Source organism: Rhodopseudomonas palustris, from assembly GCF_003226555.1.
GTDB classification, from domain to species: domain Bacteria; phylum Pseudomonadota; class Alphaproteobacteria; order Rhizobiales; family Xanthobacteraceae; genus Rhodopseudomonas; species Rhodopseudomonas palustris_I.
Window position 1 is genome coordinate 54,738 of the sequence record NZ_QKQS01000042.1, and the last position, 57,671, is coordinate 112,408.

52 protein-coding genes (2 of these 52 cut by a window edge) are annotated in these 57,671 nt (G+C 64.5%); 24 read left to right on the forward strand and 28 right to left on the reverse strand.

Going from position 1 to position 57,671, the window contains the following annotated elements:
- Both DNX69_RS25610 and malQ read right to left on the reverse strand, forming a co-directional pair.
- Positions 1–1,656: the 5' portion of a glycoside hydrolase family 15 protein gene (locus tag DNX69_RS25610; protein WP_110788835.1), read on the reverse strand. Its footprint begins 153 nt before the window's first position; 1,656 of the gene's 1,809 nt are visible here — the first part of the coding sequence; the start codon lies at positions 1,654–1,656; its stop codon lies beyond the left edge, outside the window.
- Between the two features lie 4 nt (positions 1,657–1,660).
- A complete protein-coding gene (gene malQ, locus DNX69_RS25615; RefSeq protein WP_110788836.1) occupies positions 1,661–3,613 on the reverse strand; it encodes a 4-alpha-glucanotransferase in 1,953 nt (650 codons plus the stop codon).
- Positions 3,614–3,813: 200 nt separating this feature from the next.
- Between malQ and DNX69_RS25620 the strand changes: the two genes are divergently transcribed.
- The 6 genes from DNX69_RS25620 to treY all read left to right on the forward strand — a co-directional run bounded on the left by DNX69_RS25620 (position 3,814) and on the right by treY (position 18,030).
- On the forward strand, positions 3,814–5,769 hold the full coding sequence (locus tag DNX69_RS25620; protein WP_110788837.1) for an alpha-1,4-glucan--maltose-1-phosphate maltosyltransferase: 1,956 nt from the start codon (positions 3,814–3,816) through the stop codon (positions 5,767–5,769).
- An 11-nt stretch (positions 5,770–5,780) separates the two neighbouring features.
- Entirely contained in the window at positions 5,781–9,083 is a 3,303-nt protein-coding gene (gene treS, locus DNX69_RS25625) for a maltose alpha-D-glucosyltransferase (RefSeq protein WP_110788905.1), read from the forward strand.
- A complete protein-coding gene (glgB, locus tag DNX69_RS25630; protein ID WP_110788838.1) occupies positions 9,080–11,230 on the forward strand; it encodes a 1,4-alpha-glucan branching protein GlgB in 2,151 nt (716 codons plus the stop codon). The genes treS and glgB overlap by 4 nt, the downstream gene beginning before the upstream one ends.
- Positions 11,231–11,393: 163 nt before the next feature.
- A complete protein-coding gene (gene glgX, locus DNX69_RS25635) occupies positions 11,394–13,475 on the forward strand; it encodes a glycogen debranching protein GlgX (protein WP_110788839.1) in 2,082 nt (693 codons plus the stop codon).
- Entirely contained in the window at positions 13,472–15,244 is a 1,773-nt protein-coding gene (gene treZ / locus DNX69_RS25640) for a malto-oligosyltrehalose trehalohydrolase (protein ID WP_110788840.1), read from the forward strand. Before glgX ends, treZ begins: the two co-directional genes overlap by 4 nt.
- Complete coding sequence (treY, locus tag DNX69_RS25645; protein WP_110788841.1) at positions 15,244–18,030, forward strand: malto-oligosyltrehalose synthase; 2,787 nt, start codon at positions 15,244–15,246, stop codon at positions 18,028–18,030. The genes treZ and treY overlap by 1 nt, the downstream gene beginning before the upstream one ends.
- 404 nt (positions 18,031–18,434) lie before the next feature.
- On the opposite strand, the gene DNX69_RS25650 is transcribed toward treY, so the two are convergent.
- Positions 18,435–18,743 carry a polyhydroxyalkanoic acid system family protein gene (locus DNX69_RS25650; protein ID WP_110788842.1) on the reverse strand — a complete coding sequence of 103 codons (309 nt, stop codon included), beginning with the start codon at positions 18,741–18,743 and terminating at the stop codon, positions 18,435–18,437.
- A gap of 176 nt (positions 18,744–18,919) precedes the next feature.
- On the opposite strand from DNX69_RS25650, the gene DNX69_RS25655 reads away from it, so the two are divergent.
- Positions 18,920–19,084, forward strand: coding sequence for a DUF3309 family protein (locus DNX69_RS25655; protein ID WP_013501467.1), 165 nt, complete (start codon positions 18,920–18,922; stop codon positions 19,082–19,084).
- Between the two features lie 95 nt (positions 19,085–19,179).
- Here DNX69_RS25655 and ligD read toward each other — a convergent pair whose 3' ends face one another.
- Positions 19,180–21,930, reverse strand: coding sequence for a DNA ligase D (gene ligD / locus DNX69_RS25660; protein WP_110788843.1), 2,751 nt, complete (start codon positions 21,928–21,930; stop codon positions 19,180–19,182).
- 133 nt (positions 21,931–22,063) lie between these two features.
- Here ligD and DNX69_RS25665 point away from each other — a divergent pair, with 133 nt between their 5' ends.
- The gene (locus tag DNX69_RS25665) at positions 22,064–22,951 is read left to right on the forward strand and encodes a Ku protein (protein WP_110788844.1); all 888 of its coding nucleotides are present in this window, start codon (positions 22,064–22,066) and stop codon (positions 22,949–22,951) included.
- Positions 22,952–23,174: 223 nt separating this feature from the next.
- Here DNX69_RS25665 and DNX69_RS25670 read toward each other — a convergent pair whose 3' ends face one another.
- Positions 23,175–23,570 carry a DUF6496 domain-containing protein gene (locus DNX69_RS25670; RefSeq protein ID WP_110788845.1) on the reverse strand — a complete coding sequence of 132 codons (396 nt, stop codon included), beginning with the start codon at positions 23,568–23,570 and terminating at the stop codon, positions 23,175–23,177.
- Positions 23,571–23,630: 60 nt separating this feature from the next.
- Positions 23,631–23,891 carry a sulfurtransferase TusA family protein gene (locus DNX69_RS25675; protein ID WP_110788846.1) on the reverse strand — a complete coding sequence of 87 codons (261 nt, stop codon included), beginning with the start codon at positions 23,889–23,891 and terminating at the stop codon, positions 23,631–23,633.
- 127 nt (positions 23,892–24,018) lie between these two features.
- On the opposite strand from DNX69_RS25675, the gene mobA reads away from it, so the two are divergent.
- Positions 24,019–24,639, forward strand: coding sequence for a molybdenum cofactor guanylyltransferase MobA (gene mobA, locus DNX69_RS25680; RefSeq protein WP_110788847.1), 621 nt, complete (start codon positions 24,019–24,021; stop codon positions 24,637–24,639).
- Positions 24,640–24,748: 109 nt separating this feature from the next.
- Here the strand turns inward: mobA and DNX69_RS25685 are convergent, their stop codons facing one another.
- Entirely contained in the window at positions 24,749–25,801 is a 1,053-nt protein-coding gene (locus DNX69_RS25685; protein ID WP_110788848.1) for an alcohol dehydrogenase, read from the reverse strand.
- Positions 25,802–25,880: 79 nt separating this feature from the next.
- Positions 25,881–26,870 carry an NAD(P)H-dependent flavin oxidoreductase gene (locus DNX69_RS25690; RefSeq protein WP_207803191.1) on the reverse strand — a complete coding sequence of 330 codons (990 nt, stop codon included), beginning with the start codon at positions 26,868–26,870 and terminating at the stop codon, positions 25,881–25,883.
- An 84-nt stretch (positions 26,871–26,954) separates the two neighbouring features.
- On the opposite strand from DNX69_RS25690, the gene DNX69_RS25695 reads away from it, so the two are divergent.
- On the forward strand, positions 26,955–28,517 hold the full coding sequence (locus DNX69_RS25695; protein WP_110788849.1) for an AMP-binding protein: 1,563 nt from the start codon (positions 26,955–26,957) through the stop codon (positions 28,515–28,517).
- 154 nt (positions 28,518–28,671) lie between these two features.
- Here DNX69_RS25695 and DNX69_RS25700 read toward each other — a convergent pair whose 3' ends face one another.
- From DNX69_RS25700 to urtA, 16 genes are all read right to left on the reverse strand, one after another.
- The gene (locus tag DNX69_RS25700; protein ID WP_110788850.1) at positions 28,672–29,394 is read right to left on the reverse strand and encodes an urease accessory protein UreF; all 723 of its coding nucleotides are present in this window, start codon (positions 29,392–29,394) and stop codon (positions 28,672–28,674) included.
- Complete coding sequence (locus DNX69_RS25705; protein ID WP_110788851.1) at positions 29,384–29,965, reverse strand: urease accessory protein UreE; 582 nt, start codon at positions 29,963–29,965, stop codon at positions 29,384–29,386. Before DNX69_RS25705 ends, DNX69_RS25700 begins: the two co-directional genes overlap by 11 nt.
- Before the next feature lie 158 nt (positions 29,966–30,123).
- Complete coding sequence (locus DNX69_RS25710; RefSeq protein ID WP_110788852.1) at positions 30,124–30,423, reverse strand: putative quinol monooxygenase; 300 nt, start codon at positions 30,421–30,423, stop codon at positions 30,124–30,126.
- 37 nt (positions 30,424–30,460) lie between these two features.
- A complete protein-coding gene (locus DNX69_RS25715; protein ID WP_110788853.1) occupies positions 30,461–30,760 on the reverse strand; it encodes a putative quinol monooxygenase in 300 nt (99 codons plus the stop codon).
- Positions 30,761–31,019: 259 nt separating this feature from the next.
- On the reverse strand, positions 31,020–32,732 hold the full coding sequence (gene ureC / locus DNX69_RS25720) for an urease subunit alpha (protein ID WP_110788854.1): 1,713 nt from the start codon (positions 32,730–32,732) through the stop codon (positions 31,020–31,022).
- Complete coding sequence (locus tag DNX69_RS25725; RefSeq protein ID WP_110788855.1) at positions 32,729–33,265, reverse strand: HD domain-containing protein; 537 nt, start codon at positions 33,263–33,265, stop codon at positions 32,729–32,731. Before DNX69_RS25725 ends, ureC begins: the two co-directional genes overlap by 4 nt.
- The gene (locus DNX69_RS25730) at positions 33,262–33,660 is read right to left on the reverse strand and encodes a PIN domain-containing protein (RefSeq protein ID WP_110788856.1); all 399 of its coding nucleotides are present in this window, start codon (positions 33,658–33,660) and stop codon (positions 33,262–33,264) included. The genes DNX69_RS25725 and DNX69_RS25730 overlap by 4 nt, the downstream gene beginning before the upstream one ends.
- A complete protein-coding gene (locus DNX69_RS25735; protein ID WP_110788857.1) occupies positions 33,657–33,941 on the reverse strand; it encodes an AbrB/MazE/SpoVT family DNA-binding domain-containing protein in 285 nt (94 codons plus the stop codon). The genes DNX69_RS25730 and DNX69_RS25735 overlap by 4 nt, the downstream gene beginning before the upstream one ends.
- A gap of 45 nt (positions 33,942–33,986) precedes the next feature.
- Complete coding sequence (locus DNX69_RS25740; RefSeq protein WP_110788907.1) at positions 33,987–34,301, reverse strand: urease subunit beta; 315 nt, start codon at positions 34,299–34,301, stop codon at positions 33,987–33,989.
- A gap of 137 nt (positions 34,302–34,438) precedes the next feature.
- Positions 34,439–34,741 carry an urease subunit gamma gene (locus DNX69_RS25745; RefSeq protein WP_110788858.1) on the reverse strand — a complete coding sequence of 101 codons (303 nt, stop codon included), beginning with the start codon at positions 34,739–34,741 and terminating at the stop codon, positions 34,439–34,441.
- A 46-nt stretch (positions 34,742–34,787) separates the two neighbouring features.
- The gene (locus tag DNX69_RS25750) at positions 34,788–35,627 is read right to left on the reverse strand and encodes an urease accessory protein UreD (protein ID WP_110788859.1); all 840 of its coding nucleotides are present in this window, start codon (positions 35,625–35,627) and stop codon (positions 34,788–34,790) included.
- Between the two features lie 228 nt (positions 35,628–35,855).
- The gene (gene urtE, locus DNX69_RS25755; protein ID WP_110788860.1) at positions 35,856–36,551 is read right to left on the reverse strand and encodes an urea ABC transporter ATP-binding subunit UrtE; all 696 of its coding nucleotides are present in this window, start codon (positions 36,549–36,551) and stop codon (positions 35,856–35,858) included.
- Between the two features lie 223 nt (positions 36,552–36,774).
- Positions 36,775–37,539, reverse strand: coding sequence for an urea ABC transporter ATP-binding protein UrtD (gene urtD / locus DNX69_RS25760; protein WP_110788861.1), 765 nt, complete (start codon positions 37,537–37,539; stop codon positions 36,775–36,777).
- A gap of 4 nt (positions 37,540–37,543) precedes the next feature.
- Entirely contained in the window at positions 37,544–38,710 is a 1,167-nt protein-coding gene (gene urtC / locus DNX69_RS25765; protein ID WP_110788862.1) for an urea ABC transporter permease subunit UrtC, read from the reverse strand.
- A 172-nt stretch (positions 38,711–38,882) separates the two neighbouring features.
- Positions 38,883–40,496 (reverse strand): urea ABC transporter permease subunit UrtB, encoded by a 1,614-nt coding sequence (gene urtB / locus DNX69_RS25775; RefSeq protein WP_110788863.1) that lies wholly within the window; start codon positions 40,494–40,496, stop codon positions 38,883–38,885.
- Between the two features lie 91 nt (positions 40,497–40,587).
- Positions 40,588–41,922 carry an urea ABC transporter substrate-binding protein gene (gene urtA, locus DNX69_RS25780; RefSeq protein WP_110788864.1) on the reverse strand — a complete coding sequence of 445 codons (1,335 nt, stop codon included), beginning with the start codon at positions 41,920–41,922 and terminating at the stop codon, positions 40,588–40,590.
- Positions 41,923–42,422: 500 nt separating this feature from the next.
- Between urtA and DNX69_RS25785 the strand changes: the two genes are divergently transcribed.
- From DNX69_RS25785 to DNX69_RS25795, 3 genes are all read left to right on the forward strand, one after another.
- Positions 42,423–43,844 (forward strand): DEAD/DEAH box helicase, encoded by a 1,422-nt coding sequence (locus DNX69_RS25785; protein WP_207803193.1) that lies wholly within the window; start codon positions 42,423–42,425, stop codon positions 43,842–43,844.
- Between the two features lie 24 nt (positions 43,845–43,868).
- Positions 43,869–44,147 (forward strand): translation initiation factor IF-1, encoded by a 279-nt coding sequence (infA, locus tag DNX69_RS25790; protein WP_011159210.1) that lies wholly within the window; start codon positions 43,869–43,871, stop codon positions 44,145–44,147.
- Positions 44,148–44,427: 280 nt separating this feature from the next.
- A complete protein-coding gene (locus tag DNX69_RS25795; RefSeq protein ID WP_011440687.1) occupies positions 44,428–44,640 on the forward strand; it encodes a cold-shock protein in 213 nt (70 codons plus the stop codon).
- A gap of 103 nt (positions 44,641–44,743) precedes the next feature.
- On the opposite strand, the gene DNX69_RS25800 is transcribed toward DNX69_RS25795, so the two are convergent.
- From DNX69_RS25800 to DNX69_RS25810, 3 genes are all read right to left on the reverse strand, one after another.
- On the reverse strand, positions 44,744–45,361 hold the full coding sequence (locus DNX69_RS25800) for a TadE/TadG family type IV pilus assembly protein (protein WP_110788866.1): 618 nt from the start codon (positions 45,359–45,361) through the stop codon (positions 44,744–44,746).
- 12 nt (positions 45,362–45,373) lie between these two features.
- Positions 45,374–45,907: a TadE/TadG family type IV pilus assembly protein gene (locus tag DNX69_RS25805; RefSeq protein WP_110788867.1), complete on the reverse strand. Its 534-nt coding sequence runs from the start codon at positions 45,905–45,907 to the stop codon at positions 45,374–45,376.
- A 161-nt stretch (positions 45,908–46,068) separates the two neighbouring features.
- Positions 46,069–46,563, reverse strand: coding sequence for a pilus assembly protein N-terminal domain-containing protein (locus DNX69_RS25810; protein WP_110788868.1), 495 nt, complete (start codon positions 46,561–46,563; stop codon positions 46,069–46,071).
- Positions 46,564–46,960: 397 nt separating this feature from the next.
- Between DNX69_RS25810 and DNX69_RS25815 the strand changes: the two genes are divergently transcribed.
- The 10 genes from DNX69_RS25815 to DNX69_RS25855 all read left to right on the forward strand — a co-directional run bounded on the left by DNX69_RS25815 (position 46,961) and on the right by DNX69_RS25855 (position 55,837).
- Positions 46,961–47,140: a Flp family type IVb pilin gene (locus tag DNX69_RS25815; RefSeq protein WP_110788869.1), complete on the forward strand. Its 180-nt coding sequence runs from the start codon at positions 46,961–46,963 to the stop codon at positions 47,138–47,140.
- Between the two features lie 64 nt (positions 47,141–47,204).
- Complete coding sequence (locus DNX69_RS26440) at positions 47,205–47,381, forward strand: hypothetical protein (RefSeq protein WP_165825329.1); 177 nt, start codon at positions 47,205–47,207, stop codon at positions 47,379–47,381.
- Between the two features lie 96 nt (positions 47,382–47,477).
- The gene (locus tag DNX69_RS25820) at positions 47,478–48,002 is read left to right on the forward strand and encodes an A24 family peptidase (protein ID WP_110788870.1); all 525 of its coding nucleotides are present in this window, start codon (positions 47,478–47,480) and stop codon (positions 48,000–48,002) included.
- A gap of 124 nt (positions 48,003–48,126) precedes the next feature.
- The gene (gene cpaB / locus DNX69_RS25825) at positions 48,127–48,915 is read left to right on the forward strand and encodes a Flp pilus assembly protein CpaB (RefSeq protein WP_110788908.1); all 789 of its coding nucleotides are present in this window, start codon (positions 48,127–48,129) and stop codon (positions 48,913–48,915) included.
- Positions 48,916–48,928: 13 nt separating this feature from the next.
- Positions 48,929–50,371 carry a type II and III secretion system protein family protein gene (locus DNX69_RS25830; protein ID WP_110788871.1) on the forward strand — a complete coding sequence of 481 codons (1,443 nt, stop codon included), beginning with the start codon at positions 48,929–48,931 and terminating at the stop codon, positions 50,369–50,371.
- 21 nt (positions 50,372–50,392) lie between these two features.
- Positions 50,393–51,121, forward strand: a complete 729-nt coding sequence (locus DNX69_RS25835) for a CpaD family pilus assembly protein (protein WP_110788872.1) — start codon at positions 50,393–50,395, stop codon at positions 51,119–51,121.
- Positions 51,118–52,389, forward strand: coding sequence for an AAA family ATPase (locus DNX69_RS25840; RefSeq protein ID WP_110788873.1), 1,272 nt, complete (start codon positions 51,118–51,120; stop codon positions 52,387–52,389). Before DNX69_RS25835 ends, DNX69_RS25840 begins: the two co-directional genes overlap by 4 nt.
- A 21-nt stretch (positions 52,390–52,410) precedes the next feature.
- Entirely contained in the window at positions 52,411–53,865 is a 1,455-nt protein-coding gene (locus DNX69_RS25845) for a CpaF family protein (protein ID WP_110788874.1), read from the forward strand.
- A gap of 13 nt (positions 53,866–53,878) precedes the next feature.
- Positions 53,879–54,853, forward strand: a complete 975-nt coding sequence (locus tag DNX69_RS25850; protein WP_110788875.1) for a type II secretion system F family protein — start codon at positions 53,879–53,881, stop codon at positions 54,851–54,853.
- Positions 54,854–54,862: 9 nt separating this feature from the next.
- Positions 54,863–55,837 (forward strand): type II secretion system F family protein, encoded by a 975-nt coding sequence (locus tag DNX69_RS25855; RefSeq protein WP_110788876.1) that lies wholly within the window; start codon positions 54,863–54,865, stop codon positions 55,835–55,837.
- A gap of 43 nt (positions 55,838–55,880) precedes the next feature.
- Here the strand turns inward: DNX69_RS25855 and DNX69_RS25860 are convergent, their stop codons facing one another.
- Positions 55,881–56,681 (reverse strand): tetratricopeptide repeat protein, encoded by an 801-nt coding sequence (locus DNX69_RS25860; RefSeq protein WP_110788877.1) that lies wholly within the window; start codon positions 56,679–56,681, stop codon positions 55,881–55,883.
- Between the two features lie 117 nt (positions 56,682–56,798).
- Here DNX69_RS25860 and DNX69_RS25865 point away from each other — a divergent pair, with 117 nt between their 5' ends.
- A protein-coding gene (locus DNX69_RS25865) for a leucyl aminopeptidase family protein (protein WP_110788878.1) crosses the window boundary here: on the forward strand, positions 56,799–57,671 show its 5' portion. 510 nt of this gene lie beyond the right edge of the window; 873 of the gene's 1,383 nt are visible here — the first part of the coding sequence; it begins with the start codon at positions 56,799–56,801; the stop codon falls past the right edge of the window.

Genomic DNA, 57,671 nt, shown 5'->3' on the forward strand with positions numbered 1-57,671 from the left:
CAGACCGAGATCGTTGGCGATTCCGGCAACGCGGTCGAACAGCTCCTTGGCGCGCTGAATCTCGCCGGCCAACACATAGGCATCGGCCAGCCACAGGCTGCAGGCGAGGAACGCACCTTCCACGGGCTCGGTCTGGTCGGGCTGTTCGCGCGGATCGTGGCGCATGACGAAACCGTCGACCATGAGATGGCGCTCGATCGCCTCGAGCGTGCCGAGCACCCGTGGATCGCGCGGCGGCAGGAAGCCCACCGCCGGAATCAGCAGCACCGAGGCGTCCAGCACCTTCGCGCCGTAATGTTCGACAAAGGCGTTCTGCGCGGCATCGAAGCCGTGGGCGCAGACATCGGCGTGAATCTTCTCGCGCAAGGCGCGCCACTCGGCCAGCGGCGCTTTCAGCCCGAATTGCTCGACGCTCTTGATGCCGCGATCGAACGCCACCCAGGTCATCACCTTGGACGAAACGTAGTGCTGGCGAGGGCCGCGCAGCTCCCAAATACCGCTGTCGGGCTGGTCCCAGATCTTGGCCAGATGCTGCAGCACCTTGCATTCCAACGCCCAGGATTCGCCGTCGAGCGTGATGTCGGCGTGGCGCCATTGATGGAAGGCATCGATCAGTTCACCGTAGACATCGAGCTGAAGCTGGGCATGCGCGGCGTTGCCGATCCGCACCGGCTGCGCGCCCTGGTAGCCGGCGAGCCAGTCGGCTTGCCATTCCAGCAGCCGGCGTTCGCCGTAGATGCCGTACATGATCTGCATATTGGCGGGATTACCGGCGACGGCGCGCAGCAGCCAATCGTGCCAAGCGGCAGCTTCCTCGGTGTAGCCGTTGTTCATCAGCGCGAACAGCGTGAAGGTGGCGTCGCGCAGCCAGCAGAACCGATAGTCCCAATTGCGCGAACCGCCGAGCTTTTCCGGCAGCGACGTGGTGGGAGCCGCGACGATGCCGCCCGACGGCGCGAAGGTCAGCGCCTTCAGCGTGATCAGCGAGCGCATCACCAACTCGCGGTATTCGCCCTGATAGGTGCAGCGGCCGGACCACTCGGCCCAGAACTCTTCGGTATCCTTTAGCGCCTGATGCGGATCGATTTCGGTCGGCACCGGCAAGTGCGACGCCCCGTAGGTCAGCACCAGCGGCACTGTATCGCCCTCGGCCACTTCGAATTCGGCGACCGTGGTCATGTTTTCACCGCGGGTCTCGACCGGCGTGTGCAGCACCACCATGTCGGGCCCGCCGATCGCCAGCAACGCGCCGTCTTCGCCGCGTTTGACCCACGGGATCGCGACGCCAAACCCGAACCGGATCACCAAATGCATCTCGACCTTGACCACCCCGCAGTCGCCGCGCACCAGGCGAACGATGTCGGAGGCTGTGCCGCGCGGAGGCATGAAATCGATCAGCGTGATGATGCCGCTGCTGGTCTCGAATGTCGTTTCCAGGATCAGGCTGTCGCCGCGATAGCGTCGGCTGCAGCGGACCACCGCGTCCGCCGGTGCGACCTTCCAGCGGCCGTTGTCCTCGGTGCCGATCAGCGCCGCGAAGCAAGCCTCGGAATCGAACGAGGGCCAGCACAGCCATTCGATCGAGCCGTCGCGGCCGACCAATGCGGCGGTCTCACAATCGCCGATCAAGGCATAGTCTTCGATATTTCCGGCCAAGGCTTTACCCCGCGATCCGGCGGTCGGCGGTCGCCGTCTGCAACGCCCGACGGTTGATCGCGTCAGCGATGTGTTCGATCGGCTTCGGCAAGCGCCGACGCCAGTTCGGGTGCTCGGAGACGGTCCCCGGCACGTTCGGCTGATCGAGCACGCCGAGCAGATCCTCCAGCGCGATCGCCAGCAGCCGCGACGGGGTGCGCGCCAGGAAGGTCAGCACCGCGTAGATGTCGTCGTGCTCGATGCCCTGATGCCTCAGCGCGTCGCCGAGCATCGCAAGCGCATGCCGCCGGCTGTCGTCGCTCTCGCCGGGATCGACACCGATCGAGCGCTTCATCTGCAGATCGGTCAAGGCGCGCCAGCCCGAATAGGTCGCCAGATCATGGGTGTTGAAGGTCACCAGCGCGTTCGGCAGATAATGTTCGATGCCGAAGAACCAACCCTGGTTGAAGTCGCGCTCGAACATCATCACCCGGTACGACCAGATCCCCCAGGCCGCGAGCCGGTCGCGGAAGCCGTCTGGCACCGTCCCGAGATCTTCGCCGATGACCACGCAGCGATGATCGACGCTTTCCTGCGCGGTCACCGCGAGCAACGCTTCGAACGGCATCTGCACGTAGACGCCCTGATGCGCGGCGAAACCGTGCGGCACCAGATACAGCCGGTTGAGCCCGAGCACATGATCGAGCCGGATCGCGCCAGCATAGCGCATCGAAGCGCGCAGCATCTCGCGATAGGGCGCGAAGCCGGTCAGTTCCAGCCCGGGCGCATTGAAGCCGGCCAGCCCCCAATTCTGTCCCGCAGTGTTGAGCGAATCCGGCGGCGCACCGACCGACAAGAGCCGCGAGATCGCGGTCTGTTCGTTCCAGGCGTCGAAGCCGTCGCTCTGCACTCCGACCGCGACGTCGAGATACAACCCAACGCTCATGCCGCGTTCCGCAGCGCGATCGCGGCAGCCGCGCAACTGATCGTCGGCACACCATTGGGTGAACTCGACGAATTCCACGTCGGCGGCGTCGGGCCCAGCATGCAAGTCGGCGCAGCGCGCATCGTCGGGACGGCGCCACTCTTCGAGCCAATCCCACCACGGGCTGCCGAATTTGTGCCGCAGTACTTCGAAGCAGGCGAACCGCGTCAGCAACGCCCCGCGTTCTTTGCGGAACGCATCGAACGCTGCACGTCGTCCAGCCGCGGGCGCAGCGCGAAATTTGTCGAAGGCGGCACGCAACGCGCGCCACTTCGCCGTCGCCACGACCTGATAGTCGATCAGTTCGCCGTCGCGCAGCGCCGCGATATCGAGGCCCGGCAAGTCGTCCGGCGCAAACTCCGGGAGCTTCTCGACGTCGACATAGAGCGGATTGAGAAACATCCGGCTGTTCGGCGAATACGGGCTGCAATCGCCTGGCCGGTCGTCGAACAGCGCATGCAGCGGATTGAGACCGATGCCACCGGCGCCGAGCGCGGCAGCAAGATCGATCAGGTTGGCCAGATCGGTAAAATCGCCGATGCCCCAGTTGCGTTCGGATCGCAAACTATAGAGCTGCACCGCCATCAGCCACGCCCGGTCGAAGTCGCCGCCGAACGCGCACGGTGGTGCGACCAATAGCGGCAGCTCCTCCCTGCGCCCGGATGCGTCATCGAGCTGCAGGCGGTGAGTGCCGGCCGGCAGATCCGGAGGCCACGTCACATTTCGTTCGGCGAATTCGCCTTCAGCCAGCGTCGCCGCACCGCCGACGATGCGCCAGCGTACAGGCAATGCGGCCTGCGCGCTAAGCTCGGATCTGGCTGGTTTGCCCTGCCGGATCACGACGATCCGGTCGAGCAGCGAATGCGCCGCCGCCTGCGGCATCGCTTCGATGATCAGCCCCAATGCATCGGGCGGGGTGACGTGGCGGCGTCCCTGACCGTCGTAGAATTCGGTCTGGATGCCGAGCTCGGCAGCTTTGGTGAAGAGGTCCATTAAGCACGCTGTCTACACGCCGCGCGGGTGCGCCGCGATTCCGCCTGTCCCAGGATAGTCATATCGAACGCAATTGCGTAGGGTGAGTTCCATCGGAACCAGCGAGGTCCGGAAGCTTTGTATCCGAGAACCGCCCGGTTCACTACGGGACGAGAGTCCTAGATCGTGGCATCACCTCACTCAATCGAACGTGAGTTATTGTGAACAAGCCGACACAAGCGCTTCAAACCGCCGCTCAAGGCGGCGCGTTTCACATTGAAGACATCTATCCGCTGATCGACGGTGGGCGTTTCCCGGTCAAACGTATCGTCGGCGAGCCGGTGGAGGTGTGGGCCGACATCTACCGTGACGGCCACGAGGTGATCGCCGCCGCCCTGCTCTGGCGACGCGAACAGGACGATAGCTGGCAACGTGCGCCGATGGCGCACGACGTCAACGATCGCTGGTCGGGGACCTTCACGCCGCAGCAGATCGGCCGTCACGTCTATGCCATCGAGGCATGGACCGACGAGTTCGCCACTTGGCGACACGGCGCCGAACTGAAACAAAAGGCCGGACAGGACTTGTCGCTCGACGCGCTAGAAGGCGCTGGCCTTCTGACCAAGGCGCAATCCGACGATGCAGACGTGTTGCGATCGATCCAACAGCGCTGCGAAGAATATCTGCGGACCGGGGACATCGAGCCGCTGCTGGCGCCCGAGCTGCTGGAGGCGATGGCCGGCAGCCAGGCGCGGCCCGACCTCACCCGCACCGAACCGCTGCCGCTGATGATCGACCGGCCGCGCGCCCGCTACAGCACCTGGTACGAAATGGTGCCGCGCAGCCAGGGCACCGAGCCCGGCCGCCACGGCACGTTTCGCGATTGCATCGCGCGGCTGCCCGACGTCGCCGCGATGGGCTTCGACGTCGTGTACTTCACCCCGATCCACCCGATCGGCCAGACCAACCGCAAGGGCCGCAACAACTCGCTCAGGGCCGAGCCCGGCGATCCCGGCAGCCCCTATGCGATCGGCGCCGAGCACGGCGGCCACGACGCGGTGCATCCCGAACTCGGGACGCTGGAGGATTTTCGCGCCTTCGTCGCGGCTTGCGAAGTGGTCGGCCTCGAAGTGGCACTCGACATCGCCGTGCAATGCTCGCCGGACCACCCATGGCTGAAGCAACATCCGGACTGGTTCAAGCGCCGGCCCGACGGCTCGATGAAATACGCCGAGAACCCGCCCAAGAAATACGAGGACATCGTCAACCCGGACTTCTCCTGCGAGGATGCCGGCTCGCTGTGGAATGCGCTGCGCGACGTCATCCTGTTCTGGGCCGATCACGGTGTGAAGATCTTCCGCGTCGACAATCCGCACACCAAGCCGCTGCGGTTCTGGGAATGGATGATCCGGGAGGTTCAGCTCCGTCATCCCGACGTGATCTTCCTCGCCGAAGCCTTCACCCGGCCGAAGCTGATGAAGGGTCTGGCGAAGCTCGGCTTCACCCAATCCTACACCTACTTCACCTGGCGCACCCAGAAATGGGAGATCGAGCAGTATCTGACCGAACTGACCGGCTACCCGGAGCGCGATTTCTATCGACCGAATTTCTTCACCAACACGCCTGACATCCTGCCCTTCCACCTGCAGGGCGGCGAGCCGTGGATGTTCAAATCACGCCTCGTTCTCGCCGCAACGCTGTCATCGACCTATGGCATCTATAACGGCTTCGAGCTGCTCGAACACGAGCCGATCCCCGGCAAGGAGGAATATCTCGATTCCGAAAAGTACGAGATCAAGGTGCGGGACTGGGACAAGCCCGGCAACATCAAGCCGTTCATCCGCGACATCAACCGCGTCCGCGCCGCCAATCCGGCGCTGCAGCAGACCAGCAATTTGCGCCTCCTCGACGTGCAGGCCCCCAACGTGACCGGTTTCGTCAAGACATCCGTTGACGGCAGCAACGCGGTCGCCGTGGCGATCGCGCTCAGCAGCGACTACCAGGAGTTCTGGCTGCCGCTCGGCGACGTCCAGATCGAAGTCGCAGGCGAGCGCCGCCCCGTCGTCGCGGTCGAAAACCTGCTGACCGGGGAGCGTCACGCGCTGGATTGGGGCGGGATCAACCTGCGGATCGATCCCCACCGAGATCCGGCCCTGCTGTTCCGTTGCCTGGCGTGAGCGCGAAAGCCATGAACGAGATGTCCCCGATCGCGACGAGCGAGCAGCCCAGCGTCGAACAAGCCGAAGAGCTCTGGTACAAGGACGCGATCATCTACCAGCTGCACGTCAAGGCGTTCGCAGACAGCAACAACGACGGCATCGGCGATTTCGCCGGCCTCACCGAGAAGCTGGATTATCTCCAGGAGCTCGGCGTCAACACGCTGTGGCTGCTGCCGTTTTATCCGTCGCCGCAGCGCGACGATGGCTATGACATCGCCGATTACGGTTCGATCAATCCCGATTTCGGCACGATGAAAGATTTCCGCCGCTTCATCGTCGAGGCCAAGCGCCGCAATCTGCGCGTGATCACCGAGCTGGTGGTCAATCACACCTCGGACCAGCACAATTGGTTCAAGCGGGCGCGGCGCAGCCCGAAAAATTCCAGCGCACGCGACTGGTACGTCTGGAGCGACACCGACCAGAAGTATCAGGGCACGCGGATCATCTTCACCGACACCGAAAAGTCGAACTGGACCTGGGATCCGGAAGCCGGTCAGTATTACTGGCATCGGTTCTTCTCCCATCAACCCGATCTGAACTTCGACAATCCCCGCGTCGTCAGCGCGGTGGTCAAGGTGATGAAGCGCTGGCTCGACAACGGCGTCGACGGCTTCCGGCTCGACGCGATTCCTTACTTGTGCGAGCGCGACGGCACCAACAACGAAAACCTTCCCGAAACCCACGCGGTCATCAAGCAGCTGCGTGCCGAGCTCGACGCCTACGCCAAGGGCAAGCTGCTGCTCGCCGAGGCCAATCAATGGCCGGAGGATGTCCAGCAGTACTTCGGCGACAGCGACGAATGCCATATGGCGTATCACTTCCCGCTGATGCCGCGGATCTACATGGCGATCGCTCAGGAAGACCGCTTCCCGATTACCGACATCATGCGGCAGACCCCGGAAATCCCGCCGGACTGCCAATGGGCGATGTTCCTTCGCAACCACGATGAGCTGACGCTCGAAATGGTCACCGACGTCGAGCGCGACTATCTGTGGAAGACCTACGCGGCCGATCCGCGGGCGCGGATCAATGTCGGCATCCGCCGCCGCCTGGCACCGCTGATGGACAACGACCGCCGTAAGATCGAGCTGATGAACTCGCTGCTGCTATCGTTCCCCGGCACCCCGATCATCTATTACGGCGACGAGATCGGGATGGGCGACAACATCTATCTCGGCGACCGCAACGGCGTGCGTACCCCGATGCAGTGGTCGTCCGACCGCAATGGCGGCTTCTCGCGTGCCGATCCGGCGCGGCTGTATGCGCCGCCGATCATGGACCCGGTGTACGGCTACGCCTCGGTCAACGTCGAGGCGCAGCAGCGCAGCCTGTCTTCGCTGCTCAGCGCGATGAAGCGGCTGATCGCTGTGCGCAAATCGGCGCCGGCCTTCGGTCGCGGCAGCATGACCTTCATCCGCCCGAGCAATCGCGCGGTGCTCGCCTATGTCCGGCAGCACGAAGATGAAGTCATTCTGTGCGTCGCCAATTTGTCTCGCGCCGCGCAGGCGACCGAACTCGATCTGTCGCCGTGGAAGGACCGGGTGCCGCAGGAAATGCTCGGCCGCACCAAATTCCCGGCGATCGGCGAACTGCCCTACATGGTCACGCTGGCGCCGTTCGGCTTCTATTGGTTCAAGCTCGAAGAGCCCGGCACCGCGGCACACGTGGCGCCGGTGTCGACCGTGCCCGAGTTCATCACTCTGGTGGTGCCGCTTGGCTCGACCTGGATGACGCTCGGCCGCACTCGCTCGATGTTCGAGCACGAGGTGTTGCCGACCTTCCTGTCGCGCACCCGCTGGTTCCCGGAACGCAATCCGCGCGCCATCCATCCGCGGCTGACTTCGGCGATCCCGTTCGACAATGACGATGACAATCGCCCCTGGCTTGCGTTGTTCGAAGCGACGCTGCGCGGAACGACTGCGCGCTATCTGTTGCCGATGCAGATCGACTGGGTGCGGTTCGACCGAGAGCGCTACAATCCGCGCGCCTTCGCGGCGGTGCGCCAGGGCGCGCGCGAGGGCACGCTGCTCGACGTCGCCTCCGACCCGTCGTTCATCGCAATGCTGCTGGAGAACGTCCGCAAGTCGGTCACCGTGGTCGGCGACGACGGAAACCGGCTCGAATTCCGGGCCGGCTCGCAGCTCGCCGAGCGTCCGGCCGGTCCGTTCCAAAACATCCGCCCCGTCGACGCCGAGCAGTCGAACTCGACCTCGCTGATCGACGAGGACTACGTCGTCAAGCTGTATCGGCGGCTGCAGATCGGCATCAATCCCGAGCTGGAGATGGGCCGCTTCCTCACCGAGGTCGCTGGCTACAGCAACACCCCGGCGCTACTCGGCACTGTTGAACTGATCGAGGGCGACACCGCTATGGCGATTGCGGTGGTGCACGAATTCGTCGGCAATCAGGGCGACGGCTGGTCGCTGACCGCTGGCTATCTCGACCGTTACGTCGACGAACATCGGGTGTTGACCGCCGACGCCGAGACGCCGGAGAGCGATCAATTTGCGCCGTATCTGCACTTCATGCAGCACACTGGCCAGCGCGTGGCGGAGATGCACCTCGCCCTCGCCGGTCACCCTGAAGTGCCCGACTTCGCGCCGGAGCCGATCGGCCCCGACGAGGCGCAGCAATGGGTAGCGACCGTCACCGCCTCGGCCGAACGCGTGCTCGGCGAACTGCGGCGACGCCGCGACGGCTTCGGCGATGCCGACAAGGCGTTGGTTGATCGGCTTCTGGCGGCGCGCGACGAGCTGATCGGCCGCATCGCCGAACTGCTCGGGGACGACGGCGGTTTGAACATCCGTCATCACGGCGATTTCCATCTCGGCCAGATGCTGATCGTCAAGGACGACGTCTACATCATCGACTTCGAAGGCGAGCCGCGTCGCACCATGGCAGAGCGCCGCGCCAAGGCGCCGGCGGCCCGCGACGTCGCCGGCCTGGTCCGTTCGATCGATTACTCCACCACCGCGGCGCTCACCCGTGCGCTGAAGACGCCGTCCGACGAGCCGGGCCGGCTGAAAGAGGCGCTCGAGCTGTGGCGCATCCGCGCCACTGCCGCCTTCCTCGACGGCTACCGCCAGACCATGGGTGACAGTCCGGTCTGGCCGGCCGATCCCGAGGCCGCGGATCGCTGGCTCGACTTCTTTCTGATTGAAAAGGCGCTGTACGAGATCGACTACGAGATCGCGCACCGTCCCGACTGGTTGCGGGTGCCGCTCGCCGGCATTCTCCGCATCTTGTCGCCGCCGACCGAGGAGATTTCATGACCGAGCCGTTGAGCGACGAAGCCTACGCAGTTCTCGAAGGCCGCCACGCCGATCCGTTTCACTATCTCGGCGCGCATCCGCAGGACGGCGGCACCGTTGTCCGCGTGCTGCTGCCGGACGCCGGCGCCGTTGAAGTGATCGGCGCCAATGGCGAAACCGCGCAGCTCGAACGGCTGCACGAGTCCGGCCTGTTCGCCGGACCGGTTCCAGGCGGCTCGCCGCCCTACACGCTGCGCGCCCGCTTCGGCGACGAGACAGTCGAGCTGCAGGATCCCTACCGTTTCCCGCCGATCCTGACCGATTTCGATCTGTATCTGCTCGGCGAAGGCACCGACCAGCGACTCTACGATAAGCTCGGCGCCCATCCGATGGAGCTGGACGGCGTCGCCGGCGTCGGCTTCGTCGTGCTGGCGCCGAACGCGCGCCGCGTCAGCGTGGTCGGCGATTTCAACTACTGGAATCCGCTGCGCCATCCGATGCGGGTGCGCGGCAACGGCTATTGGGAGCTGTTCATCCCCGGCGCCCGAGCTGGCGACCGCTACAAGTTCGACATGTCGGGCAAGCACGGCGAGCTGCTGCCGCAGAAATCCGATCCGCTCGCGTTCGCCGCCGAGCTACGTCCGAAGACCGCCTCGATCGTGGTCGACGCCACCAAGCTGCCACGGCCGAGACCGGCGCCGGAGGGCATCAATGCGCTCGGCGCGCCAATGTCGATCTACGAGGTGCATCTCGGCTCGTGGCGCCGCAAGGACGGCGACCAGTGGCTGACCTACCGTGAACTCGCCGAGCAACTGCCAGCCTATGTCAGCGACATGGGCTTCACCCACGTCGAGTTCCTGCCCGTCAGCGAACATCCGTTCGACGGCTCGTGGGGCTATCAGCCGACCGGCCTGTATGCGCCGACCTCTCGGTTCGGCACGCCGGAAGACTTCTGCGCGCTGGTCGACGCCTGCCACGCTGCCGGCATCGGCGTGATCCTCGACTGGGTGCCGGGCCACTTCCCGGACGATCCGCACGGCCTCGGCAATTTCGACGGCACTGCTCTGTACGAACACGCCAACCCGATGCAGGGTCGCCATCTCGATTGGGGCACGCTGATCTACAATTACGGCCGCACCGAAGTCGTCAATTTCCTCACTGCCAACGCGCTGTTCTGGCTGGAGCGCTACGGCATCGACGGGTTGCGCGTCGATGCGGTGGCGTCGATGCTGTATCTCGACTACAGCCGGCCGGCTGGCGGCTGGATTCCGAACAAATTCGGCGGCCGCGAGAACATCGAGGCGATCGACTTCCTGCGCCGATTCAACACGCAGGTGTACGGCCGCTTCCCCAACGCCACCACCGCCGCGGAGGAATCCACCGCCTGGCCGCAGGTGTCGCGTCCGGTCGAATTCGGCGGGCTGGGCTTCGGCTATAAGTGGAACATGGGGTGGATGCACGACACCCTCAACTACATCGCCAAGGATCCGATCCACCGCAAATATCACCACGGCCAGATCCTGTTCGGTCTGCACTACGCATTCTCCGAAAACTTCATTCTGCCGCTGTCGCACGACGAAGTGGTCCACGGCAAACGCTCGATCATCGGCCGGATGCCGGGCGACGAATGGCAGCGCTTCGCGAACTTGCGCGCCTACTACGCCTTCATGTTCGGCCACCCCGGCAAGAAGCTGCTGTTCATGGGCAGCGAGTTCGGCCAGGAACGTGAATGGAGCCACGACCGCTCGCTCGACTGGCACCTGCTCGACTATCCGAAATACGCCGGCATTCAGGCGCTGCTGCGCGACCTCAACAAGCTGTACCGGTCGTTACCGGCGCTGCATCAGCTCGATTGCGATCCGTTCGGCTTCGAGTGGCTGATCACCGACGACGCCGATCGCAACGTGTTCGCCTGGATGCGCAAGGGCAACGACACGCGCAGCCGCTGCTTGGTGATCGTCAACTTCTCGCCCAATGTGTATCAGGACTACCGCGTCCGGGTGCCTTTCGCGGGGCGCTGGCGCGAAGTATTCAATTCGGATTCGGCGACCTATGGCGGCAGCAATGTCGGCAACGGCGGCGAAGTCCGTCCCCGCGACGGCCTGGTGCCGGAGCTCAGCCTCACCATCCCGCCGCTCGCCGCGATCTATCTGACGCCCGAGGACTGAGTGTGACGATCGTGCGATGCGCGTGGTACGACATCCCGCGCATCGCATGGCGTTTTGCACACTGCTGTTGCGGAAAAGCAGATTTACTAGTGTCCTTCGATTCCGAAGTTCGCTAACAAAGACAATCGCAGGCTATGCGAACTTCTTGATCGGGACACTCGCTATGCGCCTCACCGCCGGAACCGACCTCCGTCTCGGAGCGACCTGGGACGGGCGCGGCACCAACTTCGCGCTATTCTCCGCCAACGCTCACAAGGTCGAACTCTGCCTGTTCGACGCCCAGGGCCGGCGCGAGCTAGAGCGGATCGAGCTACCGGAACGGACCGAAGACGTCTGGCACGGCTATCTCAACGACGTCTCGCCGGGTCAGCTCTACGGCTACCGAGTGCACGGGCCCTACGATCCCGACCGCGGCCATCGCTTCAACGCCCACAAGCTGCTGCTCGATCCGTATGCCAAGCGCCTGAGCGGACGGCTGGTGTGGAGCGAAGCGCATTTCGCCTATCGCACCGGCTCGCCGCGCGAAGACCTGTCGTTCGACCGCCGCGACAATGCTCGCGGCATGCCGAAAGCGGTGGTGGTCGACGAGACCGTCGGCAGCGGCCGGCGTGAAACCCGCCCCGGGGTGCGCTGGGAAGACACCATCATCTACGAAGCCCACGTCAAAGGGCTCACCCAGCTCCGCGACGACGTCCCGCCCGGCCTGCGCGGCACATTCGGCGGCCTCGCTTGCCCGTCGATGATCGCACATTTCAAGCGGCTCGGCGTCACCACGATCGAACTTTTGCCCGTCCACGGCTTTGTCGATGACCGAATCCTGGTCGAGAAGAAGCTGGTGAACTACTGGGGCTACAACACGATCTCGTTCTTCGCGCCGGAGGCACGCTACGCGCCGGACAAGGACAACCCGCTCGACTCGTTCCGCACCACCGTGGCGCGGCTGCACGATGCCGGCATCGAAGTGCTGCTCGACGTGGTCTACAACCACACCGCCGAAGGCAACCATCTGGGCCCGACGCTGTCGTTCCGCGGCATCGATAACGCCTCGTATTATTGGCTGAAGCCGGACAATCCGCGCTACTACGACGACTTCACCGGCTGCGGCAATTCGGTCAATCTGAACCATCCGCGCGTGCTGCAGATGGTGATGGACAGCCTGCGCTATTGGGTCGAGGTCTGCCACGTGGACGGCTTCCGCTTCGACCTCGCCACGACGCTGGCGCGCGGCCCGAACGGCTTCGACCGCAAGGGCGGGTTCTTCACCGCGATCCGCCAGGACCCGGTGCTCGCCGGCGTCAAGCTCGTCGCTGAGCCATGGGATCTCGGCATGGGCGGCTACCAGGTCGGCGCGTTTCCGTCGCAATGGTCGGAGTGGAACGACCGTTACCGCAGCGTGATGCGGCGCTATTGGAGCGGCGAAGGCAGCCTGATCGGCGAAGTGTCGCGGCGGATGACCGGCTCGTCCGACATGTTCAACCGCGACGGCCGGATGCCGCGCGCCGGCATCAACCACGTCACGGTCCACGACGGCTTTACGCTCGCCGATCTGTTCAGCTACGAGCACAAGCACAACCTCGCCAATGGCGAGGACAATCGCGACGGCTCCAACGACAATCACAGCATCAATTGCGGCGTCGAGGGCCCGTCCGACGATCCGAAGATCCTCCGCCTGCGCCGCCAGCTCCGCAAGAACCAGCTCGCCTGCCTGTTCCTGGCCCAGGGCGTGCCGCTGATGCTCGCCGGCGACGAGGTCGGCAACTCGCAGTCCGGCAACAACAACGCCTATTGCCAGGACAACGAGATCGGCTGGGTCGGCTGGGACGGCACCAACACCGAAGACGACATGGTCGAGTTCGTCGGGCTGATGACCGACATCCGCCGCCGCTTTCCGCAGCTGCGCTCGCGGCGCTGGCTCGACGGAAGGCGCGCGGACGGCAGTTACGGGGTATTGTGGCTCACGCCGTCGGCCGCGGAGATGACCGAGCAGGATTGGGCGTTTCCGGACGGACGATTCCTCGCCTACATGCTGAGCCCGAGCGAGCCCGGCGGCGACGCCATCTTCATAGTGCTGAATTCCGGCGCCGAGGCGATCGATTTCCATCTGCCGAAGACCACGGACTATCCGAACTGGCACCAGCTGTTCGACACCACCAAGGACACCGTCCAGGTCGCGCCACTGAAATTCGGCAGCATCAGCTCTGCACCGCCGCGCTCGGTGCTGGCTTTCGCCGGGGTGACCGTATGAGCGGCCGCAGCTTTGGACCGCGGATTACGGCGGGCGGCGTCGAATTCCGGCTGTGGGCGCCGAATGCCCAGACGGTCGAGGTGATGCTGGACGGCGGCGCCACGCGTCCAATGCGGCGCGACGAGGCCGGCTGGTACCGGGCCGAGATCGCAGGGCTCGGCGGGGGCACTCGCTATCGCTTCCGCATCGACGGCGAACTCGAGGTGCCGGACCCCGGCTCGTTGTTTCAGCCCGACGACATCGCCGGCCCGAGCGAAGTGATCGACCACGCTGCTTACGACTGGCGCGCCGAAGATTGGCGCGGCCGCCCCTGGGCCGAGACCGTGCTGCTGGAAGCCCATGTCGGCACCTTCACGCCCCAAGGCAGCTTCCGCGCGATGATCGACAGGCTGGACCATCTGGTCGCCACCGGCATCACCGCGCTGGAGCTGATGCCGCTCGCCGACTTCCCCGGGCAGCGCAACTGGGGCTACGACGGCGTGCTGTGGTATGCGCCGGACAGCGCCTACGGCCGACCCGAAGACCTCAAGGAGCTGATCGACGAAGCGCATGCCCGCGGCCTGATGATGTTTCTCGACGTCGTCTACAATCACTTCGGCCCGGAGGGGAATTACCTCGGCGGCTACGCGCCCGGCTTCTTCTCGGACTCGCACACGCCGTGGGGCAACGCGATCAACTATTACGCTCCCGAGGTCCGCGCGTTCGCGATCGAAAACGCGCTGCACTGGCTGCGCGACTACCGGTTCGACGGTCTGCGGCTCGACGCCGTGCACGCCATCCCCGATCAGGGCGAGATCCCGATGCTGCACGAATTGTCGCGCGAGGCTGGCAAGCTGGCCGCCGAGACCGGCCGGCACATCCATCTGGTGCTGGAGAACGACGATAACATCGCCGCGGTGCTCGATCCGATCACCGATCCACCGCGCGGCCAATACCGGGCGCAGTGGAACGACGACTATCACCACGCCTGGCACGTTGCGCTGAGCGGCGAACGCCACGGCTATTATTCCGACTACGCCGACGCGCCGCTGCAACATCTCGCCCGCGCGCTCGGCTCCGGCTTTGTCTATCAGGGCGAGCCGTCGGCGCATCGCGGCGGCGTGGCGCGCGGCGAGCCGAGCGGCGACCTGGCGCCGCTGGCTTTCGTCAACTTCCTGCAGAACCACGACCAGATCGGCAACCGTGCGCTCGGCGACCGGTTGGAAAGCCTGACGCGGCCGGCGGCGATCGAGGCGGCGCTGGCAATCACGCTGCTGGCGCCCACCGTGCCGATGCTGTTCATGGGTGAGGAATGGGGCTCGAAGGCGCCGTTTCCGTTCTTCTGCGACTTCCACGGCGATCTCGCCGAAGCGGTGCGCGCCGGCCGCCGCAAGGAGTTTGCCGGCGCCTATGAAAAATACGGCGACGAAGTCCCCGACCCGCTCAGCGAGGATGCGTTCAGAAGCGCGGTGCTCGACTGGCGCGAACGCGACGGCGGCGACGGCGCGCAGCGGCTGGCGCTGGTGTCGCGGCTGCTACAGGTCCGCCGCAACGCGATCGTGCCACGGCTGGCCGGCGCACGCTTCGGCACCGCCGAGATCACGCAGGGTGGGCTGCTGACCGCGCAATGGCGGCTGGCGGACGGCACCACCCTCGACCTCGTCGCCAATCTGTCGGACCAGGAGCACGACGGCGGCACGCCGTCCGCGGCGGGAACTATTTTATGGGGCGGCGATTGGACCCGGATCATTCCGCCTTGGGCGGTGTCCTGGCGCCTCGAGCATCCCTAATGCCTCCTGCGATACCGACTGCCACCTATCGCCTGCAACTCACTGCCGATTTCGGTTTCGGTTCAGCCGCCGCGATCGTCCCTTATCTGAAGCGACTCGGCATCTCGCACGTTTATGCGTCGCCGTTCACGAAGGCGCGCAAGGGCTCGACCCACGGCTACGACATCGTCGACCACACCCGGCTCAATCCCGAGCTCGGGGGCGAAGAGGGTTTTGCGCGGCTCAGTGCAGCGCTGCAGCAGGCCGACATCGGCCTGATCCTCGACTTCGTGCCCAACCATGTCGGCGTGCACTACGCGGACAATCCGTGGTGGCTTGACGTCCTGGAATGGGGACCGGCCTCGCCGCACGCGGCATCGTTCGACATCGATTGGGACATGCTGCCGTTTCGCACCCGCGGCGGCGTACTGCTGCCGATCATCGGCTCGTCTTACGGCAAGGCGCTGGAAAACGGCGACATCGAGCTGCGGTACGATTCCGGCGACGGCAGCCTGTCGGCCTGGTACTATGAACACCGGCTCCCGATCGCGCCGCAGCGCTACAGCGAAATCCTGCGCGCCGTGGTGCGCGAGGCCGATGCGGCCGAGACCGATGCGGGCCGGGCGATCCTGGAACTCGCCGCGCGTTACACCGGGCTGCGCCGCCCCTCGCGCGCCGAGGCACCGGAATTCAAGGCGGCGCTAAAGGCAATACCGGGCGCGGCCGAACTGATCGCGCGCGGACTCGACGCCTACCGGGCCGGCGAAGGCCGCACCTCTCAAATCCAGGCGCTGCACAATCTCTTGGAGCGCCAGCACTACAAGCTGGGACATTGGCAGCTGGCATCGAGCGAAATCAACTATCGCCGGTTCTTCGACGTCAACACCCTCGCCGGCCTGCGGGTCGAGGATGCCGCGACCTTCGCGGCAATCCACAGCCGCGTGAAGAAGCTGCTCGCCGACGGTCAGCTCCACGGCCTGCGGCTCGACCACATCGACGGCCTGCGCGATCCGGCGCAGTATTTCCAGCGGCTGCGCCGACTGGCGCGCGACGCGCAGGGGCCGGACGCACCGCCGCTCTATACCGTGATCGAGAAGATCCTCGGCGAGGGCGAAGAGCTGTACCGCTTCGCCGGCGTGCACGGCACCACCGGCTACGAATGGCTCAACGTCATCACCCGTGTGTTGCTCGACGGCTCCGGGCTGAAGCCGCTGGAGGAAGTCTGGCGCCAGGTGAGCAACATCTCGCCGGCGTTCGATCCGGTGCTGAAGGCGGCCAAGCGCCGGGTGCTGGAGACGCTGCTGCTCAGCGAATTCACCGTTCTGACGCGGCTGCTGGCGCGGATCGCCTCTGGCCATTATTCGACCCGCGACTTCTCCGCCGACAACCTGCGCCAAGCCTTCGAACTCTACGTGCTGCACTTCCCGGTGTATCGCACCTATCTGACCGGCAGCGGCCCGACCCGGCTCGATCGCGAGCTGATCGAGGACACCATCGCGAAAGCGCGGGCCGATTGGTTCGGCGCCGATGACGGCATCTTCGACTTCCTCAAAGACGCGCTGACGATGGACCTCGTCGGTTCGGGTCGAGCGCTGCATTCCAAACAGCGGGTGCGGCACTTCGCCCTCAAGGTGCAGCAGTTCACCGGGCCGACCATGGCGAAGTCGCTGGAGGACACCGCGTTCTATCGCTATCACCGGCTGCTGGCGCTGAACGAAGTCGGCGGCGATCCCGCCGCGCCGGACTTGCCGGTCGTCGCCTTCCACGCGCTCATGCAGCGCCGCGCCAAGGACTGGCCGCACGGCATGACCGCAACCATGACCCACGATGCCAAGCGCGGCGAGGACGCCCGCACGCGGCTGCTCGCGCTCGCCGAGATGCCCGGCGAATGGGCCGGTCTGGTGGCGAAATGGAAAGTGCTGAACGCGCCGCATCTGGTGATCGACAACGAAATGCGCGCGCCTTCGGCGGCGTTCGAATACATGCTGTATCAGGCGCTGCTCGGTGCCTGGCCGCTGACGCCGGATCCGGACTTCGCCGATCGCTTCCAGGGCTTCGCGCTGAAGGCCGCGCGCGAGGGCAAGCAGGAGACCAACTGGCTCAACCCCAACCTCGCTTACGAAGAAGGCGTGCGCACCTTCATCGACCGCATTCTTGATCCCTCAGTGTCGAGCGCGTTCCTGGAATCGGTCGAAAGCCTGCACCGGCGGCTGTCGCTGCTCGGCGCGCTGAACAGCCTGAGCCAGGTGACGCTGAAAGCAACCATGCCGGGGGTGCCGGACTTCTATCAGGGCACCGAGTTCTGGGACTTCTCGCTGGTCGATCCCGACAACCGCCGGCCGGTGGATTTCGCCGCGCGCGCCGAAGCGCTGGAGGCACTGCCCGACGAGCCCCATTGGGACGACTTGATCGCGAATTGGAACGACGGCCGCATCAAGCTGGCCTGGACCCATCATCTGCTGCAGCTGCGGCGCGAGCACGCCGAGCTGTTCACCGATGGCGACTATCGCCCGCTCGCGGTCTCGGGCCCGCACCGCGACCACACCATCGCGTTCGCCCGCACCCGCGGCACCGAGGCCCTGATCGTGGTGGTCGGCAAGGTGTTCGCGACGCTGTCCGGCGAAGGTCGGCAATGGCCGATCGGCAACGCCTTCGATGGTGCGGTGGATAGCAGAGGCTATGTGGTCGAAACCGCCGAGGGCGAGAACAGCACCGGCGAACTGCCGCTGCGCGACCTGTTCGGCCACATCCCGGTCGCCGTCCGCCGCGCTCGGATTGCCGGATCGAAGCGCGCACGACGCGGCTGAGCAGGCGCGCGGTCACAACCGCTATCCAACCAATGCTGCCCCGTCATTCCGGGGCGCGCGCGCAGCGAGCGAACCCGGAATCTGCTGCCTGCACCCATTCCCGCGAAGCCCTGCTCGCTTCGAGATTCCGGGTTCGCGCTACTCGCGCCCCGGAATGACCCCGGGAGACGTGGTTCAGCACCAGAAGGCGATGGGATGGTTGGACGATTGCGAGTCCCCCACAAACGCCGAGGCCGCCCGGGAGCTGGAGCCGGACGGCCTGACGGGGTTTGTGCCGATCAGGAAAACCGGTTCCCTCACCCGCACAGACAGAATTTCAAGATTCGCTTACTTGAAGATTAACGCACAACATCGAATAACTACTTGCTGCAGCGCCACAATTTCTCGTGCAGCGCACACGCCGATTACTTCTTGTCCAGCATCAAATGACCGCGCTTTTGAATCACGACCTTCGCTGCGTCGGCGAATTTCTGCAGCAGCCACGGCAGATGCACTTCGAGCCGCACATGATCTTCGGCAACGTCGACGTGGCCGGCCGCGACCTGGCCCAGCGCGCGGACGCGAAACAACATCTGGTCGCCGCGCCAGGTCTCCTCATCCACCTTCAAAACCGGCACGTTGATCGCCGCGCGGCTGAGGCCGGTCTGCAGCCGGCGGCGCGCCTCGGCGCGGCCGAGGCGATGGGGAATCGATACGACAAGCGGAGCTGACATCGCGACGTCCTCGTCATTGGAGCTGATCGTTACTCCCTATCTAGGCGAGCATTGCGAAAACAACAGGGCCTCGCGCGCCGTGCCGAGTTTCGGCCGCGGAACCTTCACTCTGACGCCGTGTTCTCTTCCCCGACAGGCGGAGCACTCGGGCGATCCGCCGCGACAAGGAGAGCGAGATGTCCATCGGCACTATCATCCTGATCATCCTGATCATCGCCTTGCTGGGCGGTTTCACCGGCGTCGGCGGCGGACCGTTCTACGGTACCGGTTACTACGGCGGCGGCGGTCTCGGCCTGGTGATCGTGATCCTGCTGATCCTGCTGCTGCTCGGCAAGATCTGACGCACGGCATCGTTCCGTTTGCTGATCGAACGATTGTGGCCGGGCTTCAGCGCCCGGCCATCGCGCTTCCAGAACCGGTCGCTGCTTCCGCTCCCTTACTTCCGGCCCGACGTCAGCGCCTTGATCGCCGGCTTCAGCGGGGCTTCTGCGGCGTCGTAGTCCGCCCATGCCTTGGCGCGCTTGATCAGCGCCGGCACAGTCTCGATGGTGTAGCGCTTCGGATCGAGCCCGGCTTTCACCTGCGCCCAGCTCAATGGCATCGATACCGTGGCGCCCGTGCGGGCCCGCGGCGACAGCACCGCGACCGCCGTCGACATCCGGTCGTTGCGCAAGTAATCGAGGAAGATCTTACCCTTCCGCTTCTGCTTCGACATGTTGAGCAGATACTGCTCGGGGCTGTCCTCGGCCATTTGCGCACACACCGTTTGCGCGAAGGTCTTGGCCGCCTTCCAATCGATGCTGTCGTCCGGCTTCAGCGGCACCACCACGTGCAAGCCCTTGCCGCCGGTGGTCTTGCAGAAGGTGGCGAGCCCCAGCGCTTCGAGCCGCTGCTTCATCTCCTTGGCGGCGCTGATCACCTCGTCGAATCCGACCTCGGGGGCCGGATCGAGATCGAACACCAGGCGTCCGGGCACGTCGTAGCGATCGGGCGCACAGTTCCACGGATGCAGCTCGACCCCGCCGATCTGCGCCACCGCGATCAGGCCTTCGATGCGATCGATCTGCACATACGGCTTGCGGTCGCCCGAGACCTTGGCGAGATTGATCAGGTTCGACATTCCCGGCATGGCGTGGCGCTGAAAGAAATGCTCGCCGTCGATGCCGTCGGGCGCGCGCACGATCGAACACGGCCGTCCCCTGATGTGCGCGATCAGCCAGTCGCCGGCCTCGGCGAAATAATCGGCGAGGTCGCGCTTGGTGATCGGGCCGCTGATCTCGCTTGCCGGCCACAGCTCCTTGTCGGGCTTGGAGATCACCACGCCCATCACCTCGGAGCGGGTTGCATCGGCCCTCCGCGGTGCTGCGGCTTTGGTAGCCGCTTTCTTGGCGGTCTTCTTCGCAGGCTTCTTGGAGGCCTTGCCGGCGCTACGCGTCGGTTTCGGCTCGGCGAGCTCGACCCGCTGCGGCTCCTCGGCTTCGACCTCCGCAGCCGGCTTGTCGGCGCGTAATCCCTTGAACGAGGCCTGCCGTACCATGCCGCCGCCAGTGAAGCCGGCGAACTCGATCTCCGCGACCAGATCTGGCGTCACCCAATGCATCTCGCGAGTCTTCTTCGGTGCATTGGCGCCGCTGAACGGGCTGCTGTCCGCTTCGTGCGCCTTCAGCTCGGGCAGGATGCGCTTGACGACATCCTGGCCGAAGCCGGTGCCGACGATGCCGACATAGGCCAGATCATCGCCGCGATGCACGCCGACCAGTAGCGAGCGGAATTTGCCGTTCGTGGTCTTCCAGCCGCCGATCACCACCTCATGGCCGGCGCGGCACTTCGCCTTGGTCCAGCCATCGCTGCGGCCGGAGCGATACGGCGCATCGAGCTTCTTCGACACGATGCCTTCGAGCGACAGCTTGCAGGCCGACTGCAGAATGGCATCGCCGCCGGTTTCGAAATGCTCGACATAGCGGATCAGGCCTTCCTTGCGACGGCCGCGCGCGGCCTTCAGCAAGGCGTCGAGCCGCTCCTTGCGCTCCGACAGCGGCAGCCGGCGCAGATCCTCGCCCTCCGCATACAGCAGGTCGAACGCGAAACAGATCAGATTGTCGGTATCGCCGTCGGAGAGCGCTGCCTGCAGCGCCGCGAAATCCGGTTGGCCGTGCGAATCCAGCGCCACCACCTCGGTGTCGATGATCGCATCCGGCAGCGATGCCGCTTCTTCCGCGATCGCACCGAATTTGGCGGTCCAGTCGAGGCCCTTGCGCGTCAGCAGTCTGGCCTCGCCTTGCTCGACGCGGAGCTGCATCCGGTAGCCGTCGAACTTGATCTCGTGGCCCCGGCCCTCGCCGCCGGGCGGCCGCTCCACCGAGGTGCAGAGTTGCGGCGGCACGAAGCCCGGCATCGCCGCGCGCTTGCCACGCGCCGCAGGTTTGGCGGACTTGGCAGCTTTGGTCTTGGTCTCGGTCTTGATCTTGGCCTTCGCCTTGATGGGCGGTTTGCTGTCGGCTCTCTCCGCCCGTTTGTCGGCGGCGAGCCCGCTGCTGGAATCCCACACCGCGTCCGCCGTCACCTTCGCGACCGCCTTGCGCAGCATGAACGGCTTCGGTGCCTTGCCCTTGCCCTCCGCGATCGTCTCCATGGCGCGGCCCGAGGCGACCGAGCGGTCTTCGTCGAGCACGGTGTTGGCGTCGCCCTCGCGGGCGTCGTCGTCGCGGTGCTTGATGAGCAGCCAATTGGTGCGCTTGCCGCCGGTGCGGTCGTGCCGCATCCGCACCAGCACCCAGCTGCCATGCAGCTTCTCGCCGTGCAGGGTGAACTTCAGATCGCCCTTCTTGAAGCCGCGCTCGGGATCGTCGCACTCCCAATAGCCGCGGTCCCAGAGCTGCACCGTGCCGCCGCCATACTGGCCCTTCGGGATCGTGCCCTCGAAGTCGCCGTAGTCGAGCGGATGATCCTCGACCTCGACGGCGAGGCGCTTGTCGTGCGGGTCGAGCGAAGGTCCCTTGGTCACCGCCCACGACTTGAACACGCCGCCGTATTCGAGGCGCAGGTCGTAGTGCAGACGGGTGGCATCGTGCTTCTGGATCACGAACCGCCGCTGCTTCGACGGCGCCACCTTGGCGTCGCCGCGCGGCTCCGCGGTCTGCTCGAAATCGCGTTTCTTGCGGTAGATGCTGAGCTTGTTGCTGGCCACCGTCGCTCCTTACTCACCGCCGTTGGCTTGGGCGTGGTCGGAACCAAAACCCGGGATGCCCGTTCAAGTTCCACCCATGATAGCATCGTCCTGACCGCCCGGTCGCGACACCTCGAGCCCTCGGAGAATTCCCATGCCTCGCGCCTATTGGAAGGGCACGCTGAAGCTGTCGCTGGTCACCTGTCCGGTCGCGCTGTATCCGGCCACGACCAGCAGCGAGAAGACGCGCTTCCACATGATCAATGCGGAAACCGGCAACCGGCTGAAGCAGCAGATGATCGACGAAGGCACCGGCGATGTCGTCGAGAAGGACCAGAAGGCGCGTGGCTACGAGGTGCGCAAGGGCAAGTACATCGAGATCGAGAAGGACGAGTTCGACGCGGTACAGATCGAGAGCACTCACACCATCGACATCGACAGCTTCGTGCCGGCCGATGAGATCGATCAGCGCTATCTCGACCGCCCGTATTACATCGTGCCGGACGGCAAGGCCGGCACCGACGCCTTCGCGGTGATCCGCGACGCAATGAAAGACAAGGGTCGCGTTGCGCTCGGCCGCATCGTGCTGACCAATCGCGAGCACGTGCTGGCGATCGAACCGCTCGGCAAGGGCCTGCTCGCAACCACGTTGCGCTACCCTTACGAGCTGCGCGATGCGGACGAGTATTTCGACGGCATCAAATCGCCGAAAATCTCCAAGGACATGATCGAACTCGCCGGCCACATCCTCGATACCAAGGCGGCGCACTTCGATCCCAAGAAATTCAAGGACGAGTACGAGACCGCGCTGAAGGCGCTGGTCAAGCGCAAGGCCTCCGGAAAGTCGATCAAGCTCCCCGAGCCGGAGGAAAAGGAGAGCAACGTCGTCAGCCTGATGGATGCGCTGAAGCAGAGCCTCGAAGGCGGCAAGTCCGGGGCGAAGCCTGGCAAGGCCCACAGCCGCCGCAAAGCCTCCCGCTCCTCCGCCCGCACCAGCACCAAAGCTCGCCGCTCCAACGCGCGGCAGCGCAAGGCGGGGTGACGCTGGCTTGGATCGGGCGTCCGACAATGCTGTTCTGACAGCGTAGGCCGCCTCGCCGCTTTGCCCCACACCGTCATTCCGGGGCGCGAGCGCCAGCTCGCGAACCCGGAATGACAGTTGTCTTGCGGCTGTGCGGCCGAGCCACCGGTGCGCTGAATCTCCAGACTCCGGGTTCGCCGCTGCGCGGCGCCCCGGAATGATTTGCGCTTGAGTGGGAGGTGAATTAGTCCGACGACGTCTTCTTCCCCGACTTGCGCTTCGACGATTTGCCGGCGGACGATTTTCGCGGGCTGGATGACTTCGACGACTTGCGCGCCGACGACTTCTTCGCGCCGGTCCGCTTGCTGCCAGACTTCGTGGTCTTCTTGGTGGTCTTCGTCGTGGTCTTGCGGCCGGGCTTCGTGGCCTTCTTGGTCGACGTCTTCGACGCCTTCTTGCCGGTCTTCTTCTTCGGCACCTTGGCGCCTTCGGCGCGGGCTTCCGACAGACCAATCGCGATCGCCTGTTTGCGGCTCTTGACCTTCTTGCCAGAGCCGCCGCTCTTCAGCGTCCCGGACTTGCGCTTCTTCATCGCGCGGCCGACCTTGGCGGACGCCTTCTTGGAATATTTACGGGCCATGATCTCCTCCGTATGGAACGAAGACCAATGATGGCGACCGCCGATCGTTCCTTCGCGGTCCTATTCGCGCATCGAATCGTCCACAGCGGAGCTACCCGCACACTTCTCGATGACGAACACGATCACCTCGTCGCTGCGTTCACTCGACGTGATGCGATCGCCGGTCTCGCCGATCAGCACCGGAATATCGATCAGCGCCATCGGATCGGTGCAGCGGACTTCCAAGAGATCGCCGGCCTGCAGACTCGGCAGCGCCTTGCGGGTCTTGAGCACCGGCAGCGGGCATTTCAGCCCGGTGAGATCGAGAACAGTCTTGGCCATGGCGGCGGACGATGACGAAGCCGCGGCGCGCGGTCAATCGCCTTCGGCCTCGTTCTTATTGCCGAGCCGCGCCATGGTGAGCTAACCACGGGCGTCGCTGCAGTCGCGACGCGGCGCGGAGTGCGCAATGGCTGATGTTCGACCACCGACCGTGATCCTTGCCGGCGGCCTTGCCCGCCGGATGGGCGGCGGCGACAAACCGCTGCGGTCGATCGCCGGCCGGCCGCTGCTCGCCCATGTGATCGAGCGCCTGCAGCCGCAATGCGGCGCGCTGGCGCTCAACGCCAATGGCGATCCGAACCGGTTTGGTCGCTTCGGCCTGCCGGTGATCGCCGATACGGTGCACGACTTCCCCGGCCCGCTCGCCGGCGTGCTGGCAGCGATGGATTGGGCCGCGACGGTGCAGCCGGATGCGCACCACGTGTTGACCGTGCCAGGTGATTGTCCGTTTCTGCCGCGCGATCTGGTGGCCCGGCTGGATCGGGCCCGACTCGCTGAGAACGCCGAGATCGCCGTAGCGGCGTCCGGCGGCCATCTGCATCCGGTGATCGCGCTGTGGCCAGTCGCGCTGCGCGAGGCGCTGCGAACCGCCTTGCTCGACGAGGACATCCGCAAGGTCGAACGCTTCACCGCGCGCTATCCGCGCGCGGTGGTGGAGTGGCCGGTGACGCCGTTCGATCCATTCTTCAACGCCAACACGCCGGAGGAGCTCGCGGAAGCCGAGCGCATTGCGGCGGGCGATCAATAGCACGACGCCTCCGCCGTCATTGCGAGGAGCGCAGCGAGGAAGCAATCCAGCGCCGAGCGCTAGGCTGGATTGCTTCGCTTCGCTCGCGATGACGGAAGTGGCGCCGCCGCTACGGCGTCAGCACCGCGCGGCCGACCAGCTTGCCCTTCTGCAGATCGAGCAGCGCGTCGTAGGCTTGCGGCAGCCCGACCTTGGTGACCGGGATCGGCGACACCTTCTTGGCGCGGACAAGGTCGAGCAATTCCTGCGTCTCGGCGAGATTGCCGACATAGCTACCCTGGATGGTGATGGCGCGCATCGGGATGAACGGCAGCGCCCATGGCGCGCCGCCGCCGAACAGGCCGACGATCACCAGCTTGCCGCCCTTGGTGAGGCAATCGAAGCCGAGCTGCGCGGTCTGCGGATTGCCGACCAGATCCAGCGCGCCGCGCACCGGGCCTTTGGCAATGCCTGCAATCTGCGCCAGCGCGTCCGGCGCCGCAGCGTCTACGGTGCCGAGCGCGCCGGCCTTTTGCGCCGCGTCGCGCTTGGCGGCGTCGATATCGACCATGATCGCGCCCCTGCCGCCCATTGCTTTGAGCAGCTCCAGCGCCATCAGCCCGAGACCGCCGGCGCCGAACATCACGATCGGGCTGTCGAGGCAGAAGTCGAGCTTCTTCAGCGCGCTGTAGGTGGTGATGCCGGAGCACGCATACGGCGCCGCGGTCACCGGATCGAGCCCGTCGAGGCTGAGCAGATAGCGCGGATGCGGTACGATCAGTTCGTCCGAATAGCCGCCGTCGCAATACACGCCGAGGAAGCGCGGCTTCAGGCACATGTTCTCGTCGCCGGCCTTGCAGACGTCGCACTCGCCGCAGCCGATCCACGGATACACCAGCGCGACCTCGCCGATCTTGGCGTCCTTGGCGTCGGGACCAGCGGCGACGATCTCGCCGACGGTCTCGTGGCCCATTGTCAGCGGCAGCGCGACGCCGCGATCGGACAGCGACAGCTTCTTGCGACCGTGACCGAGTTCGTAGCCGCCTTCCCAGATGTGCAGATCGCTGTGGCAGACGCCCGCGGCCTTGACCCGCACTAGCACTTGCGTGCCGGTCAGTTCCGGCGTCGGCCGGTTGTCTTCGCGCAGCGGCTTGCCGAAATCGGTGACGCGAAAGCTCCTCATGGCGTAGTCTCCCAAGAGTGTTCTTGTTTATCGCCGAAGCATGCCACGGCGAAGCACGGCCGTCGATGGTCGGCGCAGCTTACGCCGCGCTGCGGAATTCCGCCGTGGTCTGCGCCACCAGCTCGGCGATCGGCACGACGCCGCCGATGCCCGACGCCGAATGGCCTGCGCTCCAGATATCGCGCCACCGCTTTGGTCGATCCTCCCGTGCGCCGACATCGATATCCTTGCCGATGTCGATGCCGCCGCGCTCCGGCAGATCGTCGGGGTCGAGCCCGGCGGCGACGATCGATGGCCGCAGCATGTTGGTCTGCAGCCCGGTGAACGCTTTGGTCAGCAGGATGTCGTCGGCGCTCGCCTCCACCAGCATCGCCTTGTAGCGCGGATCGGCGAGGCTCTCTTCGGTGGCGATGAACTTGGTGCCCATATAGCCGAGATCGCAGCCGAGCGTCATCGCGGCGCGCAGCGCGACGCCGTCGCTGATGCCGCCAGCGAGCACGATCACGCCATCGAAGAATTGCCGCACCGCACGCACGAAGGCGAACGGATTGAGCCACCCGGTTTGTCCGCCGGCGCCGGCGGTGAGCAGCACCAGGCCGTCGACGCCGGCCGCTGCCGCCCGCTCGGCATGGCGGATGCTGGCGACGTCGGCCAGCACCATCGCGCCGATATCGTGCAGCGGCGCGATCACCGGCTGCGGCGAGCCGACGCTGGTGATCACCACTTCCGGCCGATGCTGCAGCAGCAGTTTCAGATCGTCGCCGAGCCGCGCGTTGGAGCGGTGCACGATCAAGTTGGGGCACCACGGCGCGGCACGCCGGCCGCTTGCCTGCTCGTGCGACGCGATTCGGCGGGTAATCTCGCTGAGCCAGTCACCGAGTTGTTCCGTCGTACGGCAATTCACCGTCGGAAACGATCCGATCACGCCGCTACTACACGCCGCAGCCACCAGATCGACGCTCGACACCAGAAACATCGGCGCCGCAATCAGCGGCAAACTGAGACGATCGCCGAAGCGCGCCAGACGGTCGGATGATTTCACGGCAGTTTCCTCCTGCTCTGTTTGCATCGGCGGTGGCCAGCCGTGCTAATGTGGTAGCCGAACATTGGCACGCCCAACAGCCGATGACAAAACACAAGGGAGCCGAACGCCATGACTGCCGAGCTCAACGCTTTTCCGACCGCGGGCACGCAGACATTGCGGGCGCTGGCGCGCTATCCCTCGCGCACCGCGTTCGCTTGGCCCGGCGGTAGCCTCAGCTATCGCGGCGCCACCGACATGATCGGCAGCATCCAGAAGGTGTTCATGGGGCTCGGCCTGCCGCCCGGCACGCGGGTCGCGCTGCTCACCGCCAATCGTGCCGAGACCTGGTGCGCCGGCGTCGCGGCGCAGCTCTGCCGTTTCGCCATCACCTGGCTGCATCCGCTCGGCTCGCGCCAGGATCAGCTCGATCAAATCGAGGACTCCGAAGCCGCGGTGCTGATCGTCGACGCCGCAGCCTTCCTGGAGCGCGGCGGCGAGCTTGCCGCCCAGGCGACCGGCCTGCGCCACGTCTTCACCGTCGGCCGTGCCGACTACGGGCTCGAACTGCTGATCGCGCTGGATCAGGCCGGCAGCGCCACGCCGCGCGATTTTGCGCGGCTCGATGACGTCGCGGTGCTGAACTACACCGGCGGCACCACCGGCAAATCCAAGGGCGCGCTGCGCCACCATCGCGAGAACGCCGGTTTCGCCAACGCGATCCTGGCCGATTTCGAGATCCCGTTCGATCCGCGCTATCTCACAGTGGCGCCGATCAGCCATGTCGCCGGCACCAAGGTGCTGCCGTCGCTGATCCGCGGCGGCACCATCCACATGATGAAGGGGTTCGATCCCGAAGCGGTGCTGCAGACGATCGAGCGCGAGAAGATCAATTTCACGCTGTTCGTGCCGACGATGGTCTATGTGCTGCTCGACCATCCGTCGCTCGCGAAGACCGATCTGTCGTCGCTCGATCTGGTGTTGTACGGCGCCTCGCCGATGTCGCCGACGCGGCTGGTCGAAGGCATCGAGCGGATCGGGCCGGTGTTCTCGCAGCTCTACGGCCAGACCGAGTGCTATCCGGTGTCGGTGCTGCGCAAGGCCGATCACGATCCGAAGCAGCCGGAGCTGTTCTTGTCGTGCGGCTTCCCGATCGCGGCCTGCGATGCGCGGATTCTCGACGAGAACGATCAGGAAGTGCCGCTCGGCGAGGCCGGCGAGATCTGCGTGCGCGCCCCGCATGTGATGGCGGAATATTGGAAGCGCCCGGAGCAGACCACCGAAACGCTGAAGAGCGGCTGGCTGCATACCGGCGATATCGCCAAGCAGGACGACCGCGGCTACATGTATATTCTCGACCGCAAGAAGGACATGATCGTGTCCGGCGGCTTCAACATCTTCCCGCGCGAGGTCGAGGACGTGTTGTCGGCGCATCAGGATGTCGCGATGGTCGCGGTGGTCGGCGTGCCGGACGACAAATGGGGCGAAGCCGTCACTGCGGTGGTGGTCGCCAAGCCCGGCACCAAGCCCGACGAGCGCGAACTGATCGAGCTGGTGAAGACCCGCAAGGGCTCGGCGCATGCGCCGAAGTCAGTGCAGTTCGTCCCCGAACTGCCGATGACCGGCGTCGGCAAGATCGACAAGAAGGTGCTGCGCGCCGGCTTCTGGGCTGGCCGCGACCGGATGGTGGGGTAGTTCTGATCACTCGCCCTCGTGCGAGCGCGTTCTCATCACCCGCCGTCGTCATTCCGGGGCGCGCCGCCAGGCGCGAGCCCGGAATCTGTGCCGCAAACAACTTCGAGATTCCGGGTTCGCTTGCTGCGCAAGCGCCCCGGAACGACGCTTGGTACTACGACCGAAACAGCCGCGTGTACTGCGTCTCGTGGCGCAGGCTGGCGAGGTCGGCGCGGAAGGTGGCGGTGCCGAGGTCGTCGAGCGCGGCGATCAGCGCGCGGCTGCCGGTTGCGATCACCGACGGCTCCAGCGCGGCGAGCACGCGCTGGCTGTCGGTCTGGCCGAGCGGAATCAGCCGCGCCCCGGCCGAAATCCAGTTCGACGTCACCGCATGCAGGAAAGCGTGCAGCGTCGCCGGCAGCGGCACGCCGTGCGTTGCGCTGACGAGGCCGACCGCGACCGGATAGGTGATCGCATCACCGCACACCGCCACCGCGCGGCCGAGGCCGTCGCTGTCCCAGGCCTTGCGGGCGATCTCGATGAAGGCGCGGCCCTGTGACAGCGTTTCGAGCTGCCGTTCCGCCGAAGTCACCAACGCCGCGGCAAGTTCAGCGACGGCGCGCAGGCTCGCGTCGTCATGTCGCTCGGTGGCGCGATAGGCGTGGCACAGCAGCACCGCGTCGCAGAAGCCGGCTCCATGCTGCAGCATCGCGTCGAGCCAATCGCGCAAGCTGGCGGCGTCGGTGACGTCGCCCGCCTCCACCGCCCATTCGATGCCGCTGGAATAGGAGAACGCACCGACCGGAAACGCCGGCGACAGCCAGGTCATCAGCCGGAACAGCGCGGCGCTCTGCTCCGCCGGCAGCGGCTGCGCCGACGCCTCCGGCTCAGTGCTCATGCTTGTGCGAGTGGCCGTGCGAATGACCGCAGTGCTCATCATGGACGTGATCATCATGCCCATGATGATCGTGACCGTGATGATCATGGCCATGATGACCGTGATCGTGGTGCGGGTGCGCTGCCTCGCCGCTGTCGTGCGCCGGTGCGTAGGCGCCGCCTTCCGGATCGAACGGAGCTTCGATCTCGACCACCTTGCCGCCGAGGCCGCGGACCATGTCGGCGATGACGTGGTCGCGGCGGATGCGCAGCGCCTTGGCCATCAGCTGCGTCGGCAGATGGCGGTTGCCGAGATGCCAGGCGAGCCGCACCAGATGCAAGGGATCCCGCCCGTGGATCTCGAGCAGCGGCTCCGGCGCCGCGACCACTTCCACCAGCCGCCCGTCCTCCAGCACCAGCGCGTCGCCGCCGCGCAGCGCCACCGCGTGTTCGAGGTCGAGCAGGAATTCGAGGCCGCGCGTGCCGGTCATCGCCATCCGCCGGCGATGGCGATCATCGAACGTCAGCACGACGGTGTCGGCCGCCGGTGCCGTGAAGTGATATTGCCCGTAGACTTTGCTGGCTCGGATCATGGAGTGCTCATCGCAGTAAACGCGAAGCAACGGGGTCAGCGGGGACAGAGCCACGGCACCGAGCTTCGGAAGGATCAGGACAGGCCCGAAGCTCTAGAGCATTTTCCGGGCGAGGGAAATCCGGATCGCACCGGACCGCCCTCGCCTTGCGCGGTTGCTCAGAACTTCTCGACCTTGCCGTCGCTGATGATCTCGATCACGGTCGGCGAGGCTTTCAGCGGCGTCGACAGTTCGCGCCACACCTTCATGTGCGGCGCACGGGCATGGGCGTTGAGGTCCTCGCGAGTCTCCCAGCGCTCGACCACCACGAAGGTGTTCGGATCGTTGATCGAGATGTGGTTTTCGTAAGCGATGCAGCCCTTTTCCTTGCGGGTCTCGGCGATGCAGGCCTTGGCGCCCGCGATGTAAGCGTCACGCGACTCCGGCTTCACCTGGGTGGTGGCGACGACGTAGATCATGGGGATCTTCCCTTCTCGTTGGCGGCCGCGAGACCGCTTACTTCACGTCGACCTTGGCGGGCGTGATGATCTCGATCTTCGGCGGCGCCATCAGGCATTTGGCAGCGGCACGGCCGAATGCCTTGAAGTGCTCGGTCTTGCCGTGCGGGCCGAGCGCCTCGGCATTTTCCCACTGTTCGACGAACACCATCTGGGTGGGATCGGTGACGCTCTCGTGCAGATCGTAGGCGACGTTGCCGGGCTCCTGGCGCGTGCCGGCGATACAATCCTTGGCGGCGGCGATCAGCTCTGCCCGCATCTCGGGCTTCACGGTCAAAGTGGCGACGACATAGATCACGAATATTCCTCCCGGCGGTTTTTATCTGCAAGGCCGGACATGGCGCCGGCGCGCGGGACATTAGGCGGATGCGGCCGGGATGCAAAGGGGCGGCTCGACCGCGTCGACGCACCACCGCGCGACGGTCAATCCGGGATGCGCGCGAACGCGCGCAGACCCGGAATCCCGAAGTTGGTGCGGATCGAGATTCCGGGTTCGCCGCTTCGCGGCGCCCCGGAATGACACGCATTCAGGCCCGTGTTGATGAACGAGAAGCCCCTCAGAACATGAAGTAGCGCTGCGCCAGCGGCAGCACCTCGGCCGGTGCACAGGTCAGGAGTTCGCCGTCGGCGCGGACTTCGTAGGTCTCGGGATCGACTTCGAGCTTCGGCGTGGCGTCGTTGTGGATCATGCTCTTCTTGGAGATGCCGCCGCGGACGTTGCTGATCGGATAAAGCGTCTTGGCGATACCAAGGTCGCGGGCCAGATTGCCGGCGGCGGCGGCTTGCGAGGTGAACACCACCGACGACGCCGTCAGCGCCTTGCCGAACGCGCCGAACATCGGCTGGTAGTGCACCGGCTGCGGCGTCGGGATCGAGGCGTTGGGATCACCCATCGGCGCCGCCACGATGCTGCCGCCCTTGATGATGCAGTCCGGCTTGACACCGAAGAACGCCGGCGACCACAGCACCAGGTCGGCCAGCTTGCCTTTTTCGACCGAGCCGATCAGCCTAGAGACGCCGTGGGCGATCGCCGGATTGATGGTGTACTTGGCGATGTAGCGCTTGACCCGGAAATTGTCGTTGCGCGCCGAATCCTGCGGCAGCGCGCCGCGCTGCTTCTTCATTTTGTCGGCGGTCTGCCAAGTGCGAATGATCACCTCGCCGAGCCGGCCCATGGCTTGGCTATCCGACGACATCATCGATAGCGCGCCGAGGTCGTGCAGGATGTCTTCGGCCGCAATCGTCTCCTTGCGGATCCGGCTTTCGGCGAACGCCAAGTCCTCGGCGATCGACGGATCGAGATGGTGGCACACCATCAGCATGTCGAGATGTTCGTCGATCGTATTCTTGGTGAACGGCCGGGTCGGATTGGTCGACGACGGCAGAACATTCTCCAGCCCCGCCACCTTGATGATGTCCGGCGCGTGGCCGCCGCCGGCGCCTTCGGTGTGGAAGGCGTGGATGGTGCGGCCCTTGAACGCCTTCACGGTGTCTTCGACGAAGCCCGACTCGTTCAGCGTGTCGGTGTGGATCATCACCTGCACGTCGTAGGCGTCGGCGACGGTGAGGCAGTTGTCGATCGCCGCCGGCGTCGTGCCCCAATCCTCGTGAAGCTTCAGCGCGCAGGCGCCGCCTTCGATCATCTCCTTCAGCGGACCGGGCAGCGCGGCGTTGCCCTTGCCGGAGATGCCGAGATTGACCGGGAACGCGTCGAACGACTGGATCATCCGGCCGATGTGCCACGGCCCCGGCGTGCAGGTGGTCGCGAACGTGCCGTGCGACGGGCCGGTGCCGCCGCCCAGCATCGTGGTGACGCCGCTCATCAGCGCGTGCTCGATCTGCTGCGGGCAGATGAAATGGATATGGCTGTCGAAGCCGCCGGCCGTGAGAATCTTGCCCTCGCCGGCGATCACGTCGGTGCCGGGGCCGATGACGATGTCGACGTTCGGCTGGATATCCGGATTGCCGGCCTTGCCGATCGCGCTGATCATCCCGGCCTTGAGCGCGACGTCGGCTTTGACGATGCCCCAATGGTCGACGATCAGCGTGTTGGTGATCACCGTGTCGGCGGCACCGTCGGCGTTGGTCACCTGCGACTGCCCCATGCCGTCGCGGATCACCTTGCCGCCGCCGAACTTCACCTCTTCGCCGTAGGTGGTGAGATCCTTCTCGACCTCGATGATCAGGTCGGTGTCGGCGAGCCGCACGCGGTCGCCGGTGGTCGGGCCGAACATGTCGGCATAGACGGAACGTGCAATCCTGATGCTCACAACACAGCCCTCGCGCGCGCGGCGGTTTCGTTGAACAGATGATCGAGGCGTTCGTTGATGCCGCGGCAGCCGGCGGCGACTTGGGCCGCCCAATCGAGATAATCGACCAGCCGCTCGCGCTCCCACTCGTCGGGCGGCGAGAAGATCAGCGAACGTACATTGCTGATCTTGTCGGCCAGCTTGATCATGCGGGCGCGTGGCGTCAGATGCGGCGTGTGCTCGACCTGATGGCGCTTGCGCTGCGCGCGCGGCAGCGACATGTCGTCGGTGCATTCGGCGACGAGCGCAGCGACGTCCTCGTTGAAGCGATCGACCAGATTATCGCGGCTCGTATCCGTGTCCTCGATGGTGTCGTGCAGCCAGCCGGCGGCGACCAGCGCGGCATCGCCGCCGTCAGTAGCGACCGCCAGCAGCTCGGCAACCTCGGCGAGATGATTGAGGTAGGGCTCGTGCGCCGCCCCCTTGCGCCGCTGCCCGGCATGACAGCGCGCGGCGAAATCCGCGGCGCGAGAGACGAGAACAAGGTCGGTCATGACGCGGCCCTTAGCACTCGGAACGACGGCGTCTTGGCCGCTTTCTTGTCGAACGTCATGGTCGCATCGCATCCCAAGGCGATGTTAAGTTCGCCGATCACGCAATCAGCGAAGTCGGCAGCTCCCTTGCCGTACTGCTCGACAGCGCGCTCGATAGAGGAGCCGAACGGGAGCACGAACTCCGGAGCCGCCAGGATGCGCTGTAGCCGGACATGGATCGCCTTCCGATCAAGCCCGAACGAGGCACGCAGCGCCCAGACGAACTCGACCAGCACCACCGGATTGATGAAGACACTGCCTTGCGACCGCACCACGTCCCGCGCGGCGGCGGTTTGCGCGGCGTTGTCGTCCGCTTCGAAGAATCGCAGCAGCACGTTGGTGTCGATCGCGATCATCTCCGACGTCCACCGGGCCGCGGAAATTTCCTGGCGACCGTAGCGGCGATCGCGTCGTCGATGTCCTTGCGGGTAGCGGCACGGCCGCGCGGCGGAAGTTGTACCTCGTCGAAGTTCTCGAAGATGCTGCGTCGCTTGACGGCCGTGACCGTCAGCTTGCCGGATGCGGACAGGTCGAAGTCGAGGCGGTCACCGGCCGCCACCCCGAGCCGCTCGCGAATCGGGGCCGGCAAGGTGACTTGGCCCTTCGAGGTGACAGTCGCGGACGCTTTATAAGCCATCGCTCGAACTCCTTACTTCCAAGGTAGGCCTTACCGGCGGCAGCCTCAAGCCTCGTCCAGCTTCCCCATCACGTCACCGCGGAAGCCATAGATGGTACGCTTGCCGGCGAGCGTGACGAGCTGGACGTCGCGGCTCTGGCCGGGCTCGAAGCGGACGGCGGTGCCGGCGGCAATGTCGAGCCGCATGCCGCGCGCCTTGTCGCGGTCAAATTGCAGGGCCGGATTGGTTTCGAAGAAATGATAGTGCGAGCCGACCTGGATCGGCCGGTCGCCGGTGTTCGACACCGTCAGCATCACCGTGGTGCGCCCGGCATTGAGCTCGATCTCGCCGTCTTCGATGAACAGTTCACCGGGAATCATGGTCATTCTCCACAACAGGCGTCATTGCAAGCGAAGCGAAGCAATCCAGGGCCGCACGCGTGGCCCTGGATTGCTTCGTCGCTGCGCTCCTCGCAATGACGAACGAAAGGGCTTTCGAAGCGACGGCACATTGCCGCTTACCTGATCGGCTGGTGCACGGTGACGAGCTTGGTGCCGTCGGGGAATGTGGCCTCGACCTGGATGTCGTGGATCATTTCGGCGATGCCGTCCATGCACTGGTCGCGGGTGATCACCTGGGCCCCGGCGTGCATCAGTTCGGCGGCGCTGCGGCCATCGCGCGCGCCCTCGACGATGAAGTCGGTGATCAGCGCGATGGCTTCGGGATGATTGAGCTTGACGCCGCGCTCGAGCCTGCGGCGCGCGACCATCGCTGCCATCGAGACCAGAAGCTTGTCCTTTTCGCGGGGGGAGAGGTTCATGAAGGCACTCGATTGAATGAGCCTGAGATTCGGGCGTGACGCGGGATCAACTCAGCCACAGCCGCGGCAGCGCACGGCCGGCGGCGCGGCCGAGAACGGTCATCATGTCGGCGCGCAGCTTCGCGGCATTTTGGGCGCAGAACCGGGCCATTGCAAACCCATTCCACGCCGAAATCCCAACCTCGGCGCCGAACGTATCGGCCGCCGCGCGCAGCCGCTCGACCAGCGCCGCATCGCCCGGCACGATCAGCGCCGTGCCGATCGCGACGCCGGCTTTGGCCCCTGCGGGGCGGGCCAGCAGGGCTCCGATCTCGCCATCGAGCCGCACGGTCTCGGCGAACACCAATTTGCCGCCGCGCCGCATCCGCCAGCGGTCGACGAAGCGGCCGTGCTGCATCGTCTCCCCCATCGCCGAGCGGCCGAAAATCACCATCTCGGACAGCAGCAGCGAGGCATCCTCCGCAAGATCGATATCGATCTTGCGCTCGGCGCGGGCACGGTCGAACAGGATGGTCTCCTGCGGCAGCCACGCCAGATGGCCGCCGCTCGCGACCTTGAGGGTGACATCGAGCTGCGCAGCCGGGCCATGGCTGCGATACACCTTCTCGGCCGCCGCCGTGGTCAGCGTCAGCCGTGCGCCGGCTTGAACATCGAGGCTGATACTGAAGCGATCGCCACCTGCGATGCCGCCCGCGGTATTCACCAGCACGGCCGACAGCCCCTGCTGTTCCGGCGACGGAAACCGCACCCGCAGCGAGCCGGCCTCCTGCACCGCCCCCCGCCGCGTCACGCCGCCATCCACCCGCACCGCCACGGCAACAACGCCAACTGCACGATTGGCGTCGAAGGTCTGCGAGGTGGCGAGAGTCGTATCAGTGAACGCCATTGTTCGAACCGCAGCTTTCCCCCGCACGCGGCGAGCTCCCTCGCCCCGCTCTTGCGGGGAGAGGGGTGGGGTGAGGGGCGACGCGAGTCACGGTCTCTCGGCTCTGCGGACACGCCCCCTCACCCGATCGGCATCGCTGCGCGACGCCGATGGACCTCTCCCCGTGCGCGGGGAGAGGTGAAGACGGGCGCTCGTGGTGATGCCGAAACTGATGAGTCAAAAACCGTCCTACAGCGCCATCTGCCGGCTGATCTCGGCGGGATCGAGATTGGCGCGGTCGCAGGTGTATTTCACCGAGCCGCGATCCATCACCGCGAAACTGTCGCCGAGCTCGCAGGCGAAATCGAGATATTGTTCGACCAGCACAATGGCGATGTTGCCGAGATTGCGCAAATACGAAATCGCCCGGCCAATGTCCTTGATGATCGATGGCTGGATGCCTTCGGTCGGCTCATCCAGCAGCAGCAGCTTCGGCCGCATCACCAGGGCGCGGCCGATCGCGAGTTGCTGCTGCTGACCGCCGGACAAGTCGCCGCCGCGGCGGTTCAGCATCGAGTTGAGCACCGGAAACAGCGAGAACACGTCATCGGGGATCGACTTGTCGGCGCGCTTCAGCGGCGCGTAGCCGGTCTTCAGATTCTCCTCCACGGTCAGCAGCGGGAAGATCTCGCGGCCCTGCGGCACCAGCGAAATGCCGCGCCGCGCCCGCTCATACGGCTTCAGATGCGAGATATCGGTGCCGTCGAAGGTGATCGCGCCGGACGCGATCGGCTGCTGCCCGACCATCGCCCGCAGCAGGCTGGTCTTGCCGACGCCGTTGCGGCCGAGCACACAGGTCACCTTGCCGGGCTCCGCCGCGATCGACACCCCGCGAAGCGCCTGCGCGGCCCCGTAATACAGATTGATGTTGTCGACGGTGAGCATCGATGGCGTCCTCAATACGTCGGTTCAGCGACGGCCCGCTTGAATTGCACGGCAGTCATCCTATTCACAAACGTCATCCCCCGCGCATGCGGGGGATCCAGTACGCCGCAGCGCTGCGGTGAAGACGCGGTGGCGCTCTGCAATACTGGGTCGCCCGCCTTCGCGGGCGATGACGGTTGAGAGCGGGGAGACGCCGCGTGAAACATCATTGGAAGATTGCGCATCACCGCCCCAGATACACTTCTACGACGCGCTCGTTCGCCGAGACGTCGTCGATCGTTCCTTCGGCCAGCACCGTGCCCTCGTGCAAGCAGGTGACTTTGACGCCGAGTTCGCGGACGAAGGTCATGTCGTGCTCGACCACCATCACGGTCTTGTCGTGGCTGTTGATCTCTCGCAGCAGCTCCGCGGTCTGCTGGGTCTCGACGTCGGTCATGCCGGCGACCGGTTCGTCGACCAACAGCACCTTGGGATCCTGCGCCAACAGCATGCCGATCTCCAGCCACTGTTTCTGGCCGTGGGACAAAGATCCGGCGAGCCGGTCGCGGGCGTCGCGCAGGCGGATGACGTCGAGCACGCGCTCGATCCGCTCGCTCTCGTCGCTGCTCCGCCGCCAGAACAACGTGCCGCGAACGCTGTGATCGACGTTGAGCGCCAGCATGAGATTGTCCTCGATGGTCTGGCTTTCGAACACCGTCGGCTTCTGGAATTTGCGGCCGATGCCGAGCTTGGCGATCTCGGTCTCGTCGAGCTTGGTGAGGTCGACGGTGCCGTCGAACACCACCTCGCCTTTGTCCGGTTTGGTCTTGCCGGTGATGATGTCCATCATCGTGGTCTTGCCGGCGCCGTTGGGGCCGATGATCGCCCGCATCTCGCCGGGCTCCAGCGTCAGCGACAGATTGTTGATGGCGTGGAAGCCGTCGAACGAGACGTGGACGCCGTCGAGATACAGCATCGCCGAGGTCGAGCGGGTTTCGAGCATGCTCATGACGTCACTCCGCCGGCTTCGGTTGGATCACGCCGTCTTCGCGCGCCGCGCTGTCGGCGGCGTCGGTCGATGGCAGCTTGCGCGAGGCCAGCCACGCATTGACAGTGCCGACGATGCCTTTCGGCAGCAGCAGCGTCACCGCCACGAACATCGCGCCGAGCATGAATAGCCAATACGGCGCTAGCGGCCCGGAGGTGAACACGGTCTTGGCGTAGTTCACGACGATCGCGCCGAGCGCCGCGCCGACCAGCGTGCCCCGGCCGCCGACCGCGACCCAGATCACCGCTTCGATCGAATTGGCCGGAGCGAATTCGCTCGGATTGATGATGCCGACCTGGGGCACGTAGAGTGCGCCCGCGACGCCGGCCATGCAGGCCGACAGCGTGAACACGAACAGCTTGTAGGATTCGACCCGGTAGCCGAGAAACCGGGTCCGGCTTTCGGCATCGCGGATCGCGATCAGCACCTTGCCGAGCTTGGAGGTGACCACCGCACGGCAGACCAGGAAGCCGACGCCGAGTGCGAGGCAACTCAGCAGGAACAACACCGCGCGGGTGCCGTCGGACTGGATATTGAAGCCGAGGATATCCTTGAAGTCGGTCAGGCCGTTGTTGCCGCCGAAACCGAAATCGTTGCGGAAGAATGCCAGCAAAAGCGCGTAGGTCATCGCCTGAGTGATGATCGACAGATACACGCCGGTGACGCGCGAGCGGAACGCCAGCCAGCCGAAGCAGAAGGCCAAGAGCCCCGGCACCAGCAACACCATCACGGCGGCGAACCAGAACATGTCGAAGCCGTACCAGTACCACGGCAGTTCCTTGTAGTTCAGGAACACCATGAAGTCCGGCAGCACCGGGTTGCCGTAGACGCCCCGGCTGCCGATCTGGCGCATCAGATACATGCCCATCGCGTAGCCGCCGAGCGCGAAGAACGCGCCGTGGCCGAGCGAGAGGATGCCGCAATAGCCCCAGATCAGATCAATCGACAGCGCGAGGATGGCGTAGCAGACATATTTGCCGAACAGCGAGATCAGATAGGTCGGCACGTGCAGCGCCGAAGACTCCGGCGTCAGCAGATTGAGCAGCGGCAGCAAGATGCCGATTCCGGCGAGGATCACCAGAAAGATCGTCGCTCCGCGATCCAGCGAGCGGGTGAGGATGTGCGGGGTCATCGACGTTCCCCCCAAGCACGGCGTGCTCCCCTCCCCCTTGCGGGGAGGGGTCGGGGGTGGGGGTCCACAAGCACTGAGCTTGTGGCAAGAGCCCTCACCCCAGCCCTCTCCCGCAAGCGGGAGAGGGAGTCAGGCTGCGAAGCGGAACAGCGGAGGTGCATCCCAATCATCCTCATGCCTCCACCGCACGGCCCTTCAGCGCGAACAGGCCGCGCGGGCGCTTCTGGATGAACAGGATGATCAGCACCAGGATCGCGATCTTGCCGAGCACCGCTCCGGCGAACGGCTCCAGGAACTTGTTGGCGATGCCGAGAGAGAACGCACCGACCAGCGTGCCCCACAGATTGCCGACGCCGCCGAACACCACGACCATGAAGCTGTCGATGATGTAGCTCTGGCCGAGGTTCGGCGAGACGTTGTCGATCTGCGACAGCGCCACACCGGCAATGCCCGCGATGCCGGAGCCGAGCCCGAAGGTCAGCGCATCGACCCTCGAAGTGGCGATGCCCATCGACGCCGCCATCCTGCGGTTCTGCGTCACCGCGCGCATTTCCAGCCCGAGCGAGGTGTAGCGCAGCATCGCCAGCAGCAGCGCGAACACGGCGAGCGTGAAGCACAGGATCCAGAGCCGATTGTAAGTGATGGTGATCTGGCCGATGTCGAACGCGCCGCTCATCCAGCTCGGATTGCCGACCTCACGGTTGTTGGCGCCGAAGATGGTGCGCACCGCCTGCTGCAGCAGTAGCGAAATGCCCCAGGTGGCGAGCAGGGTTTCCAGCGGACGGCCGTACAGGAAGCGGATCACGCTGCGCTCGATCAAGACGCCGATCGCGCCGGCGACCAGGAACGCCAGCGGCACGGCGATCAGCAGCGAATAATCGAACAGCGCCGGATAATGAGTGCGGATCGCTTCCTGCACCACGAAGGTGGTGTAAGCACCGAGCATCACCATCTCGCCGTGCGCCATGTTGATGACGCCCATCACACCGAAGGTGATGGCGAGCCCGATCGCGGCGAGCAGCAGCACCGAGCCGAGTGACAATCCGTACCAGCCATTCTGCACCAGCGACCACATCGCCAGATTGCGGTCGATCGATGCTTTCGCGCCGGCGATCGCATTGCTGACGGCGGCACTCTGCTGCGCCGGCATGCCGGTCAGCAGCGCCAGCGCGTCCTGATCGCCCCGCGCCTTCATCACCGCGATCGCGTCGAGCTTGTCGGGATCGGACGCATCGGCCTTGAACAGGAGGATCGAAGCCCGCGCCTCGACAAAGGCCTGCTTGGCGGCGGCGTTCTTCTCGGCCTTGAGGGCGGCCTCGACGGTCGGCAGCATCGCCTCGTCGTGGCTCTTGAACACCTGCTGGGCGGCCTGGATCCGCTTGTCGAGATCCGGCGACATCAGGGTCAGCCCGGCCATTGCGGCTTCGACCGTGCGCCGCAGCTTGTTGTTGAGGCGGACCTTGCTGGCATTGTCCGGCAGCGCGGCGACCGCTTCGCCGGTCACGGCGTTGCTGATCTTATCGTCGGTGCCTTTGATGAATACCAGCTTGGTGTCCTCGTCCTTGTAAAGACAACCGTCCTGCAGCGCGGTGATGATGGCGGCGGCGCGCGGATTGCCGGATGCGACCAGCTTGCCGACCGCCTCCTCGGAATCGGCGAAGGAGCCCTCGGCGAATTGCGCCACGGCGTCCTCATAGGGACCAGCGAACGCCGGCGGCGTTGCGGCGGCGGCCCACGCGATCACCACGGCGGCGAACAGCAGGCGCGACAGATGGATCAATGACACTGAATTAACCCGGCAAGGATGAACGAGGGCGTCGTCGAGGAGAGCCGGGCGGCGGCTTCGCCGCCCGGTCGAATGCGAAGTCAGCAGGACATCAGGAGCCCTGACCGCCGCACTTCTTGGTCACGGTGTTGTAGTTGCCGCACTTCAGCTTGACCCAGTCGGCTTCGAGGTCTTTCGAACCCGGCAGATAGTCGGACCAGGCGTCGCCCGGCACCAGCTTGGCCTTCTTCGGATCGTCCGGCGAGACGACGTTGAACTGGCCGTCGGCCTGGATTTCGCCGATGAACACCGGCTTGGTGATGTGGTGGTTCGGCAGCATTTCCGAGGTGCCGCCGGTCAGGTTGGCCTGCTTGATGCCGGGCAGCGCTTCGATCACCTTGTCCGGATCGAACGACTTGGCCTTCTCGACCGCCTTCACCCACATGTTGAAGCCGATGTAGTGGGCTTCCATCGGATCGTTGGTGGTGCGCTTCGGATTCTTGGTGAACGCGTGCCAGTCCTTGATGAACTTCTCGTTCGCCGGGGTCTTGATCGACTCGAAGTAGTTCCAGGCGGCGAGATGGCCGACCAGCGGCTTGGTGTCGATGCCGGCGAGCTCTTCTTCACCGACCGAGAACGCCACCACCGGAATGTCGGTGGCCTTGATGCCCTGGTTGCCGAGCTCCTTGTAGAACGGCACGTTGGCATCGCCGTTGATGGTGGAGACCACCGCGGTCTTCTTGCCGGCCGAGCCGAAGGTCTTGATCTTGGAGACTTCGGTCTGCCAGTCGGAGAACCCGAACGGGGTGTAGTTGACCATGATGTCTTCGGGGGCGACGCCCTTGGACTTCAGATAGGCTTCGAGGATCTTGTTGGTGGTGCGCGGATAGACGTAGTCGGTGCCTTCCAGCACCCAGCGCTTCACCTTCTCTTCCTTCATCAGGTAGTCGACCGCCGGGATCGCCTGCTGGTTCGGGGCGGCGCCGGTGTAGAACACGTTGCGCTCGCTCTCCTCGCCTTCGTACTGCACCGGGTAGAACAGGATCGAGTTCAGCTCCTTGAATACCGGCAGCACCGACTTGCGCGACACCGAGGTCCAGCAGCCGAACACCACCGAAACCTTGTCCTTGGTGATCAGCTCGCGCGCCTTCTCGGCGAACAGCGGCCAGTTCGAGGCCGGGTCGACCACCACCGCCTCGAGCTTCTTGCCGAGCACGCCGCCCTTCTTGTTCTGCTCGTCGATCAGCATCAGCATCACGTCTTTCAGCGTGGTTTCGCTGATCGCCATGGTGCCCGACAGCGAATGCAGGATGCCGACCTTGATGGTGTCGTCCGCCGCTCGCGCCGGACCGAAAGCCGACAGACCGAGAACCAAGCCGGCCGCAGCAGCCAGCCATTTGCGGCGGCTGATCGGCGTCGCTGCAAGACGCTTTGTTTCAATATGCATGAGGTGTCATCTCCCTGACGCAGACATGATGCGCGGCCCCAACGGCCGTCTGCAGCGAGATGATCGCAAGATCTATGCCACCCCTACCGATGCGGGTAAGCTCATGATCGGACGCGTCATTTTGTCATCGAGCAAAGATTGCAAATAGCGCACCCGCTCACCAACCAGGCAGAACAATTGATCGCCGCCTGTTCAATCAGCTCAATAATTGGGCAATCAACGGCGTGGTGGCCATTTCCTGCTCTGTCGCGCGCCGCTTGCAATCATCCGGCGCCGGTCTGCAATTCGACCTTGAAAGCAGTGCAGCGATGTTCCATATGACTGTGAGAGACCTAGAGATTCTTCAGGTCGTTGCGAGCCGCGTGTTCTGATCCCGCATTCTATCCGAACTGCGGTTTCTGGTTCGCCTTTCATCCGATTATAGCCGACGTTCCGGACACGCGAGCGTCTCAGAGTTGCCAAGCGCTCCCGACGGCTGCCGTCGGGCGTTTGCTTTCATGATGGAAAGAACCAGCCTTTTGACCTCATTTCAGGAATTCGGCCTCGCCGATCCGATCTCTCGCGCCCTCCAGGAAGAAAACTACCACACCCCGACGCCGATCCAGGCGCAGACCATCCCGCTCGCGCTCGCCGGCCGTGACGTCGTCGGCATCGCCCAGACCGGCACCGGCAAGACCGCGTCGTTCGCGCTGCCGATCCTGCATCGCCTGCTGCAGAACCGGATCAAGCCGGCCTCCAAGACCTGCCGTGTGCTGGTGCTGAGCCCGACCCGCGAACTCTCCGGCCAGATCCTCGACAGCTTCAACGCCTATGGCCGCCACATCCATCTCAGCGCCACGCTGGCGATCGGCGGCGTGCCGATGGGCCGGCAGGTCCGCTCGCTGATGGGCGGCGTCGACGTGCTGGTCGCCACCCCGGGTCGGCTGCTCGATCTGGTTCAGGGCAACGCGCTGAAGCTCACCCAGGTCGAATTCCTGGTGCTGGACGAAGCCGACCGCATGCTGGACATGGGCTTCATCAACGATATCCGGAAGATCGTCGCCAAGCTGCCGATCAAGCGGCAGACGCTGTTCTTCTCGGCCACCATGCCGAAGGACATTGCCGAGCTCGCCGAGCACATGCTGCGCGATCCGGCCCGGGTGGCAGTGACGCCGGTGTCCTCGACCGTCGAGCGCATCAACCAGCGGGTGATCCAGCTCGACCATTCCGCCAAGCCGGCCGTACTCGCCCAGCTTCTGAAGGACGAGAACATCAACCAGGCGCTGGTGTTCACCCGAACCAAGCACGGAGCCGACAAGGTCGTGAAGGGCCTCGCCCGGGCGGGCATTACCGCCGACGCGATCCATGGCAACAAATCGCAGAACTATCGTGAGCGGGTGCTTGCGGCGTTCCGCACCGGCGAGCTGCGAACCCTGGTAGCGACCGATATCGCGGCGCGCGGTATCGACGTCGACGGCGTGTCGCATGTGGTCAATTTCGACCTACCGAATATCCCTGAGACCTATGTCCACCGCATCGGCCGCACCGCGCGGGCCGGCGCCGAAGGTACTGCGATCTCGTTGTGCGCCGGCGAAGAAATGGCGTATCTGCGCGACATCGAAAAGCTGATCAAGGTGTCGCTGCCGAAGGAGGACCGCCGTACCCCGGGCGCCCACGCCAACCCGGCTCCTGCTCCGCACCGCGGGCCCCGTCAATCGCCCCACGGCCATTCGCCGCGCAACGGCGATGCACCGACGCGGGGAAAGAATCGTCGGCGCCGCGGTCCTGCAGCCGGGCCTGCCCGCCAAACGGACGCCAGCCGATATGAGGCAGCACCTCGACCGCAGCACGGCGGGAATGGCGAGGGCCTGCAGGGAGTGGCATTTTTGCAGCGCAAGAATCGCCCCGCCCAGCCGACCACTCAGCAACGACCGCATCGCTAACGAAAAGCCGATCTGGAGATCCCGATGGCCAAAGAAGAGCTGATCCAGTTCGAAGGACTGGTGACCGAAATTCTCCCCGATGCGCGCTATCGCGTGCAGCTCGACACCGGACACGAAATCGTCGCCTACACCGCCGGCAAGATGAAGAAGAATCGCATCAAGACGCTGGCAGGCGACCGGGTTACGGTCGAGATGTCGCCTTACGATCTCGAAAAAGGCCGGCTGATCTTCCGCCACAAGGACGAGCGGCCCGGCGGTCCGCCGCGCAGCGGCCCGCCGCGCGGCCAGTTCCGCCGACGCTGAGCGAACACACCCAACAAAGGCGCTTTGCCGATCGCGGCAGAGCGCCGAAGCCCGAATCGGCCTGGAACCTGCGAGCCTTAAAAAATCGCGCATGCCAGGATTGTTTTGAGGGCAGGCTTCGCATAATATCTGTTAATCGATTTTCGGCCGGACGACATTAGCTATCCACCGGTACAGCCGGTTCAGAACGCTGACGACCCTTCCAAAAATTCGATCTCACCAGCCCACCTGAGACCAAGTGGGCATCGACCGTGTCTATATTGAGAAGGGACTACCACCCGTGAGCATGGGAACCGTGAAGTGGTTCAACGCCACCAAGGGCTACGGCTTCATCCAGCCGGATGATGGCGGCAACGACGTGTTCGTGCACATCAGCGCAGTCGAGCGTGCCGGTCTCGGCACCCTGCGCGAGGGCCAGAAGATCAGCTACGAGATCGTCGCCGATCGTCGCTCTGGCAAGTCGTCGGCCGACAATCTGCGCGCTGCAAGCTGAGCAGATTTCGGTTCTGAATCGAACGAGGCCGCGCCACAAGCGCGGCCTCGTTTTTTGTTGCCGTTGCTTTTGTGCCCCCTGCCCGCCTGCAGAAGCACCGGCTTCAGGGACAAGCCGCAGCTTGCGGATAGTTGACGCATTTGGTTTGCCGTGGCCGCGTGTAGGACGTATCGTTCAGGTCAATTCCCGCTTTCGGTAGCAGATACGCGATCGTCGGCTGATACCGATAGGTGAACTCGCTGAAGATCAGGAACGTATCGGGGACCTTGAGCCCGGCCGGGATATTGATCGTGTCACCAGCGCCATGGGGCGACGCCGCAAGAGTTGCCGAAGCGGTGCTACCGCTTTGCGTCACCGTCCCCGACTTGCTCCACAGCACCTTCGCGACTTGATTCTTGTCGACGTAGATCTCGGTGATCGTCGCCTTCGCACCGTCGGGCGAATACGGTGTCAGCACGCCATAGCTGGCCGCGAACACATTCTTCATGTCGTTATCGGTGACGCTGCTGGCCTGCGAGACCAGATCCGATAACGTCCGCGCCACCAGCGTCACCTTGCGGTCCGCCGCAATTCCCGCAGTGATTTCCACGGTCGCAAACAACATCAACAGCATCAACGGCACGATCATCGCGAACTCGATCGCCGCCACGCCACGCCGATCCTCACGCAGTCGCCAGAGCAGGAAACGGACGCGGCGCAGGTACTTCTTCGGAGCGCGCATCGTCAATCTCGTTCAGGGCTCGTTACGGAAGGCGGTAGTCGCCATCAACAAGCGGTTGCCATTCGCGAGGTTCGACGGATCGAAGCCCAGCCCGGTGACGAACAGCGGCCACTGGTAGAACACACGGACCACAATGATGTCCCCCGGCCCACCGATATCGTACTTCATGTTGTCGATGAAGTTCTTATCTTTGTCGATCGGGGTGACGAGTTCGACCTTGCTGAAATCGCTGCCGTAGTTCTCGACGTCCACATAAATGCCGTCGCAGCTGAAAAGCCCCTTCACCCGATTGCAGACATCGTTCTTGAAATCCGTCTCCTGCATCGAACCGTCCTGAGCCTGTCTGGTCAGGATCAACCGTGACGAATCCTGCACGGCGGTCTCGAGCACCTGACCCGCAAAAAAGATCAGCCCCACTTCAATGATCGCAAACAATAAGGCGAAAAAGATCGGAGCCACCATCGCGAACTCCACCGCTGCGGAACCTTGTCCGCTGCGGCGAAATCTGCGGGCCAATGCCAGCGCTGGTGAGACGATGAAAGGCATCGATCGGCAGTCCTCTTCGTCGAGTGGTCTTGTCACCAGCAAGACTAATCGGAACACATTGTGGAAGTGTTTCGCCGGATCCGAGCAAAATGGCGCGCGCCGTTAAGCCCTCGTCAACCATGGCGCTCCGATCATCGGTCGCCGACGACTAACGGCGCCGATCAGTTCGCCCTGGTCGCCACCGACGCGCTACTCGCCTGCTCGTTGAGCTTTCCGGCCTGTTCCATCGTGGATTTGAAGTAGGCCTCCGAGTCGCCCAGTGTCATCCGGCGCTCGCAGATCGGCGCACAGCTATAGGACTCTCGGTTGGTGCCACGATACACGGTCACCACCTTATCCGCCGGACCCTCGACCTGAATCACGCGATCGGCGACGACCATGCCCTTACGGTCCATGGCAATGACATTGGTGGCACCATAGCCCTTGCCGGTGATGACCACCATGCCGCCGGGCTGCAAGCTGACATCTGCGATCAACGGATTGCCGACGACGATCGTCGCAACGTCTTGCGGCAGCTTGATCAGCTTGGCTTGATCGACGCTGACGGAAATCGAATCCTCGGTGCCCGCGATCGCCGGTGCAGAGCAAAGACCGACCAGGAGCGACGGAACGAACAATACGGCGCTGAAGCGGCGCGCGAAGCGGAACGACGACATACTTTACTCCGGGACGTTTACGAGCCGGCCTAAGCAATACGCAGCGGTGCCGGCGCCCGACGGTGTCAAAGTGACGTCAATTGATGAACGAACCGCAAACCGAAAGGTTCGCATTCAATCTACTTTGTCCGATTTTGAAGCAAATGAGCGTCCGGTCGAACGCTCCACGGTATAGGCACACCAAAGGCAGCACACCCGCTGCGCAATTACTTCAAATTAACAGCACATTTACCCTCGGCAAGAAGGTCCACGGAAACGGTCGATGCCCTCGTTTTTACGCAATCGAATTAACTGCGCTGCAATTTCCCGCACCTAGGTTCAACGCCATGGTCACGGTGCTGAGAACGCCGGCAAGACCAAACAGAGTTCGACAGCCACGTGTACATGGAGCTACCCGATGAAGAACATCGTTGCGCGTTTCATCAAGGACGAATCCGGCGCCACCGCCATTGAGTACGGCCTGATTGCTGCCGGCATTTCGCTGGCTATCATCACGATCGTGAATACCCTGGGCGGCACTCTGTCGGCCAAATTCACCTCAATCAACAGCCAGCTGAGCGGTACCACCACCCCATAACTTCGACTGTAACCGATCAATCAAGGCCTCGGTCCGTCCGAGGCCTTCTTTGATTGAATGCCACATGCTCGCCGACCAAGAGGACTCGATAAGCCTCGTGCCCGATGTAGATCGAATGAGCCCATGGCAGCCCACCACAACACAACTTGCAACGCGCGAGGCCACGGTTCGCCAGATCGTGTGCGTAGCGCTGATCCTCGCGATCGCTGCCGTGATGGCTCGCGTTTTGTTGACGTTGTGAGCCATCCCGCATTTTCTGATCGTTCTCGCGCTAATGATCCGTTCACGGGATGTACTCGCGGCGTCCCCGACCGCCTGAGCGAACAAGGCTCAACCGATGATCGTTGATCTCCTGCGGATATCACTCTTCCCCGCTTTGATGGCATTCGCCGCGGCGAGCGATCTGATTACGATGACGATTTCGAACCGCGTGTCATTACTGCTCGTCGTCGGCTTTGCGCTGCTGGTACCGTTCAGCGGATTCGGCGCCTACGACGTTCTATCCCATGTCGGCGCCGGCGCCGCGGTCCTAACCGTAGCCTTCGCGTGTTTCGCCATGGGATGGATCGGCGGCGGAGACGCGAAAGTCGCGGCAGCCGCCGCGTTGTGGCTCGGTTTCGAACATTTGCTCGACTACCTACTTTACACCTCTCTGTTCGGCGGCGCGCTGACGTTGTTGATCCTGAGCTTCCGACAATGGCCGGTCCCCTATCCGCTGGTCGGACAAAGCTGGCTGTTACGGCTCCACGATCGTGAGACCGGTATCCCGTATGGAATTGCACTCGCGACCGGTGCGCTGATGATCTATCCGCAGACCCAATGGATCCGAGGGGTCGATCTGGCCCGACTCGCTTGGGGCTGAGCGGACAGGAACCCCTCGTTAACGCGATTTAGATACGCCTCATTAACCATGCTTTGACGAATAGCTGGTCAACTCGCCTCACTGCGGCGGGTGCGCCGCCCGTGTCATGTGGAAAGTGAAGCGTATGAATACCGCGCGCATTGTCGTCCTGACCATCGCAGTCGGTGCCGGCGGCGTCGCTGCTTACCTGGCGAGCACATCCGGCCCGCCGCCCGCCGCCCCTTCCGCGCCTGTGGCTCAGTTGCCGACCGTGGAGGTCCTGGTCGCCAAGAACGATATTCCGCTGGGTCAGGCCGTCACCCCCGGCGACCTGCAATGGCAGACTTGGCCGTCGGCTACTGCGAGTTCGAAGTTCATTCGCCGAAACGAACAACCGAACGCGACAACCGAGATTGTCGGCTCGGTGGCGCGCTCCCCCTTCATAGCCGGCGAACCGATCCGCGAGCAGAAGCTGGTGAAGGCCAACGGTTCGGGCTTCATGGCCGCGATCCTTCCCAGCGGAATGCGAGCGGTCTCGACCGAGATTTCCCCGGAAACCGGTGCAGGTGGCTTCATCCTGCCGAACGACCGAGTCGATGTGATCCTGTCCAAGCGCGGACGGAATTCCGATCAGGCGACTGGTGATCAGGTCAGTTCGGAGATCATTCTGAGCAATATCCGCGTGCTCGCGATCGACCAGACCATCGAGGAGAAGAACGGCCAGAAGGTCGTGGTCGGCAAGACCGCAACGCTGGAATTGAAGCCGGAGCAGGCCGAGTACCTCGCGCGTGCACGCCAGAGCGGAACGCTGTCGTTGGCCCTGCGCAGCCTCGCCGACGCCAGCCAGCCCGCCTCCACCGAAACCGACGCCAAGCGCGGCACAGTCAACGTGGTGCGCTACGGCGTCACCACCCAGACGACGTCGCAGAAGTGACCCGAGGACGGCGATGACCCGCGAAATCGGCCCCCGACCCACCCGGCCCTTGAGAAGCGCGGCGCTGGCGCTGTCCGCCGCGGCGGCGCTCAGTTTGTTGCCGAGCTTGACCGCCGTTCAGGCACGCGACTACCGCGCAGCTCCGGTGGCAGCTTCGAGTTCCGGCCTGAACGCTCAGTCGATCGCGCTCGGTATCGGCAAGTCGATGGTGATCGACCTGCCACGCGACATCAAGGACGTCCTGGTCGCGGATCCGAAAATCGCGAACGCCGTGATCCGGTCGGCACAGCGGGCCTATATCATTGGCGCCACCGTTGGGCAGACCAACATCGTCTTCTTCGACTCCAGCGGCCAGCAGATCGCCGCCTACGACATCGCAGTGACCCGGGACCTTAACGGTATCCGCGCTGCCCTGAAGCAGTCGATTGCGAACGGAGATGTTCACGTCGAGGGACTCGGCGATGGCGTAATGCTGACCGGCTGGGTCGGCTCCCCCATCGAAGCGCAGCAGGCGTTCGATCTGGCAGCGCGCCTCGTTGGCGACGACAAGAAGGTGGTGAACAACATCGCCGTTCGCGGACGCGACCAGGTGATGCTGAAGATCACCGTCGCCGAAGTGCAGCGCGACATCGTCAAACAGCTCGGCGTCGACCTCAGCGCGAACCTCGCCTACGGCACAGCGGTCGTGAACTTCAACAACACCAACCCGTTTACGCAATCGGGCTCCGCGCTGGTGCCAAACAACGCGCTGACGACCAAGTTTGGATCGCTGCCATCGGTCACCGCCACCTTGCGGGCGATGGAGAGTGCCGGTGTGGTGCGCACCCTCGCCGAACCGAACCTGACCGCAATCTCGGGCGAGCCGGCCACGTTCCTGGCCGGCGGCGAATTCCCCGTGCCGAGCGGCGTGACCTGCAGCAACGGCGTCTGCACGCCATCGGTCACATTCAAGAAGTTCGGTATTCTGCTCAACTTCACCCCGGTGGTGATGACCGCGGGGCGGATCAGCCTCAAGGTGATGACCGAGGTCTCGGAGGTCTCGAGCGACAACTCGGTCGTCATCAACAGCCTGTCGGTGCCGTCGATCAAGACCCGCCGGGTCGAGAGCACGGTTGAGATCCCTTCCGGCGGCTCCCTGGCGATGGCCGGGTTGATTCAGGAACAAACCAAGCAGGCGATCAACGGGCTACCGGGCGCAGCGCAATTGCCGGTGCTCGGCAGCCTGTTCCGCAGCCGCGACTACATCAATCGCCAAACCGAGCTGATGGTGCTGGTGACGCCCTATGTGGTGCGTGCAGTGGCGCAGAAGGATCTGTCGCGGCCGGATGACGGCTTCGCCGATGCTTCGGACCCGCAGTCGGATCTGCTCGGCAGCATCAACAAACTCTATGGCGTCCCCGGTCGCACCGAGCCGGCACGCACCTATCGCGGCCATTTCGGCTTCATCACCGACTAAAGGCGGGGCGAGGACAGGACGATGATATCCACCACATCCGCCAGAGCGATGCGCGGCCTCAGTCTTGGGGCCGCCTTGATCGGTTTTTCGCTGTCGCTGGGGGGCTGCACCCATACCAGTCGCGAAGTCGAGGTGACGCAGAGCATTCCGAGCGACTATCGGCAGCGCCATCCGATCGCGATCAGGGAAGCCGACCGCACCGTCGAAGTCTTCATCGGCAACGGCCGCGGCGGCTTGACTGCGCCCCAACGCGCCGACGTGGCAGAGTTCGGCCAGACTTGGCTGCGCGAAGGCACCGGCCCGATCATCGCCGAAGTACCGATCGATACGCCGAACGCTCGGGCGGCTTCGGATTCCATTCGGGAGATCCGCTCACTGCTGGCCGCCGGCGGCGTGCCGCCGCGCGGCGTCACCGTGAAGCACTATCGGCCGGCTGATCCGCGGACCTTCGCGACCATCCGGCTGATCTATCCGCGGATCGCTGCCGTCGCCGGCCCCTGCGGTCTGTGGCCAGAGGATCTTGGTCCCAGCATCAAGAACAAGGGCTACTTCGACAACCGCCAGTACTGGAATCTCGGTTGCGCAAATCAGCGCAATCTCGCGGCGATGGTCGACAACCCCGCAGACCTGGTCCAGCCGCGGCCCGAAACGCCGCCCTATACGGCGCGACGCGTCGTCACCAACGACGCCTATCGGACCACCAAACCCGACACTTCCGACAAAACTAAATTGAGCAACGCCGGACAATGATCAGCTATTCCCGCGAGAACCAGGACGAACCGGCCGCAGCGGCTGTGGCTCCCGCGCCGGATGAGCATATTGCGCCGGCGCCGCGGGTGTCCGTTCAAGCCTTCTGCGAGACCGTCGAGACCGCAGCTGCGGTGCAGGCTGCCGGCGAAGACCGGCGGCTCGCCAAGGCGCATCTGAAAATCCAGATGGGCGGCGTCGTCGCAGCGATAGAGGCCTATCGCTCTGCACCGACACCCAATGTCATCATTCTGGAGACCGACGCGCGCAGCGACGTGTTGGTCGGTCTCGATCAACTCGCGACGGTGTGCGATCCCGGCACCCGGGTGATCGTCATCGGCAAAGTCAACGACGTGACGCTGTACCGCGAACTGGTCCGGCGCGGCGTCAGCGATTATGCGATCGCCCCGGTCCGCCCGATCGATGTGGTGCAGTCGATCTGCAACTTGTTCTCCGCCCCGGAAGCCAAGGCGGTCGGTCGCATCATTGCCGTCGTCGGAGCAAAAGGCGGGGTCGGCGCCTCCACCATCGCCCACAACGTCGCCTGGGCGATCGCGCGAGACCTTGCGCTCGACTCGGTAGTCGCAGACCTCGATCTGGCATTCGGCACCGCCGGGCTCGACTACAATCAGGACCCGCCGCAGGGAATTGCCGAGGCTGTATTCTCGCCGGAGCGGGTCGACACCGCCTTCGTCGATCGGCTGCTGTCGAAATGCACCGACCACCTCAGCCTGCTTGCCGCACCGGCTACGCTGGATCGCGTCTACGATTTCGGTGTCGACGCATTCGATGCGATTTTCGACACTCTACGCAGCACGATGCCCTGCATCGTGCTCGATGTTCCGCATCAGTGGACGGGGTGGACCAAACGCGCACTCACCAACGCCGATGACATCCTGATCGTCGCGACGCCGGACCTCGCGAACCTGCGCAACACCAAGAATCTGATCGACCTGCTGAAGGCTGCGCGGCCGAACGACCGCCCACCGCTATACTGCCTGAACCAGGTCGGCGTTCCGAAGCGGCCGGAGATCTCCACGAACGAATTCGCCAAGGCGATCGAGAGCCCGCCGATCGTCTCAATTCCGTTCGACCCGCCGATGTTCGGGGCCGCCGCCAATAATGGCCAGATGATCGCGGAGATCGCAGCAAACCACAAAACCACAGACATGTTCCTGCAGATCGCCCAGCGGCTGACGGGGCGCGGTGAGACCAAAAAGGCGAAGGGTATGTTCCTGGCGCCGCTTCTGGAGAAGTTGCGGGCCAAGTGAGTCTGAAGTTGGAGTATCGAGGTGTTTGGTAAGCGCGGACCGGATAACGACGTCAGGGCTCCGAAGCCGGCGAGCTTTGCGCCGGAAGCGGCAACGCGTGCACCCGAACCACGGCCGGCGATCTCCTCGCCGCCGATTGCGCCTGCACGGGCTATCCCGATGCCCCCGCCGGTGGTCGAGACCCGTCGCTCGGAAAACTACTATCAGGTCAAGGCGACCATTTTCGGTGCGCTGATCGAAGCGATCGACCTGGCGCAGCTCGCCAAGCTCGACGGCGAATCCGCCCGCGAAGAAATCCGCGACATCGTCAATGAGATCATCGCGATCAAGAATATCGTGATGTCGATCGCCGAGCAGGAAGAACTGCTCGACGATATCTGTAACGATGTGCTCGGCTACGGCCCGCTCGAACCACTGCTGTCGCGCGACGACATCTCCGACATCATGGTTAATGGCGCCGGGACGGTCTATATTGAAGTGGCTGGTCGTATTCAGCGCACCGGCATCCGGTTTCGCGACAATCAGCAGCTGCTCAACATCTGCCAGCGCATTGTCAGCCAGGTCGGCCGGCGTGTCGATGAATCCTCCCCGATCTGCGATGCCCGCCTTGCCGATGGCTCCCGCGTCAACGCCATCGTGCCACCGCTGGCGATCGATGGACCAGCGCTCACCATCCGCAAGTTCAAGAAAGACAAGCTGACGCTCGAGCAGTTGGTCAAGTTCGGGGCGATTTCCTACGAGGGCGCGCAGATCCTGCAGATCATCGGCCGCGTCCGCTGCAATGTGCTGATTTCGGGCGGCACCGGCTCGGGCAAGACCACCCTGCTCAACTGCCTGACCAACTATATCGACGACGACGAGCGCATCATCACCTGCGAGGATGCGGCCGAACTGCAACTGCAGCAGCCGCATGTCGTGCGCTTGGAAACGCGCCCGCCCAACATCGAGGGTGAGGGCCAGGTCACGATGCGTGATTTAGTCCGCAACTGCCTGCGCATGCGACCAGAGCGGATCATCGTCGGCGAAGTCCGCGGCCCCGAAGCATTCGACCTGTTGCAGGCGATGAACACTGGCCACGACGGCTCGATGGGCACGCTGCACGCCAACAACCCGCGTGAAGCACTGTCGCGCTGTGAATCCATGATCACGATGGGAGGCTTCTCGCTGCCGTCGCGCACGATTCGCGAGATGATCTGTGCGTCGATCGACGTCATCATCCAGGCGGCTCGCCTGCGCGACGGCTCGCGGCGCATCACCCACATCACCGAGGTGGTGGGGATGGAAGGCGACACCATCATCACGCAGGACATTTTCCTGTACGATATCCTCGGGGAAGACGCCAACGGTCAGCTCCTCGGCCGTCACCGATCCACCGGTATCGGTCGTCCGCGGTTCTGGGAACGCGCCCGCTACTTCGGCGAAGAGCAACGACTCGCCGCGGCGCTCGATGCCGCGGAGGTCGCGGCGACCACATAAGGAGACGGGTGCGATGGAGATGCAAACGCTCGCACTCGGCTTCTTCGCCGCGATCGCCGTCGGTGGTCTGGCTTGGGTCTTCGTCTATCCGTCGCTCTCCGGCGACACCAAGGTCGAGAAACGGCTGAGCTCGGTGGCCCGCACCACGCCAACGGTCCGCCAGGTCGATCGCGTTCAGCGATCGCGACGCGAACAAGTCGAGGGCTCGCTGAAGGAGATCGAGACCCGCAACGCAAAGCAGAAGAAGGTCCCGCTGAATACCCGGCTGTCGCAGGCAGGGCTCGACTGGACCCCCGCCAAATTCGGCACCCTCTCCGCTGTGTTGGGCGTGACTGTTCTCGGCATCGCGATCCTGTTTGGCGCGAGCCTGATCGCCGCGGCCGGTCTGGGCTTCGCCGCTGGCTTCGGTCTGCCGCGCTGGACCCTTGGCTTTCTCAAGCGGCGGCGCGAGAAGAAGTTTCTCGCCGCTCTCCCTGACGCCGTCGACGTCATCGTCCGCGGCATTAAAGCCGGCCTGCCACTGTTCGACTCGATCAAGATGGTCGCTGCCGATGCGCCGGAGCCGCTTCGAACCGAGTTCAATGCCATTATCGAGACTCAGACGATCGGCATGCCGCTCGATGAAGCCTGCGCGCGTCTGTACGATCGGATGCCGCTGCCCGAAGCCAACTTTCTGGGCATCGTGATCTCGATCCAACAGAAGTCGGGCGGCAATCTGGCGGAGGCGCTGTCCAACCTGTCGAAGGTGCTTCGCGACCGTAAAAAGATGGCCGAGAAAATCCAGGCGATGTCGATGGAGGCCAAGGCCTCGGCAGCGATCATCGGATCGCTGCCCCCGATCGTGATGCTGCTGGTGTATCTGACCACACCGGACTACATCGCACTGCTGTGGACGCATCCTATCGGCCGCATCATGCTCGCTGGGTGCGTGCTCTGGATGTCGGCGGGCATCTTCGTGATGAAGAAGATGATCAACTTCGACTTCTGAGGGTGGGCCATGATCGATTTCCTGATAGCGAAGTTCGAAGACGCGCGCTTCATGGCGTCGTTGCTCGCGGCAATCGCGGCGAGTGCGACGGTCTACACCCTGGTCACTCCGTTCCTTGCCGGCCAACCGCTCGCCAAGCGAATGAAGGCCGTTGGCAGCGAACGGGAACGTATCCGCCAGCGCGAACGCGATCGGCTCGCCAAATCAGAGAAGGTTTCGCTCCGGCAGGCTCCAAAGAAGCTGGTCGCGCGCGTGGTCGAAGACTTCAATCTCTCCAAATGGCTGGCTCAGGAAAGCGCACGCGACAAGTTGGTGATGGCCGGCTATCGCGGCCAGGCGCCTTACATCACGTTCCTGTTCTTCCGCATGGTGGCGCCAATCGCGTTCGGAGTCGCATCGGCATTGTATGTATTCGTGATCGCCAAGATCGATCAGCCAACCACCATCAAGGTCGGTATCTGCATCGCCGCGATTTTCCTCGGCATGCAGGCGCCGATGCTGTTCCTGAAGAACGCGATTCAGAAACGTCAGTTGTCGATCAAGCGCGCCTTCCCCGACGCGCTCGACCTGCTGCTGATCTGTATCGAGTCCGGAATGTCGATTGAAACGGCATTCCGCCGGGTGTCGATGGAAATCGGCTCGCAATCGATTCCGCTTGCCGAGGAATTCACTCTAACGACCGCCGAATTGTCCTATCTGCAAGATCGCAAGCAGGCGTATGAGAATCTGGCGCACCGGACCGGCCTCGACGGCGTGAAGTCCGTGTGCTTGGCGCTGCAGCAGGCCGAACGCTACGGCACCCCCCTCGGCCACAGCCTGCGGGTGATGGCGCAAGAAAATCGCGACATGCGGATGAACGAGGCCGAGAAGAAGGCCGCCGCGTTGCCGCCCAAGCTCACCGTTCCGATGATCTTGTTCTTCCTGCCGGTCCTGTTCGTGGTCATTCTCGGACCGACCGGCATTCGTGTCGCGGCCATGCAGTAAAGAGCGGCTCCGCCGGGGCGTCCGGCGTCGACAGCAATTTCGATCAGCGGCCCGACGCCATCACGCCGACCTTGCGGCCCGCTGTGCGCGTTGCATCCTGGCCGCTCACCATCTGCTTCAGATAGGCGACATTGGCGGCAGCCTCGTCCGGTGGCAGATCGGCGCGGACGATCGACTCGGCCTCCGCAAAGCGTCCTTGCAGACCGATCACCAGCGCGAGGTTCTGCCGTACTCGGGAGTCGGCGCGGCCGCTGGCATAGGCTTGCCGCAGCACCTCTTCGGCCTTCGGCAGATCCTTGGTCAGGACGTAGGACATGCCGAGATTCGACAGCACCGAGGGCTCTCCAGGCGCCAGCCGCAGCGCGCTGGCATAGTAACGCCGCGCCTCGTCGTTGCGGCCCATCTGGTCGAGCACCGTGCCCTGCACCGACAAGATCCGCCAATCCGGATTGTCCGGGCTGTGCGCCCGGGACAGCGTGTCGAACGCCAGTTGGAAATTACCGTTGTCGGCGAGCGCGCGGCCGTACGCGGCTCGCACCGCTTTATTGCTGGGATTGGCGAGCGAAGCCTTCTCGAGCACCGCCACGGCCTGGGCCCGCTGCCCAATCGCGCGCAGCGCATTGCCGTAAGCAATTGCTGCGTCTGGATCGCGGGGCCGCGAGCGATAGCGTTCGCCGGCGATCTGTTCCATACGCTGCGGATCGGCCGGAGCTTCCGCCCGCGCGCCCAGGGAGCCGGTGACGTCCGGCATGCCGATGGTCTTGCAACCGGCGAGCATCATGGCCAATCCGACGGAGAGGGCCGCGGAGGTGGCAATCCGGGCAAGACAGGGCAGCTCGCGCATGGCACCGTTACTCACAAAACCGTCCAATTCCGCTTCAGCAATAGAGCGTTAACCCTAATGTTGGGTTAATCCCCTGCGGTGGCGCCGCCGCCCACGATTCGCAAAGAGCCGCACCTCATGCATCCGATCTTCCAATCCGCCCCCGAGCAGAAGACGACTCCAATCTCATTCGTCACCAAGTCGAGTTGGGACGCCGTTCGCGCCGGGCTGCCGCAAGCGGCGCAGCGCTTTGCCTCGGCGAACGGCTACAGCGGCAAACCCGGCCAATATCTGGCGCTGCCGACAGCGGACGGCGACATTGGACACGTGTTGTTCGGCCTCGATGAACTCGGCGCACGAAGCCATGACCCGTTTCGTCCGGGCGCCCTGCCCGGCCTGCTGCCGGCCGGCGTCTATCGCTTCGCCAATGCGCCACACGACGCGCGGCTCGCGGCGCTCGCCTTCGCGCTCGGCACCTATAAGTTCGGCCGCTATCGCAAGGTCGAGCCGCCGGCGGTACGGCTGGTGCCGCCCGATGGGGTCGATCCCGCTGCGGTCAGCCGCGCTGCCGAAGCCGCCGCGCTGGCACGCGACCTGATCAACACGCCGGCGAACGATATGGGCCCGGCCGAACTCGCGGAGGCCGCCGAGGCGCTGGCGACGCGGTTCGGCGCGAACCTCAGCGTCATCGTTGGCGACGAGCTCTCTACTCAGAATTTTCCGCTGATCCATGCCGTCGGCATGGCGTCGACCCGTGCACCGCGACTGATCGATCTCACCTGGGGTGATCTGTCCCACCCGAAGGTCACGTTGGTTGGCAAGGGCGTGTGCTTCGATACCGGCGGTCTGGATCTGAAGCCGTCGAGCGCGATGCTGATCATGAAGAAGGACATGGGCGGGGCCGCCAACGTCTTGGCGTTGGCGTCGATGATCATGGACGCCGGATTGAAACTGCGGCTCCGCGTGCTGATCCCGGCGGTCGAGAACTCCGTCGCCGGCAACGCGATGCGG

Coding starts and splice junctions, on each gene's coding strand:
- DNX69_RS25850 (WP_110788875.1), top strand. CDS start 53,879: ATGGAGATGCAAACGCTCGCACTCGGCTTCTTCGCCGCGATCGCCGTC.
- malQ (WP_110788836.1), bottom strand. CDS start 3,613: ATGGACCTCTTCACCAAAGCTGCCGAGCTCGGCATCCAGACCGAATTC.
- urtA (WP_110788864.1), bottom strand. CDS start 41,922: ATGCATATTGAAACAAAGCGTCTTGCAGCGACGCCGATCAGCCGCCGC.
- treS (WP_110788905.1), top strand. CDS start 5,781: ATGAACGAGATGTCCCCGATCGCGACGAGCGAGCAGCCCAGCGTCGAA.
- DNX69_RS25805 (WP_110788867.1), bottom strand. CDS start 45,907: ATGCCTTTCATCGTCTCACCAGCGCTGGCATTGGCCCGCAGATTTCGC.
- DNX69_RS25730 (WP_110788856.1), bottom strand. CDS start 33,660: ATGATCGCGATCGACACCAACGTGCTGCTGCGATTCTTCGAAGCGGAC.
- glgX (WP_110788839.1), top strand. CDS start 11,394: ATGCGCCTCACCGCCGGAACCGACCTCCGTCTCGGAGCGACCTGGGAC.
- DNX69_RS25675 (WP_110788846.1), bottom strand. CDS start 23,891: ATGGCCAAGACTGTTCTCGATCTCACCGGGCTGAAATGCCCGCTGCCG.
- DNX69_RS25685 (WP_110788848.1), bottom strand. CDS start 25,801: ATGAGGAGCTTTCGCGTCACCGATTTCGGCAAGCCGCTGCGCGAAGAC.
- cpaB (WP_110788908.1), top strand. CDS start 48,127: ATGAATACCGCGCGCATTGTCGTCCTGACCATCGCAGTCGGTGCCGGC.
- urtC (WP_110788862.1), bottom strand. CDS start 38,710: ATGACCCCGCACATCCTCACCCGCTCGCTGGATCGCGGAGCGACGATC.
- DNX69_RS25820 (WP_110788870.1), top strand. CDS start 47,478: ATGATCGTTGATCTCCTGCGGATATCACTCTTCCCCGCTTTGATGGCA.
- DNX69_RS25830 (WP_110788871.1), top strand. CDS start 48,929: ATGACCCGCGAAATCGGCCCCCGACCCACCCGGCCCTTGAGAAGCGCG.
- DNX69_RS25670 (WP_110788845.1), bottom strand. CDS start 23,570: ATGGCCCGTAAATATTCCAAGAAGGCGTCCGCCAAGGTCGGCCGCGCG.
- DNX69_RS25815 (WP_110788869.1), top strand. CDS start 46,961: ATGAAGAACATCGTTGCGCGTTTCATCAAGGACGAATCCGGCGCCACC.
- glgB (WP_110788838.1), top strand. CDS start 9,080: ATGACCGAGCCGTTGAGCGACGAAGCCTACGCAGTTCTCGAAGGCCGC.
- DNX69_RS25855 (WP_110788876.1), top strand. CDS start 54,863: ATGATCGATTTCCTGATAGCGAAGTTCGAAGACGCGCGCTTCATGGCG.
- DNX69_RS25650 (WP_110788842.1), bottom strand. CDS start 18,743: ATGTCAGCTCCGCTTGTCGTATCGATTCCCCATCGCCTCGGCCGCGCC.
- urtE (WP_110788860.1), bottom strand. CDS start 36,551: ATGCTCACCGTCGACAACATCAATCTGTATTACGGGGCCGCGCAGGCG.
- DNX69_RS25785 (WP_207803193.1), top strand. CDS start 42,423: ATGGAAAGAACCAGCCTTTTGACCTCATTTCAGGAATTCGGCCTCGCC.
- DNX69_RS25740 (WP_110788907.1), bottom strand. CDS start 34,301: ATGATTCCCGGTGAACTGTTCATCGAAGACGGCGAGATCGAGCTCAAT.
- treY (WP_110788841.1), top strand. CDS start 15,244: ATGCCTCCTGCGATACCGACTGCCACCTATCGCCTGCAACTCACTGCC.
- DNX69_RS25695 (WP_110788849.1), top strand. CDS start 26,955: ATGACTGCCGAGCTCAACGCTTTTCCGACCGCGGGCACGCAGACATTG.
- DNX69_RS25840 (WP_110788873.1), top strand. CDS start 51,118: ATGATCAGCTATTCCCGCGAGAACCAGGACGAACCGGCCGCAGCGGCT.
- urtD (WP_110788861.1), bottom strand. CDS start 37,539: ATGAGCATGCTCGAAACCCGCTCGACCTCGGCGATGCTGTATCTCGAC.
- mobA (WP_110788847.1), top strand. CDS start 24,019: ATGGCTGATGTTCGACCACCGACCGTGATCCTTGCCGGCGGCCTTGCC.
- DNX69_RS25735 (WP_110788857.1), bottom strand. CDS start 33,941: ATGGCTTATAAAGCGTCCGCGACTGTCACCTCGAAGGGCCAAGTCACC.
- infA (WP_011159210.1), top strand. CDS start 43,869: ATGGCCAAAGAAGAGCTGATCCAGTTCGAAGGACTGGTGACCGAAATT.
- DNX69_RS25860 (WP_110788877.1), bottom strand. CDS start 56,681: ATGCGCGAGCTGCCCTGTCTTGCCCGGATTGCCACCTCCGCGGCCCTC.
- DNX69_RS25750 (WP_110788859.1), bottom strand. CDS start 35,627: ATGGCGTTCACTGATACGACTCTCGCCACCTCGCAGACCTTCGACGCC.
- DNX69_RS25710 (WP_110788852.1), bottom strand. CDS start 30,423: ATGATCTACGTCGTCGCCACCACCCAGGTGAAGCCGGAGTCGCGTGAC.
- DNX69_RS25835 (WP_110788872.1), top strand. CDS start 50,393: ATGATATCCACCACATCCGCCAGAGCGATGCGCGGCCTCAGTCTTGGG.
- DNX69_RS25665 (WP_110788844.1), top strand. CDS start 22,064: ATGCCTCGCGCCTATTGGAAGGGCACGCTGAAGCTGTCGCTGGTCACC.
- DNX69_RS25725 (WP_110788855.1), bottom strand. CDS start 33,265: ATGACCGACCTTGTTCTCGTCTCTCGCGCCGCGGATTTCGCCGCGCGC.
- DNX69_RS25655 (WP_013501467.1), top strand. CDS start 18,920: ATGTCCATCGGCACTATCATCCTGATCATCCTGATCATCGCCTTGCTG.
- DNX69_RS25800 (WP_110788866.1), bottom strand. CDS start 45,361: ATGCGCGCTCCGAAGAAGTACCTGCGCCGCGTCCGTTTCCTGCTCTGG.
- DNX69_RS25745 (WP_110788858.1), bottom strand. CDS start 34,741: ATGAACCTCTCCCCCCGCGAAAAGGACAAGCTTCTGGTCTCGATGGCA.
- DNX69_RS25700 (WP_110788850.1), bottom strand. CDS start 29,394: ATGAGCACTGAGCCGGAGGCGTCGGCGCAGCCGCTGCCGGCGGAGCAG.
- DNX69_RS25705 (WP_110788851.1), bottom strand. CDS start 29,965: ATGATCCGAGCCAGCAAAGTCTACGGGCAATATCACTTCACGGCACCG.
- DNX69_RS25690 (WP_207803191.1), bottom strand. CDS start 26,870: ATGCAAACAGAGCAGGAGGAAACTGCCGTGAAATCATCCGACCGTCTG.
- treZ (WP_110788840.1), top strand. CDS start 13,472: ATGAGCGGCCGCAGCTTTGGACCGCGGATTACGGCGGGCGGCGTCGAA.
- DNX69_RS26440 (WP_165825329.1), top strand. CDS start 47,205: ATGCTCGCCGACCAAGAGGACTCGATAAGCCTCGTGCCCGATGTAGAT.
- DNX69_RS25810 (WP_110788868.1), bottom strand. CDS start 46,563: ATGTCGTCGTTCCGCTTCGCGCGCCGCTTCAGCGCCGTATTGTTCGTT.